General features: G+C 73.0%; 55 protein-coding genes (1 of these 55 running past the window's edge). 26 read left to right on the top strand and 29 right to left on the bottom strand.

Features of this window, described 5'->3' with window-relative positions; translation table 11 throughout:
- Nucleotides 1-49 precede the first annotated feature (49 nt).
- Entirely contained in the window at nucleotides 50-418 is a 369-nt protein-coding gene (locus ACLJPY_RS41220; protein WP_410596402.1) for an STAS domain-containing protein, read from the top strand.
- Nucleotides 419-443: 25 nt separating this feature from the next.
- Here the strand turns inward: ACLJPY_RS41220 and ACLJPY_RS41225 are convergent, their stop codons facing one another.
- Complete coding sequence (locus tag ACLJPY_RS41225; RefSeq protein ID WP_410596403.1) at nucleotides 444-740, bottom strand: hypothetical protein; 297 nt, start codon at nucleotides 738-740, stop codon at nucleotides 444-446.
- A gap of 122 nt (nucleotides 741-862) precedes the next feature.
- Between ACLJPY_RS41225 and ACLJPY_RS41230 the strand changes: the two genes are divergently transcribed.
- Both ACLJPY_RS41230 and ACLJPY_RS41235 read left to right on the top strand, forming a co-directional pair.
- Nucleotides 863-1,777 carry a hypothetical protein gene (locus ACLJPY_RS41230; RefSeq protein WP_410596404.1) on the top strand — a complete coding sequence of 305 codons (915 nt, stop codon included), beginning with the start codon at nucleotides 863-865 and terminating at the stop codon, nucleotides 1,775-1,777.
- Between the two features lie 101 nt (nucleotides 1,778-1,878).
- Entirely contained in the window at nucleotides 1,879-2,304 is a 426-nt protein-coding gene (locus ACLJPY_RS41235) for a L,D-transpeptidase (RefSeq protein WP_410596405.1), read from the top strand.
- On the opposite strand, the gene ACLJPY_RS41240 is transcribed toward ACLJPY_RS41235, so the two are convergent.
- The 3 genes from ACLJPY_RS41240 to ACLJPY_RS41250 all read right to left on the bottom strand — a co-directional run bounded on the left by ACLJPY_RS41240 (nucleotide 2,259) and on the right by ACLJPY_RS41250 (nucleotide 6,153).
- Nucleotides 2,259-2,720, bottom strand: coding sequence for a hypothetical protein (locus ACLJPY_RS41240; protein ID WP_410596406.1), 462 nt, complete (start codon nucleotides 2,718-2,720; stop codon nucleotides 2,259-2,261). The two genes, ACLJPY_RS41235 and ACLJPY_RS41240, sit on opposite strands and share 46 nt — an antisense overlap.
- 141 nt (nucleotides 2,721-2,861) lie before the next feature.
- Nucleotides 2,862-3,302: a hypothetical protein gene (locus ACLJPY_RS41245; RefSeq protein WP_410596407.1), complete on the bottom strand. Its 441-nt coding sequence runs from the start codon at nucleotides 3,300-3,302 to the stop codon at nucleotides 2,862-2,864.
- 79 nt (nucleotides 3,303-3,381) lie between these two features.
- A complete protein-coding gene (locus ACLJPY_RS41250; protein ID WP_410596408.1) occupies nucleotides 3,382-6,153 on the bottom strand; it encodes a tetratricopeptide repeat protein in 2,772 nt (923 codons plus the stop codon).
- 424 nt (nucleotides 6,154-6,577) lie between these two features.
- On the opposite strand from ACLJPY_RS41250, the gene ACLJPY_RS41255 reads away from it, so the two are divergent.
- The gene (locus ACLJPY_RS41255; protein WP_410596409.1) at nucleotides 6,578-6,949 is read left to right on the top strand and encodes a DUF742 domain-containing protein; all 372 of its coding nucleotides are present in this window, start codon (nucleotides 6,578-6,580) and stop codon (nucleotides 6,947-6,949) included.
- An 8-nt stretch (nucleotides 6,950-6,957) separates the two neighbouring features.
- On the opposite strand, the gene ACLJPY_RS41260 is transcribed toward ACLJPY_RS41255, so the two are convergent.
- The 3 genes from ACLJPY_RS41260 to ACLJPY_RS41270 are packed head-to-tail and all read right to left on the bottom strand — an operon-like array spanning nucleotide 6,958 to nucleotide 10,807.
- Nucleotides 6,958-7,527: a DinB family protein gene (locus tag ACLJPY_RS41260; RefSeq protein ID WP_410596410.1), complete on the bottom strand. Its 570-nt coding sequence runs from the start codon at nucleotides 7,525-7,527 to the stop codon at nucleotides 6,958-6,960.
- A gap of 13 nt (nucleotides 7,528-7,540) precedes the next feature.
- On the bottom strand, nucleotides 7,541-9,865 hold the full coding sequence (locus tag ACLJPY_RS41265; protein WP_410596411.1) for a glucodextranase DOMON-like domain-containing protein: 2,325 nt from the start codon (nucleotides 9,863-9,865) through the stop codon (nucleotides 7,541-7,543).
- 27 nt (nucleotides 9,866-9,892) lie between these two features.
- The gene (locus ACLJPY_RS41270) at nucleotides 9,893-10,807 is read right to left on the bottom strand and encodes a hypothetical protein (RefSeq protein ID WP_410596412.1); all 915 of its coding nucleotides are present in this window, start codon (nucleotides 10,805-10,807) and stop codon (nucleotides 9,893-9,895) included.
- Between the two features lie 122 nt (nucleotides 10,808-10,929).
- On the opposite strand from ACLJPY_RS41270, the gene ACLJPY_RS41275 reads away from it, so the two are divergent.
- Nucleotides 10,930-11,340, top strand: a complete 411-nt coding sequence (locus ACLJPY_RS41275; protein WP_410596413.1) for an ATP-binding protein — start codon at nucleotides 10,930-10,932, stop codon at nucleotides 11,338-11,340.
- A 4-nt stretch (nucleotides 11,341-11,344) separates the two neighbouring features.
- Here ACLJPY_RS41275 and ACLJPY_RS41280 read toward each other — a convergent pair whose 3' ends face one another.
- The 6 genes from ACLJPY_RS41280 to ACLJPY_RS41305 form a co-directional block, all read right to left on the bottom strand.
- Complete coding sequence (locus ACLJPY_RS41280) at nucleotides 11,345-12,076, bottom strand: ANTAR domain-containing protein (protein ID WP_410596540.1); 732 nt, start codon at nucleotides 12,074-12,076, stop codon at nucleotides 11,345-11,347.
- Between the two features lie 264 nt (nucleotides 12,077-12,340).
- The gene (locus tag ACLJPY_RS41285; protein ID WP_410596414.1) at nucleotides 12,341-12,643 is read right to left on the bottom strand and encodes an STAS domain-containing protein; all 303 of its coding nucleotides are present in this window, start codon (nucleotides 12,641-12,643) and stop codon (nucleotides 12,341-12,343) included.
- Nucleotides 12,640-16,719, bottom strand: a complete 4,080-nt coding sequence (locus ACLJPY_RS41290) for a SpoIIE family protein phosphatase (protein WP_410596415.1) — start codon at nucleotides 16,717-16,719, stop codon at nucleotides 12,640-12,642. The genes ACLJPY_RS41285 and ACLJPY_RS41290 overlap by 4 nt, the downstream gene beginning before the upstream one ends.
- 84 nt (nucleotides 16,720-16,803) lie before the next feature.
- A complete protein-coding gene (locus tag ACLJPY_RS41295; RefSeq protein WP_410596416.1) occupies nucleotides 16,804-17,220 on the bottom strand; it encodes an ATP-binding protein in 417 nt (138 codons plus the stop codon).
- Entirely contained in the window at nucleotides 17,217-18,806 is a 1,590-nt protein-coding gene (locus tag ACLJPY_RS41300; RefSeq protein WP_410596417.1) for a PP2C family protein-serine/threonine phosphatase, read from the bottom strand. Before ACLJPY_RS41300 ends, ACLJPY_RS41295 begins: the two co-directional genes overlap by 4 nt.
- Entirely contained in the window at nucleotides 18,806-19,186 is a 381-nt protein-coding gene (locus tag ACLJPY_RS41305) for an STAS domain-containing protein (protein WP_410596418.1), read from the bottom strand. Before ACLJPY_RS41305 ends, ACLJPY_RS41300 begins: the two co-directional genes overlap by 1 nt.
- A 167-nt stretch (nucleotides 19,187-19,353) precedes the next feature.
- Here ACLJPY_RS41305 and ACLJPY_RS41310 point away from each other — a divergent pair, with 167 nt between their 5' ends.
- The gene (locus ACLJPY_RS41310) at nucleotides 19,354-19,737 is read left to right on the top strand and encodes an STAS domain-containing protein (RefSeq protein WP_410596419.1); all 384 of its coding nucleotides are present in this window, start codon (nucleotides 19,354-19,356) and stop codon (nucleotides 19,735-19,737) included.
- 19 nt (nucleotides 19,738-19,756) lie between these two features.
- Here the strand turns inward: ACLJPY_RS41310 and ACLJPY_RS41315 are convergent, their stop codons facing one another.
- Complete coding sequence (locus ACLJPY_RS41315; protein WP_410596420.1) at nucleotides 19,757-20,980, bottom strand: PP2C family protein-serine/threonine phosphatase; 1,224 nt, start codon at nucleotides 20,978-20,980, stop codon at nucleotides 19,757-19,759.
- 82 nt (nucleotides 20,981-21,062) lie between these two features.
- On the opposite strand from ACLJPY_RS41315, the gene ACLJPY_RS41320 reads away from it, so the two are divergent.
- The gene (locus ACLJPY_RS41320; protein ID WP_410596421.1) at nucleotides 21,063-21,782 is read left to right on the top strand and encodes a histidine phosphatase family protein; all 720 of its coding nucleotides are present in this window, start codon (nucleotides 21,063-21,065) and stop codon (nucleotides 21,780-21,782) included.
- On the top strand, nucleotides 21,760-22,629 hold the full coding sequence (locus ACLJPY_RS41325) for an NAD(P)H-hydrate dehydratase (RefSeq protein WP_410596422.1): 870 nt from the start codon (nucleotides 21,760-21,762) through the stop codon (nucleotides 22,627-22,629). Before ACLJPY_RS41320 ends, ACLJPY_RS41325 begins: the two co-directional genes overlap by 23 nt.
- A 4-nt stretch (nucleotides 22,630-22,633) precedes the next feature.
- Here the strand turns inward: ACLJPY_RS41325 and ACLJPY_RS41330 are convergent, their stop codons facing one another.
- Genes ACLJPY_RS41330 through ACLJPY_RS41340 form a run of 3 tightly spaced genes read right to left on the bottom strand, consistent with a single transcriptional unit; the run spans nucleotide 22,634 to nucleotide 25,064 of the window.
- Nucleotides 22,634-23,353 carry an SDR family oxidoreductase gene (locus tag ACLJPY_RS41330; protein ID WP_410596423.1) on the bottom strand — a complete coding sequence of 240 codons (720 nt, stop codon included), beginning with the start codon at nucleotides 23,351-23,353 and terminating at the stop codon, nucleotides 22,634-22,636.
- Complete coding sequence (locus ACLJPY_RS41335; RefSeq protein WP_410596424.1) at nucleotides 23,350-24,201, bottom strand: oxidoreductase; 852 nt, start codon at nucleotides 24,199-24,201, stop codon at nucleotides 23,350-23,352. The genes ACLJPY_RS41330 and ACLJPY_RS41335 overlap by 4 nt, the downstream gene beginning before the upstream one ends.
- Before the next feature lie 41 nt (nucleotides 24,202-24,242).
- Nucleotides 24,243-25,064, bottom strand: a complete 822-nt coding sequence (locus tag ACLJPY_RS41340; RefSeq protein WP_410596425.1) for a helix-turn-helix transcriptional regulator — start codon at nucleotides 25,062-25,064, stop codon at nucleotides 24,243-24,245.
- A gap of 252 nt (nucleotides 25,065-25,316) precedes the next feature.
- Between ACLJPY_RS41340 and ACLJPY_RS41345 the strand changes: the two genes are divergently transcribed.
- Nucleotides 25,317-27,626 (top strand): PHB depolymerase family esterase, encoded by a 2,310-nt coding sequence (locus tag ACLJPY_RS41345; protein ID WP_410596426.1) that lies wholly within the window; start codon nucleotides 25,317-25,319, stop codon nucleotides 27,624-27,626.
- Between the two features lie 79 nt (nucleotides 27,627-27,705).
- Nucleotides 27,706-27,918 carry a hypothetical protein gene (locus ACLJPY_RS41350; RefSeq protein ID WP_410596427.1) on the top strand — a complete coding sequence of 71 codons (213 nt, stop codon included), beginning with the start codon at nucleotides 27,706-27,708 and terminating at the stop codon, nucleotides 27,916-27,918.
- Nucleotides 27,919-28,293: 375 nt separating this feature from the next.
- On the opposite strand, the gene ACLJPY_RS41355 is transcribed toward ACLJPY_RS41350, so the two are convergent.
- Nucleotides 28,294-28,809: an ATP-binding protein gene (locus tag ACLJPY_RS41355; protein WP_410596428.1), complete on the bottom strand. Its 516-nt coding sequence runs from the start codon at nucleotides 28,807-28,809 to the stop codon at nucleotides 28,294-28,296.
- Between the two features lie 248 nt (nucleotides 28,810-29,057).
- Here ACLJPY_RS41355 and rho point away from each other — a divergent pair, with 248 nt between their 5' ends.
- Nucleotides 29,058-30,119 carry a transcription termination factor Rho gene (gene rho / locus ACLJPY_RS41360; protein ID WP_410596429.1) on the top strand — a complete coding sequence of 354 codons (1,062 nt, stop codon included), beginning with the start codon at nucleotides 29,058-29,060 and terminating at the stop codon, nucleotides 30,117-30,119.
- Between the two features lie 4 nt (nucleotides 30,120-30,123).
- On the opposite strand, the gene ACLJPY_RS41365 is transcribed toward rho, so the two are convergent.
- On the bottom strand, nucleotides 30,124-30,303 hold the full coding sequence (locus tag ACLJPY_RS41365; RefSeq protein WP_410596430.1) for a hypothetical protein: 180 nt from the start codon (nucleotides 30,301-30,303) through the stop codon (nucleotides 30,124-30,126).
- Between the two features lie 194 nt (nucleotides 30,304-30,497).
- Between ACLJPY_RS41365 and ACLJPY_RS41370 the strand changes: the two genes are divergently transcribed.
- Nucleotides 30,498-31,427 (top strand): PrsW family intramembrane metalloprotease, encoded by a 930-nt coding sequence (locus ACLJPY_RS41370; RefSeq protein WP_410596431.1) that lies wholly within the window; start codon nucleotides 30,498-30,500, stop codon nucleotides 31,425-31,427.
- Nucleotides 31,428-31,430: 3 nt separating this feature from the next.
- Here ACLJPY_RS41370 and ACLJPY_RS41375 read toward each other — a convergent pair whose 3' ends face one another.
- From ACLJPY_RS41375 to ACLJPY_RS41385, 3 genes are all read right to left on the bottom strand, one after another.
- Entirely contained in the window at nucleotides 31,431-31,631 is a 201-nt protein-coding gene (locus ACLJPY_RS41375; RefSeq protein WP_378192076.1) for a DUF3072 domain-containing protein, read from the bottom strand.
- A 66-nt stretch (nucleotides 31,632-31,697) separates the two neighbouring features.
- A complete protein-coding gene (locus ACLJPY_RS41380) occupies nucleotides 31,698-32,120 on the bottom strand; it encodes a hypothetical protein (RefSeq protein ID WP_410596432.1) in 423 nt (140 codons plus the stop codon).
- Nucleotides 32,121-32,183: 63 nt separating this feature from the next.
- Nucleotides 32,184-33,236: an NlpC/P60 family protein gene (locus ACLJPY_RS41385; RefSeq protein WP_410596433.1), complete on the bottom strand. Its 1,053-nt coding sequence runs from the start codon at nucleotides 33,234-33,236 to the stop codon at nucleotides 32,184-32,186.
- Nucleotides 33,237-33,590: 354 nt separating this feature from the next.
- Between ACLJPY_RS41385 and ACLJPY_RS41390 the strand changes: the two genes are divergently transcribed.
- The 5 genes from ACLJPY_RS41390 (at nucleotide 33,591) to ACLJPY_RS41410 (ending at nucleotide 38,608) form a co-directional block, all read left to right on the top strand.
- Nucleotides 33,591-33,794 carry a heavy-metal-associated domain-containing protein gene (locus ACLJPY_RS41390; protein ID WP_410596434.1) on the top strand — a complete coding sequence of 68 codons (204 nt, stop codon included), beginning with the start codon at nucleotides 33,591-33,593 and terminating at the stop codon, nucleotides 33,792-33,794.
- Nucleotides 33,791-34,639: a hypothetical protein gene (locus ACLJPY_RS41395; protein ID WP_410596435.1), complete on the top strand. Its 849-nt coding sequence runs from the start codon at nucleotides 33,791-33,793 to the stop codon at nucleotides 34,637-34,639. Before ACLJPY_RS41390 ends, ACLJPY_RS41395 begins: the two co-directional genes overlap by 4 nt.
- Nucleotides 34,640-34,683: 44 nt before the next feature.
- Nucleotides 34,684-36,798 carry a heavy metal translocating P-type ATPase gene (locus tag ACLJPY_RS41400; RefSeq protein WP_410596541.1) on the top strand — a complete coding sequence of 705 codons (2,115 nt, stop codon included), beginning with the start codon at nucleotides 34,684-34,686 and terminating at the stop codon, nucleotides 36,796-36,798.
- A 77-nt stretch (nucleotides 36,799-36,875) separates the two neighbouring features.
- Entirely contained in the window at nucleotides 36,876-37,706 is an 831-nt protein-coding gene (locus tag ACLJPY_RS41405) for a peptidoglycan-binding domain-containing protein (protein WP_410596436.1), read from the top strand.
- Nucleotides 37,707-37,789: 83 nt separating this feature from the next.
- Nucleotides 37,790-38,608 (top strand): LLM class flavin-dependent oxidoreductase, encoded by an 819-nt coding sequence (locus ACLJPY_RS41410; RefSeq protein ID WP_410596437.1) that lies wholly within the window; start codon nucleotides 37,790-37,792, stop codon nucleotides 38,606-38,608.
- Here ACLJPY_RS41410 and ACLJPY_RS41415 read toward each other — a convergent pair.
- The gene (locus ACLJPY_RS41415) at nucleotides 38,550-39,500 is read right to left on the bottom strand and encodes a threonine/serine dehydratase (RefSeq protein ID WP_410596438.1); all 951 of its coding nucleotides are present in this window, start codon (nucleotides 39,498-39,500) and stop codon (nucleotides 38,550-38,552) included. The two genes, ACLJPY_RS41410 and ACLJPY_RS41415, sit on opposite strands and share 59 nt — an antisense overlap.
- An 85-nt stretch (nucleotides 39,501-39,585) precedes the next feature.
- On the opposite strand from ACLJPY_RS41415, the gene ACLJPY_RS41420 reads away from it, so the two are divergent.
- The gene (locus ACLJPY_RS41420; protein WP_410596439.1) at nucleotides 39,586-40,467 is read left to right on the top strand and encodes a LysR substrate-binding domain-containing protein; all 882 of its coding nucleotides are present in this window, start codon (nucleotides 39,586-39,588) and stop codon (nucleotides 40,465-40,467) included.
- A gap of 525 nt (nucleotides 40,468-40,992) precedes the next feature.
- Here the strand turns inward: ACLJPY_RS41420 and ACLJPY_RS41425 are convergent.
- On the bottom strand, nucleotides 40,993-41,916 hold the full coding sequence (locus tag ACLJPY_RS41425; protein WP_410596440.1) for a LysR family transcriptional regulator: 924 nt from the start codon (nucleotides 41,914-41,916) through the stop codon (nucleotides 40,993-40,995).
- Nucleotides 41,917-41,989: 73 nt separating this feature from the next.
- Between ACLJPY_RS41425 and ACLJPY_RS41430 the strand changes: the two genes are divergently transcribed.
- From ACLJPY_RS41430 to ACLJPY_RS41445, 4 genes are read left to right on the top strand one after another with little or no spacing between them, the layout of a single operon-like run.
- On the top strand, nucleotides 41,990-42,913 hold the full coding sequence (locus ACLJPY_RS41430; protein WP_410596441.1) for a DMT family transporter: 924 nt from the start codon (nucleotides 41,990-41,992) through the stop codon (nucleotides 42,911-42,913).
- A 10-nt stretch (nucleotides 42,914-42,923) separates the two neighbouring features.
- Nucleotides 42,924-43,820 carry an NAD(P)H-binding protein gene (locus ACLJPY_RS41435; protein ID WP_410596442.1) on the top strand — a complete coding sequence of 299 codons (897 nt, stop codon included), beginning with the start codon at nucleotides 42,924-42,926 and terminating at the stop codon, nucleotides 43,818-43,820.
- The gene (locus ACLJPY_RS41440; protein WP_410596443.1) at nucleotides 43,817-44,431 is read left to right on the top strand and encodes a CPBP family intramembrane glutamic endopeptidase; all 615 of its coding nucleotides are present in this window, start codon (nucleotides 43,817-43,819) and stop codon (nucleotides 44,429-44,431) included. The genes ACLJPY_RS41435 and ACLJPY_RS41440 overlap by 4 nt, the downstream gene beginning before the upstream one ends.
- A gap of 4 nt (nucleotides 44,432-44,435) precedes the next feature.
- The gene (locus ACLJPY_RS41445) at nucleotides 44,436-45,014 is read left to right on the top strand and encodes a SecDF P1 head subdomain-containing protein (RefSeq protein ID WP_410596444.1); all 579 of its coding nucleotides are present in this window, start codon (nucleotides 44,436-44,438) and stop codon (nucleotides 45,012-45,014) included.
- 4 nt (nucleotides 45,015-45,018) lie between these two features.
- Here the strand turns inward: ACLJPY_RS41445 and ACLJPY_RS41450 are convergent, their stop codons facing one another.
- Nucleotides 45,019-45,489 carry a MarR family winged helix-turn-helix transcriptional regulator gene (locus ACLJPY_RS41450; protein WP_410596445.1) on the bottom strand — a complete coding sequence of 157 codons (471 nt, stop codon included), beginning with the start codon at nucleotides 45,487-45,489 and terminating at the stop codon, nucleotides 45,019-45,021.
- Nucleotides 45,490-45,571: 82 nt separating this feature from the next.
- On the opposite strand from ACLJPY_RS41450, the gene ACLJPY_RS41455 reads away from it, so the two are divergent.
- The 3 genes from ACLJPY_RS41455 to ACLJPY_RS41465 all read left to right on the top strand — a co-directional run bounded on the left by ACLJPY_RS41455 (nucleotide 45,572) and on the right by ACLJPY_RS41465 (nucleotide 47,522).
- A complete protein-coding gene (locus ACLJPY_RS41455) occupies nucleotides 45,572-46,213 on the top strand; it encodes an FMN-dependent NADH-azoreductase (protein WP_410596446.1) in 642 nt (213 codons plus the stop codon).
- A 107-nt stretch (nucleotides 46,214-46,320) separates the two neighbouring features.
- Nucleotides 46,321-46,827, top strand: coding sequence for an ATP-binding protein (locus tag ACLJPY_RS41460; RefSeq protein WP_410596447.1), 507 nt, complete (start codon nucleotides 46,321-46,323; stop codon nucleotides 46,825-46,827).
- Between the two features lie 65 nt (nucleotides 46,828-46,892).
- A complete protein-coding gene (locus ACLJPY_RS41465; protein ID WP_410596448.1) occupies nucleotides 46,893-47,522 on the top strand; it encodes a response regulator in 630 nt (209 codons plus the stop codon).
- Here ACLJPY_RS41465 and ACLJPY_RS41470 read toward each other — a convergent pair.
- Nucleotides 47,503-50,868 (bottom strand): indolepyruvate ferredoxin oxidoreductase family protein, encoded by a 3,366-nt coding sequence (locus ACLJPY_RS41470; protein ID WP_410596449.1) that lies wholly within the window; start codon nucleotides 50,866-50,868, stop codon nucleotides 47,503-47,505. The genes ACLJPY_RS41465 and ACLJPY_RS41470 overlap by 20 nt on opposite strands.
- Nucleotides 50,869-51,012: 144 nt before the next feature.
- On the opposite strand from ACLJPY_RS41470, the gene ACLJPY_RS41475 reads away from it, so the two are divergent.
- The gene (locus tag ACLJPY_RS41475) at nucleotides 51,013-51,453 is read left to right on the top strand and encodes an Lrp/AsnC family transcriptional regulator (RefSeq protein WP_410596450.1); all 441 of its coding nucleotides are present in this window, start codon (nucleotides 51,013-51,015) and stop codon (nucleotides 51,451-51,453) included.
- 76 nt (nucleotides 51,454-51,529) lie between these two features.
- Here the strand turns inward: ACLJPY_RS41475 and ACLJPY_RS41480 are convergent, their stop codons facing one another.
- From ACLJPY_RS41480 to ACLJPY_RS41490, 3 genes are all read right to left on the bottom strand, one after another.
- Nucleotides 51,530-52,513, bottom strand: a complete 984-nt coding sequence (locus ACLJPY_RS41480; RefSeq protein ID WP_410596451.1) for a hypothetical protein — start codon at nucleotides 52,511-52,513, stop codon at nucleotides 51,530-51,532.
- 78 nt (nucleotides 52,514-52,591) lie between these two features.
- Nucleotides 52,592-54,211, bottom strand: a complete 1,620-nt coding sequence (locus tag ACLJPY_RS41485) for a thiamine pyrophosphate-binding protein (protein ID WP_410596452.1) — start codon at nucleotides 54,209-54,211, stop codon at nucleotides 52,592-52,594.
- On the bottom strand, nucleotides 54,208-54,896 hold the 3' portion of the coding sequence (locus ACLJPY_RS41490) for a cyclase family protein (protein ID WP_410596453.1). 85 nt of this gene lie beyond the right edge of the window; the window shows 689 of its 774 coding nt (coding positions 86-774); the start codon falls outside the window, past its right edge; its stop codon occupies nucleotides 54,208-54,210. The genes ACLJPY_RS41485 and ACLJPY_RS41490 overlap by 4 nt, the downstream gene beginning before the upstream one ends.

The raw sequence follows: 54,896 nt of genomic DNA on the forward strand, positions 1-54,896 counted from the left end.
CGTCCGTGCGACCATGGGCCCGGGACGGGGACGGCTCCCGGGAGGCGCGATGCGCGAAGACGACATCGCCTCGGAACGCTCCGGCGGCGCACTCGTCGTCGAGCTGGGTATCACGACGGCCCCGCGCTGGGCGACGGTCCTCGAGACGGCGTTGGGCGAGCTCCCGTGGCCCCGGCTGCTGGTCGTCGACCTCGGCCGGCTGGACTTCCTGTCGGTCCACGCCGTGCACGCGCTGCTCGACCTGTTCGAGCTGTGCCGGACGGGTGAAGTCGCGGGCTGCCTGATCGTGCCCGCCGGCGGCGACGTCGAGCGAGTGGTCCGGCTCACCGGGCTGGCCGGGCGGGTGCCGGTGTTCCCGCACCGCCTGCTGGCGATCGCCCGGTACCAGCCGGCGGAGATGCGCTGGCTGCCCTGCTGAGCGGCTGGTCAGGCGGGTGCGCGGCTCACTCGCCGCGCAGGGAGCGGCGGATCTCGGCCAGCCTGTCCTTCGCCGCCTGGTCGCGGTCGGCGATCTTCTTGTCGAGGGTCTCGGCCGTGTCGTCGGTGCCGAGGCCGGCGACGTCGACCGACCCCAGTGACGTCGTGTAGCGGTTTTCGATCTTGTCGCGGACGAAGTCGAAGCTGGGCACCCCGCCCTCGCTGTAGTCCGGGTCCGGCAGCGGCGGCGAGGGGACCGCCAAGGCCGCGGTGGGGGTCTCGTCGACGATTTCGCCCTCGACCACGTTCGGGTCTTCGCTCATCTCCCGACCTTAGCGCCGGTGTGGGCAGTCCTGCCGCGGTCAGTGGGTAATTCGGCCGTGGGCCGGTGCGGCGCGGTGGGGAATTCTCGACGCGCACAGCCGGTGTCCGGAGGGAGCAGACCATGAGTGCCGGGGCCTACCGCGCCGAAACGGCGGAGATGGGGGCGGTCGTCAGGGCGGTCGAGGACGTCGGGTCGTCGTTCCTGTCCGCCACCCGCGACCTCGAAGGCCTGGTGCTGGACGCGCTGTCCTTCGCCGGGATCGGCAGCGGGGTCGCCGCCGCGAACACGGCGTTGCACTCGACGCTCGGCAGCGCGCTCCAGAAGCTGCTCGGCCTGCTGACGAACGTGAACCAGAACGTCCAGACGGCGGCGGACGGCTACCGCGCCGCCGACTCCGACGTCGCCCAGGCCTACGGCGGCGGGCCGGGCGGAGGTGGCGCCGCAGCGGCGGCCGCGGTCGCCGCGCCGCCGCAGCTGGACCCGCGCGTCGTCGACTCGATCATGCGGTCCGAAGGCACGACGGGGGAGCAGGGCGGCGTGCCCGAGGCCTACGGCTTCCGGCAGAACATGCACAACGGCTACGACCGGATCATCGCCGCGCGCGAGCAGTACGGGATCGGCAGCGCCGAGGAACGCGCGGTCGTCGCCGACCTGATGACCGCCAACGCCCGCACGGCGGGCGCCCTCAACTTCACCGACCCGGGCACCCAGGCCGCGATCATGTCCGGCGCCCACATGCGCGGCGCCGGCGGCGTCCGCGCGATCCTCAACCACATGGCGGGCGACGACATCGTGCGCAGCTCCCGGACGCTGAGCGACGCGGCGATCCAGCACGCGCAGGGGCTGACGCCGGAGCAGTTCCAGCAGGAGTTCCGCGACGCCCGCGTCGAATACGACCGCCAGGTCTACGGCGGGACGACGACCACGCAGGGCGGCCACACGCAGAACTGGTGGGACCGGTACGGCACCGGCCTGACCCGCCGCTACGACCGCGAGCAGACCGAGTTCCTCGGGCTTTCGCAGCCGCAGAACTGATCTCGGCGGATTTCCGGGTTTTCGCCGATTCGATGATCGCCCGGATGGGCACTCTCTTTGTGTAGCCGAACGACAACGGGAGGCACACGATGTACCGGAGGATGATCGCACTCCTGGGCGGGGTCGCCGCGATGGCGGGGACCGTGGCGTTCGCGGGAACGGCCGAAGCGGCATCGACGCCGTGCAGTGCCGAAGCGAAGGCCTGCGTCCAGCGAAGTTCGAATACCGCGTGGCTGACCGACGGCGCCGGGAACGTGACGTACGGCGGCGTCCCGATCACGGTGGGGCTGCCGAAGTACCCGACCCCGCTGGGGAAGTTCCACGTGCAGTACAAGGACATCGACCACTACAGCAAGCAGTTCAACGGGCCGATGCCGTACTCGGTGTTCTTCACCACCACCGGGGTCGCGTTCCACCAGGGCAGCCTGAAGGCGAAGTCCCATGGCTGCGTGCACCTTTCGCACGCGGACGCGGTGAAGTTCTACAACTCGCTGAACCCGGGTGACCTCGTCGAGGTCGTGCCCTGATCCGTCCGTTGTGGACGGCCGAGCAGCGCACCGGCGACGGCGCCGAACACGAGGTGGTCCAGGATCTGCGGCCCGCGCGGCAACGCCTGCACGGCGGGGTACGCGTGGGCGGCGATCCCGAGGTCGAGCGCCGCGATGATGAGACCGGCGATCGCCCCACCGGTGGCGCCTAGCCGGTGGTGACGGGCGGTCGCGGTGAGCACGGCGGTCCATCCGGTGGAGACGATCACGTGAGCGACCAGCCCGGCGGCGACGCCGGGCTGGTTGTGTCGTCTTGGTAGCAGGGTGCCGGCGGCGCGGGTGGCGGCGAGGATGTCACGGCCGGTGAGCAGGGCGTGGACGGTCGACGGTATACCGCTCACGACGGCGGCGATGGCGCCGGCTCGTGCTGGTCGGCTGGCGAGGATGGTGCGCACGGTCGACGGTATACCGCTGACTGCTGCGAGAGCGCCTGCTTGGCCGGTAAGGATGGTTCGCACAGTCGACGGTATACCGCTGACGGTGGCACGGCGCGGGTTCATGCAGATCTGCAGGGGACGGGGTCGACGGTATACCGTCTACTGCATTCGCTCGCGTCCGGCCAAGTATGCCGCGACCCGGATCCGGAGGCCGCGCACGCAAGGGAGCGCGATCGTGAACGCCAGCGCCGGCCGGTAGCCGGGCCATGGGCCGCCGTGAGTGCAGGGGCCGGCGAAGTACACGAAGCCGTCTTCGTCGTCGAAGCGCCCCGGAGACCACACCGCCGCGTCACCCCTGCGGCCGTCCCGGGCCATCCAGTAGGCCTTGTGCTTCATGACGCGGCGCAGCTGCTCCGCAAACCCCGCCAGCTCGGCTTCCGGCAGCCCCAGACCCCGGCCGCTCCACACGCGCGGGGTGCGTTCGGAGGTGCGGGCGGGGCAGCCGAACGTCACCGCGGCATGCGTGTACTGCCGGGTCCAGCGAGAGTTTTTCGGTGCCTGGGCGGCGAAATCTGGTCCGCCGGTGAGTTCCAGCGTCATGGGGGAACGATAGTCGATCAAGCACGAACGGGTACCGCCGCGCGGGTGTCGATCATTGCTCACAGAGTGTATACAGTATTCAGTAGGCAGCGAGCAGACCGCGTACCACCTCGGCCTCCGGGGCGCGCAACTCCCGATACGCCGCCAGCGCCGCCTCCAGGTTGGACACCGCCTCCGGGTGGTTCCCCGCCGCGAGGTGGGCCACGCCCAACCCGTGTTGGGCCAAAGCCTGCTCTCGGAGATGACCGGACCGGCGGGCCAGCGCCAACGCCTTCTCGTACAACTCGATCGCCTCGGCACCCGTCTTCGTCGCCGCGAAGTCGTTGAGGGCCGTGACTTCCAGGTTCGTGTTCCCGCCTTCGTGTGCGAACTCCAGCGCCCGGCGGAAGTGGTCCTCGGCTTCTTCCAGCCGCCCCAAACCCGCGTACGCGCTACCCAAGGCCGCCAGTACCGGTCCACCCAAGCCCGCTGATCCGAGGTCCTGGGCGATGCGGCCGCTCTGGTGCAGGTACTCGATCGCCTGAGCGTGGTCGCCGCACCAGCGGTGGTGCTCTCCTATGTTGCACAGCGCTATTCCCTCCAGCAGCGCGTGGCCCGTCCGGCGCGCGGCCGCGAGGGCGAGGTCGTACTGCTCGCGGGCCTCCGGGCGGCGGCCGCGGATGTCGTCGATCGTGGCGATGCTGTTGCGCGTCATGCTCTCCAGCAGGTCGCTCCGCTGCCGCAACGCCAGTGACAGCGCCTGCTCGAGGTGCTCGGCAGCCGCGTCGAACCGGCCCAGGAAGATCAACGTCATGCCGACCGCGTGGGTTGCGAATCCCCGCTCGCGGGTGCCCGGGCCGGTCAGTGCCAACGCCGTCGTGTGCAGCGCGAGTGCGTCATTGTGGTGGGCCGCGATGTACAGGTACCGCCAGAGCGTCGCCGACAAGCGGACCACGTGCCCGGCCAACGCTTCCGGGGCGCTGGTGGCCAGCGCCAGCATCGTGGCCCGCTCGGCGTCCAGCCACGTGCGCGCCGCCTCGCCGGACGTGAACGACGGGCGCGGCCCGGGCACCTGCGGCCGCAAGTAGGGCTCGTGCGGTGAGAACAGGTCCATGGCCGCCGACGCCCCGCTCAGGTAGTGGTCGAACAGCCTCGTCGACGCCGCGAGGCGGGTCGCGGCGTCGTCGGACACCGCCACCAGTTCGGCCGCGTACAGCTTGACGAGGTCGTGCATCCGGAAGCGGCCCGGCTGGTGCTCCTCCAGCAGGTGGGCCGCGCACAACTCCCGCACGGGCCGGGCGTCGCCGAGCAGGGCCGTCGCGGCCGCGCGTCCGATGTCCTCCGTCGGTACCAGTCCCAGCAGGCGGAACGCGCGGGCCGCGCCGGTGGAGAGCGAGCGGTAGGACGCGCCGAACACCGCGCGCAGGCTCGCGGTCAGCTCGCCGGTGTCCAGTGCGTCGAGCCGGCTTTCGCGCAGCTCGGCGGCCAGGGTGGACAGCTGCCGTCCCGGCTGAGCCGCGACGCGAGCCGCCACGATCGCCAGCGCCAGCGACAGCCCGCCGCACCGGTCCAGGATTTCCCGGGCCGCCTCGGGCTCTTCGGCCAGCCGGGCCTCACCCAGCTTGTCCTCGAGCAGGTCCCGCGCCTGGCCTTCGTCGAGGGTGCCCAGCGGCAACGCCTCCGCGGCGTGCGTGGTGAGCAGGCCGCCGAGCTCGTGCCGGCTGGTGACGAGCACCGAACAGGACGATCCGCCGGGCAGCAACGGCGTCACGTGCCGGGTGTCCCGCGCGTTGTCCAGCACCACGAGCAGCCGCCGCCGGGCCGTGAGGCTGCGGTAGAGCGCCGCCTGCCCGTCCGGCTCCGGCGGGATCGACGCCGGCGCCACACCGAGCGCGCCGAGGAAACCGCGGACGGCGCGCTCGGGCGGCACCGGTTCGCGGGCCGGGTCGAACCCGCGCAGGTCGACGTACAGCTGGCCGTCGGGGAACCGGTTCGCGTGGTCGGTCGCCCACCGCACGGCCAGCCACGTCTTCCCGAGACCACCCGCGCCGGAGATCACCGCGATCGCGCCGAGGCGGGCCAGCATCCGGTCGAGCTCGGCCAGCTCGGCGGTGCGTCCGGAGAACGAGGACGCCGCGGCAGGCAGCTGCCGCGGTTCCGGCCCGCCGCCGGCGAGGATCCGCTCGTGCAGCCCGCGCAACCGCGGGCCGGGGTCGGCGCCCAGCTCGTCCGCCAGGCGGGCCCGGACCTCTTCGTACGCCCGCAGTGCGTCGGCCGGACGTCCGTCGAGGAACAGCGCCTCGATCCGCTGGGCCGCCGCCCGTTCGCCGTCGGGGACGGGCCGGGCGAGCACTTCGGCGTGGGCGCCGGTGCGGAGCCGGAGGTCGTCGCGGTCCAGTTCGGCCGCTTCGCGCTTGCGCTCGAGCTCACGGCGAACCTCGGCCACCCAAGGAGAATCGAGCTCGCTCAGCGGCGTCCCACGCCAGAGCGCCAGGGCTTCGTCGTACAGCGCGAGAGCAGCCTGGTCCTCCGCCGTCGTCCGCGCCTGCCGGAGGAGGCTTTCGAACCGGTGGACGTCCACCGTCCACGGGTCGGCGGTGAGGACGTAGCCGCCGCGTTCGCGTTCGATGGTCACCCCGTCCAGCGCGCTCAGCAGCGCACGCAACCGCGAAACGTAGGCGTACAGGGAGTTGCGGGGCTGCCGCGGCGGCCGCTCGCCCCACACGCGGTCGATGAGCCGGTCCACGGGAACCGTCCGGCCGACGTCCAGGAGCAGCACCGCGAGCACGTCACGCTGCCGCGCGGGCCCGAGGTCGAGCCGGGTGCCGCCGGCTTCGGCTTCGACGGCACCCAGCACCCGCAGTTCCGCCACGACTGCCCCCTCCCTGACTCAGGCGTAGCGGATCCGCGGCGTCCGGGCAAGGTCTCGCCAAGGTTTTGCCAGTGGCCCCGGCGCACCGTGACGGCACGGACGACGAGGGGAGCCTTCGATGATTTCCGACGCCTACTTGCACGCACGGATAGCCGAGGTGCAGGCGGAGTTCGCCGCCGCCCGGCGGTGGCGGCGAACGATGACGCGCCTGCTGGCCAACGCCCGGAAGGCGCGGAAGCGGACAAGATTGTCAGGAGTCTGAGTAATCCCGCCGGATGACCTTCATCCCTCGGGGTGGTGTCGCCCAACGGCGTGCCCCTGACCAGTAGTTTACCGTCCGTTAGCCTGTTCGGACGATTGCGGTGGAGTCGATCACGGTGTCGAATAATCGCCTACAAGGATTAATCGCCGTGAGGAGCTGGCTGTGCACTGGGGGACCGCGCTCGACGACGGAGGGGCCGCTGGGCTCGTTCGCCCGTACTTCCGCACCCACGGCCGGACGCGTCCGACGCGTGATCTCCCCGTCGAGACGCTCGTCTCGACCACCGCGCGCGGGCGGGCGATGACGCGCGGGAGCACGGCGGAAGAGTCGGAAATCTGCGTGCTGTGCCGCACTTCGCAGTCGGTGGCCGAGGTCGCCGCGCGGCGGCGGCTGCCGCTCGGGGTGGCTCGCGTCCTGCTCTCGGACCTCGCGGACCGCGGGCTCGTCGCCGTGCACACCGCGAAGCGCGGCAACGGCAACCGGCCGAGCATGGATCTGATGAAGCGCATCCTCCACGGCCTCAGCCGGCTCTGACCGCAGGCTTACGAGGGCACTCCGGCCGCGCGGGCCGCGCGCTCGACCTCGGCGCGGCGCGCCGCCCAGAACTGCGCGTCGTGGTGGCTGCCGGTGGCCAGCGAGCCGTCGAGCTGCTCGCGCAGGATGTCGGCGTGGCCGGCGTGACGGTTCGTCTCGGTGAGCACGTGCACCAGGATGTTGAACAACAGCACGTCCGGGCGCGGCCACCACGGCACGTGGCCCGGCGCGTCGACGGCGAGCGCCGCGATCGTCGCGTCGGAGTGGGCCCAGGCCCGGCGGTAGCCATCGACGAGCTCCGCGCGGGTCTCGTTCTCGGTCGCCCACATGTCCGCGCCGCGTGCCGCGCGGTCGTCCCACCGGGGCAGCGGTGCCGGGAACGGACGGCCGAAGACCTCGCCGAAGTACCGTGCCTCGGTCAGGGTCAGGTGCTTGACGAGACCGAGCAGGTTGGTGCCGGTCGCCGTCAGGGGACGGCGGACGTCGTACTCGCTCAGCCCGTCGAGCTTCCCGACCAGCTCTTCGCGCACCTCGCGCAGGTCGCCGTGCAGGTAGTCCTTCGCGAATTCGTCGATCACGCCGGCCAGCCTGTCAGACCACCGGCACCCCGCGCACCGAAACCGGCCCGCGGGTCGGATCCAGCTCGAGTTTCTGGTCCACGCCCGACGGCGTCAGCACGTCGAACGCCTTGGGCGCGGTCGCCGGGTCCGCCGCGCAGATCGGCGCCGTCCCGCCCGGTGCGCACAGGCCGAACGTGTACTGGCCCGCCGTCGGCGTGAACGGCCGCGCCTGGTCCGGCGAGTTGCCGTCCTGGCCGGTCAGCACCACGGCGAACGTCCAGCCCGGCCCCGGCGTCCCGAAGGCCGCCTTCGCCACGCTGACCGTGATGTACCGCGTTGCCTGCGAAGCCTGCACGGACGGCGTCGCCAGGGAAGCGCCCGAAGCGTCGACGAGCGCGGGCTCGGCGAAGCCCTGGACTTCGATGCGCCGGCTCCACGCGTCCTGCGGTGCGATCGTGTACGCCCGGCTCGGGAACGGCGCCGCGGTCGACGTCGCCGCCGCGGCCGGGTCGTGCCCGTAGATGGTCAGCAGCTGGGCGCCCAGCGGCGAGCCGAACGTCGGGGTCAGGTCCCGGACCTGCGCCCGGAACACCAGGGTGGGGCCCGCATCGATGACCTGGAACCGCTGCAGGTCGAACGCGCCGGCGTGGAAGTCGCCCGCCGTCGGGTAGGTGTACGTGCCCGGGCCGTTGTCGTCGCCGTCCGGGTCGGTCGTGTCCAGCAGGACCGTGCCGGTGACGAAGTCCGAGCTGATCGTCTTCTGCGCGTAGCCGGTGCCCGCGCCCGTCGCGGTCGCCGTGACGACGTTCGCGCCCAGCGGCGTCGGAACCGAAGCGCTGAACGTCCCCGCCGCCGAAGCCCGCGTCGACAGCACGGACGTCGTGCCCGCGTCGGTGGCGGAAACGGCGATGTCGACCCGGCTGCCGGCGGGCGCGGTGCCGGTGACCGGCGCGGTCGCGGTGGACACCGACGCGGGCGCGTCCAGGGTCACCGCCAGCGCCGCGGGCGGTGCGTGCGAGACGTACCGCGAGCGGACGTCGGCGGGCTGCTCGGGCAGCCGCCCGTCGGCCAGCGCCCTGGCCAGCCGCACCGACTCCGACTGCGCCCAGCTCAGCGGCGCGACCGAGCCGGCGGGCTGCCCCGGCGTGAAGCCGATCGACGCCGTCCGCGGGTCCGACCCGTACGGCGACGCGGGCAGCGCCGGGTCCTCCCAGACCTGCTCGGGGATCAGGCCGGTGCCGCCCGTCTGCCCCCGCATCGCGCGCAGCAGCGCCGCCGCGCCGGCCCGGTCGCCGGTCTGCACGGCCTGCTCGCCGCGTTCGCCGGCGAGCACCGGCCAGAGGTGCCCGGAGCCGGTGTTCGTCGACGGCCAGGGTGCCCCGGTCGGGCCGCAGTTCGTCGGATCGGGCTCGTAGCAGTCGCCGTACCCGTCTTCGCTGCCCGCCGCCGAAGTGCCGTAGCGGTACCAGCCCGGGCCGGCCGGGGTGTCGCGCTTGATCACGCGGTCCACGACGGCGAGCGACGCGGTGACGTCCGGGTCGTTCGCGGGCAGCACGCCCAGGCGCGTCAGCTCGAGGAACCCGGCGTCGACGACGGCGCGCTGGTCGGCGTCGATCGAGCCGTTGCCCAGGTTGTAGTTCCACTCCGAGTTCGGGTCGCCGTTCTTCGTCAGCCGCAGGAAGTACCGGCCGCCGTACGGCCCGTTCTGCGTGACCGTCCAGCCCTTGGTGCTGCGCTGGAAGTGGTCGGCGGTGGCGCGGTAGACGTTCGCGCGGGCACTGTCGCCGTTGCGGTCGGCGATCACGCCGGCGGCGACGAGCCCGGCGATCTCCGCCGCGATCGTCGAGGGGGAGTAGCCGCCCTGTTCCTCCCACCGCTCCGAGCCGAACGCCGGTCCGTGCGCGACGACGAAGTCCGCGGCCGCGCGGATGTGGCCGGTGTAGAGCGCGTGGTCGCGGTCGAGCCCGGCCTGCAACGCCATCAGGATCGGGTACGCGCTCTCGTCGAGCTGGTCACCGCCGGAGTCGGGCGCCTTCTTGCCGTTGAGCAGCGAGTTGCGCGGGAACCGCCCGTCCGGCTGCTGCTGGCGGGAGAACAGCCACCGCACGCTCGCCCGCGCTGTCTCGCGGTCGCCGGCGGACAGCAGGCCGGAGAAGCTTTCGTAGAGGTCGCGGGCGAAGATCTCGCGGTAGGAGCCGAAGTAGACCGGCTTCCCGCCGGGCGCGTCACCCGCGGACACCGCCTGGCCCCACGGGCTGCCGAGCGAAGCCACGACCGCGCCCGGGAACGTCTTGTCCTCACTGGCCTTCAGCACGTTGACCGACTGGTAGTAGGGGTCAGAGTCCTTGCCTCGCAACGGAATCAGCCCGTTGTCGTAGTCACGTCACTCGCGCGCGTACTGCCGGTAGCTCGCCTCGAACGGCGTGCGCAGGCTCGCCCCGGCCGTGGCGACGGCGGCCCGCGCGTCCGCGCCGAAGCCGAGCGCCAGCACGGACGGCCGGTGCGGCTGCAGGTCCAGCTGCGCGGTCTGGACGACGTTGCCGTTCACCGCCGACGGCGTCGGGTCGGTGAGCCGGTGGTCGCGGTCCAGCTGGGCCAGCCCGTCGCCCGCGGTGCCGGCGAAGCCGCTGCTCGTGGTCAGGAACCGGCGGTCGGCGCGCAGCGCGGCGGCCAGCGGGGTGCCGTAGTCGCGGGCCGGGGCGCTGGACACCGTGGTGGTGTCCGCGCTGACCAGCGCGGACGTCGCCGGGTCCACCGTGGCCGTGTCACCGCCACCGTTGGCCGGGCCGCCCCCGCCGTTGCCGTTGATGCTCGCGTCGAACCGCACGTAGACCTTGAGGTCGCGCCCGGAGTCCCGCAGCGGTTCCAGCCGCGTCCGGATGAGCACGCCGGTCCGGGCGGGGTCGGTCAGGTAGTCGGTGACCAGCCGGTACCGCCCGCTGCGCGGGGTCGACGTCACCTCGCACGCCATCCCGCCCGCGCTCGTGCGGACGGTGTAGGTCATGTCCCGCGCCTGCAGGTCGGTGAAGGTGGCGCCGTCGGTGACGGCGAACTGCAGGGTTTCGACGTTCGTGTTGTCGATCACCGGCGCGTAGACGTCGGACAGCACGCCGCCGGCGACGGTGAACCACGCCTTGCTCGTCGTGTTCCGGGCGGTGCCCAGGCAGTCCTTGCGGGCCAAGCCGAAGTGCGAGACGGCCCCCGGTCCGGGGGCCGGGGCCGCGGTGGCCACCGGGGCGGGCAGGAGGGTGGCGGCGAGCACCGCGCACAGCACCACGGACGACGTCGACCGGATCATCCGCCCATCCGATCACGACCGCCCGGAGCGCACCAGGGCCGAACGGTGCCACCGCGGCTTTACCGGTGGTTGAGAATCCCGACCGGTGGGTAGCAAACCCGATGTCCCCCGAGGAGGTGAACGTGGAAACGCTGGGATCCGACGGATGGCGGTACCGCGGCACGATTTCGCCACGGACGCTGCCGAGCCTGCGCCGGCACCTGGTGTCCTGGTTGCGTCGGCGGGCCGGTGACGAGGTGGGGCGGCAGGCCGACGACGTCGTGCTGGCCTGCTGGGAAGCGATGGCGAACGTGCTGGACCACGCCTACCACGGGCGCCCCGGGCTGATCGACGTCCGCGCCCGGATCGACCAGGAGGTGCTGATCGTCACCGTCGCCGACCAGGGCCGGTGGGCGACGGTGGCCGAGCGCGCGGACGGCGGCCGCGGGCTGCGGCTGATCCAGGCCCTGGTCGACGGGCTCGACGTGCGCTCGACGGACGGGGGCACGATCATCACGCTGACCTGGCCGTTCCCGGCCCGCCGGACGGCCTGAGCGGTCAGCGCGACGGCGTCGAAGACAGGTCGTCGACGAACCGGGTGGCGATGTCCCGGAGCTTCACGTTGGTCCGCTGCGACTCCGTCACCAGCCGCTTCATGGCGTCGTCGGCGCTGATCCGGTGCACGGCCATCAGGATGCCCTTGGCCTGCTCGATCACCGCCCGCGACCGCATCGCCGCCTCGAGGTCGACGGCGCGCTGCCGGGCCTGGCGGTAGCGCCGCGTGGTGCGCAGCCCGAACGAGACGACCGTGGTGTAGAGCTGCAGCAGCCGCGAGTCGGTCTCCGCGAACCCGTGGTCGCCGTAGCCGAAGAGGTTGAGCGCACCGGACAGGCGTTCGTCGACGCGCAGTGGTGCGGCGAGGTAGCTGCCGACCCCGAGTTCCCGGGCACGCCCGGTGAACTCCGGCCACGCCGCCCCGGCGGAGGCGAGCGGTACCCGGACGACTTCGCCGGTCGCCGCCGCCTGCAGGCAGGGACCCGCGCCGGCCGCGTACTGGGCCGCGTCGATCTCGACGGCACGCTCGTCGGTGGTGGCCGCGGTCGTCGCTTCGCCGTCCCGGATCGCGGTGATGCTCGCCATGTCGGCGCCGGGGATGGCGCGGACGGCTTCGGCGCAGACGGCCTCGAGAACCTCGGCTTCGGCGGGTTCGGTTTCCAGAGCGCCCGTGAGGTCCGCCATCGCGGCGGTCAGCTCGTCCAGGTGCTCGGGCCGGATCGGCTCACCGTTCACTGGCGTCATCTCCGTCCCGACGGCTGCGGCTCGTGCCGGACCGCTGCTGCTTCAACGGCAGCAGCAAAACACTACTCGCGTTCGCCGCGTGTTCCGCAACATCGAAACCGCGACACCGGCCGGGAGAAAGCGGTGGCTCCGGCCCGCCGCTCACTGCTGAACGTCGAGGGTTGGGCGCCGGGGCCACCTGGCGACGGACGGCAGCACAACCCACCCGCGGCCGTCGCTGCCGCCCGCTTACCCCGTCGGCCGGAAGTCAACCGTTCAGCGGATCATGACCTTCGCGACCCTGGCGAGCCCGGACACCCGCAGTACCCGGTCGAGCAGCCGCGGTGCGAGCAGCCGCAGGTCGTGCTCGCCCGCCCGGTCGAACAGCACCGCGATGCCGGCGCTGTCGAGGTAGGTGACCCCGGTGAGGTCGACGGTGACGCCGGTCCCCGCCGCCAGCTCGCGGTCCAGCGCCGCGCCGAACTCCGCGGCGTTGCTCATGTCGATCTCGCCGGTGACGGACAGGACGCGGTCGCCGTCGTCCCCCGGGTCACTGACCAGCGTGAGTGCCGTCGTCACGAACCGATCCTCCATTCCAGCGTGACGGTGGTCCCGGCCGGGTCGTGCCGGAAGGCGACCGCGTCGGCCAGCGCGCGCATCATCGGCACGCCGCGCCCGCGCAGCACGTGGTTGTCCGGTGGCGGCTGCCGCCAGCGGCCCCGGTCGGTCACGGTGACCACCAGGTGCGCGCCGGTGAGCCGGGCCGCCAGGTGCGCGGTGGCCCCGGCACCGTCGCCGTAGGCGTGCTCGACGGCGTTGGCGCAGGCTTCACCCGCCGCGACCAGCACGTCCTGCGCCAGGTCCGGTTCGATGGCCGCGTTCGCCAGCCAGGCCCGCAGCCAGTGCCGGGACGAGGCGAGGTGGTCCGGGTCCGCCGCGAACTCGAAGTCCAGCGGGGGGACCGACCGGCGGTAGAGCAGCAGCGCGACGTCGTCCTCGTAGCCGTCGTCCGGGCGGAGCCGGTCCATCAGCGCGGTCGCCACGTCGGCCAGGTCCGCGTCCCGCGTGTCGTGGGCGACCGTGGTGGCCCGGTCCATGCCGTCGTCGAGCGACTCGCGGCGGCGCTCCACCAGCCCGTCGGTGTAGAGCACCAGCAGCGAGCCGATCGGCACGACCGCCTTGGCCTCCGGGCGCGGCGCGACGACGCGGACGGCCAGCGGCACACTGCTGCCCTCCTCCAGCAGCTGCGCCGTGCCGTCGCGGTGCACCAGCGTGGCGGGCAGGTGCCCCGCGCTGCTGTAGGTCAGCGTGCCGGTGGCCGGGTCGAGGACGCCGCAGAAGACGGTGGTGCACAGGGCGCCGGGCAGCCGCCAGGCGAAGCGGTCGAGTGCGGCCAGCGTGTCCCGCGGGCTGCTGGCTTCGAGCAGCAGCGCCCGGCAGGCGCTGCGCAGCTGCCCCATCACCGCGGCCGCGGCGAGGCCCCGGCCCACGCAGTCGCCGACGACGATGCCGATCCGGTCGCCGGCCAGCGGGACGACGTCGTACCAGTCGCCGCCGACCTCCAAGGGCGGGTTCGCCGGCTCGTAGCGCACGGCGAAGCCGTCGGGGAGCTCGGCCGGGCCCAGGATGGAGCGCTGCAGCGCCAGGGCCACCTCCCGCTGCCGGTCGTCGCGGTGGGCGCGGCGCAGGGCGTGCGCGAGCGTCCCGGCGAGCAGGGCCAGCAGCGTGCGGTCTTCGGTGCCGAACGGACGGCCCGGGGCGGGGTCGACCCACAGCGTCAGCCGGCCGCCGGGGTGGTCGACGGTGGTGCCCGCGCCGCTGTCGGCCGGCGTCGCGTGCAACGCCGGGAGCGAGCGGATGTGGTCGAGGGTCGCGCGCAGCGGCTCGGCGAGGCCGGTCCAGTGCCGGTCGGCGGGATCGGTGGAGGCGAGCTCCGGTTCGCCGTCGCGCGGCCAGGTCACCGCGAGCACGCGCTGGGCGTCCCAGAGCTCGCGCAGCAGCTCCAGCGCGGTGCGCAGGACCTCGGGTGCGCCGCTGATCCCGGCGAGGCGCTGGTTCATCGACGCCAGCGCGCTTTCCCGCTGGACGGCGTAGCGCTCGGCCGTGACGTCGCGGATCGTGCCGACGAGCCGGCGGCGGCCTTCGTCGTCCTGCAGCCGGCTGTAGGCGACCTCGACCCAGAGCCGGTGCCCGTCGCGGTGGCGCATCGGCAGCACGAAGCTGCCGCCGGGCCGGTCCCACGCGCCGCCGAACGCCTCGGCGACCTCGCGGTGGGCGGCGGATTCGGCGTCGGCGTCCGGCCACCACGGGAACGCCGGGGCGTAGGGCAGCCCGTCGGCGCCGTAGCCCAGCAGCTCGGTGAACGCCGTGTTGATCTCCACGACGCGGCCGTCGCCGTCGCAGACGAAGAAGCCTTCCTGCAGCGAGTCGATCATCGCCGCCCGCCACCGCGCGTGCTGCGTCCGCAGCCTCGCCAGCTGGACGGTCGTGCGCACCCGCGCGAGCAGCTCCTGCGCCGAGAACGGCTTCACGAGGTAGTCGTCGGCCCCCGCGGCCAACCCGTCGACGGCGGCTTCCTGACCGGCCCGCGCCGAGAGCAGCAGCACCGGCACGGCGGCGGTGCGCGGGTCGCCGCGCAGCTCGGCGAGCAGCCCGAGGCCGTCCAGGCGCGGCATCATGACGTCGCTGATGATCAGCTCGGGTGGCTCGGCGCAGGCGGCGGCGAACGCCTCGACGCCGTCGCGCACCGCGGTCACCGCGTAGTCGTCGCGCAGCAGCCGGACGAGGTAGTCGCGCATGTCGGCGTTGTCGTCGGCGACCAGCAAGCGGGCACCCGCGGCCCCGGCCGGCGCGGGCGAGGCGGGCTGGTCGTCGCCCGGCAGCCAGCGCAGGGCTTCCTGGACGTACGCTTCCGCCGACTCCGCGGCCGGCCCGCCGGTCGTCGGCTCGTCGACGACGTGCTCGGCGGGCAGGTGCCGGGTGCCCAGCGGGACCCGGACCCGGAACGTCGTCCCGGCGCCCGGTGCGCTCTCCACGGTGACCGCGCCGCCGTGCATGCCGACGAGCTCGCGCACCAGTGCCAGGCCGATCCCGCTGCCCTCGTTCGACCGCGCCCGTGCCGTCGGGATCCGGTGGAACCGCTCGAACAGGCGCGGCAGCTCGGCGGCGTCGATCCCGATCCCGGTGTCGGACACGGCGACCACGGCGTGACCGTCGGCCACGGTGCTCGTCACCCGGATCGCGCCCTCGAAGGTGAACTTGACCGCGTTGGACAGCAGGTTGAAGACGACCTTCTCCCACATCCCGCGGTCGACGTGCACCGGCTCGGCCGACGGGCGGCAGTCCACTTCGAACGCCAGGCCGGCCCGCTCGACGGCGGCGCGGAAGACGCTGGCGAGCTCCGCGGTGAAGGTCCCGAGGTCCACCGGTTCGAAGCGCGCCTGCATGCGGCCGGCTTCGATCCGGGAGAAGTCGAGCAGGTTGTTCACCAGCCGGCCCAGCCGCAGCGCGTTGCGCTGGATGACGTCGACCTCTTCCCGCACCCGGTCGCCGGCGCCGTCCAGCGCCTCCCGCAGCTCGGCGGCCGGACCCTGGATCAGGGTCAGCGGGGTCCGGAACTCGTGGCTGATGTTGGCGAAGAACGTCGTCTTCGCCGCGTCGAGCGCGGCGAGCTCCTCGGCGCGCTGCTGCTGGACCTGGTAGGCGATCGCGCCGTTGACCAGCGCCGTCGTCTGCTGGGCGACCAGCCCGAGGAAGGTCCGGTAGGACTCGTCGAGGGCGCGACCGGCGCTGGCGGCCAGCACGATGACGCCGGTCGCGGCGTCCCCGGCGTCACCGGGCAGCGGCAGCACCATCGCCTCGGTCGGCGGGGTGGACCAGCTGCCCGCGGGCAGCTCGCCGGACGCGTCACCCGAAACCGTCCGCGGGACACCGTCGGCGAGCACGTCCTTCAGCGGCCAGTCGGCGTCGTCACCCGCGCCTTCGCCGCCCGGGGTGACGGCCGCGAGCGCGAGGCCGCCGTCGTCGTCCCGGATGTGGATCGCGGCGTACGGGACGTCGGCGCCGGCCCGGCCCAGCACCTCGGCGACCAGCTCACAGGCCTCGCCCACGCTCCGGGCGCGGCCGGCCTGGGCGCTCAGCTCGCGCAGCGTCGCCAGGCGCCGGGCGCCGATCACCCGCTCGGTCGTGTCGGAGACCGCGGTGAACACCGCCCGCACGGTGCCTTCGTCGTCGTGCACCGGGCTGTAGGAGTACGTCCAGTAGGTCTCTTCCCAGTAGCCGTGCCGGTTCATCGGCAGCAGCATGTCCTCCGACCAGGTCGCCTGGCCGGTGGTCATCACGCTTTCCAGCATCGGTCCGATGATGTGCCAGATCTCGGCCCAGACCTCCGAGCCCGGCTTGTCCAGCGCCGGGTGCTTGGTGCCCAGCAGCGGCAGGTAGGCGTCGTTGTAGAGGAACCGCAGCTGCGGCCCCCACCAGACGATCATCGGGAAGCGGGAGGTGAGGCAGATCCGGACCGCCGTCGTCAGGCTCGACGGCCAGTCACCGGGCTCGCCGAGCGGGGACGACGCCCAGTCGAAATCCCGCATCCGGGCGGCCATCCGGCTGGCCCCCGGAAACACGGCCCGGTGGGCGGCCTCTTCCCCGACGCTCATCACACTCCAGGTTCACGCGACCCCGGCCGAGCCTACTCGACCGGCCACCGGCCCGCCGGGTGCCGCTCGGCACACCCCGGACGGTCAGCCGAGCAGCCACGTCATGGTGACCGTGGTGCCGTCGTCGCGGTGCACCTGGGCGCTGTGGTCGGCCAGGGTGTCGATCAGCAGCAGGCCGCGTCCGCGCAGGCCGTTCGAGGCGGCGGGCGGGCGCCAGGCGCCGTAGTCGGTGACCGTCACCGTCAGCCGTCCAGGCAGTGCCTCGGCCCGGACCTCGACCGGGCCGGCCTCCCCGTCCGGGTAGGCGTGCTCGGCCGAGTTGGCCATCGCCTCGTAGCCGGCGAGGACGATGTCCTCCCGCCGTTCGGCGCTCAGGTGGAGGGTGGCCAGCCACCGGGCCAGGGCTTCCCGCAAGGCCGGCAGCCGTTCGGCGATCGCGGCCGTGCGGTGGTGGAACGAGCCCGGGGGAGCGGGCGCGCCCGGCGGAAGGGGGTCCGTCATGGGGTGTCCTCTCCGCGGTGGCGCACGTGGATCACGGCGATGTCGTCGTCGTGCCGTCCGCGCGTCAGTTCGTCGACGAGCTTGTCCCACGCCGTCTCGAGATCGGCCGCGGTCAGCAGGGCGGGGATACCCGCCAGCAGCCATTCGATGCCCAGGGTGAGGTCACGGGTGCGGCTTTCGACCAGCCCGTCGGTGTAGAGCACCAGGTCCGCGCCCACCGGGAAGCCCGCGGTGCGCTGCGGGAACACCGAGCCGACGCCCAGCGGCTGCGCCAGCGCCTCGCCGATCTGCTCGGGCGGCTCACCCGGGCGGACGATGATCGCGGGCAGGTGGCCGGCGTTCGCGTAGGCGAGCGTCCCGTCGGCGGGCCGGTGGACCGCGTAGAAGCAGGTCACGAAGCTCTCGTCGAACAGCCCGGCGGTCAGCTCGGAGACGTTGCGCAGCACCTCCGACGGCGGCAGCTCCAGCCGGGCGTAGCTGCGGATCGCCGTCCGGACCTGGCCCATCACCGTCGCCGCCCGGATGCCGTGGCCGACGACGTCGCCGATGACGAACGCGGTGTCGCCGGACGGCAGCCGGAGCACGTCGAACCAGTCGCCGCCGACCTTGCTGCCGGTGGCGGCGGGCAGGTACCGCGTGAGCACGTCCAGGCCCGGGGTGGGCGGGGCGACCGGCAGCATGCTCCGGGACAGCTCGGTGGCGAGGTTGCGCTCGCGCTCGTAGAGCCGGGCGTTGTCCAGCGCGATGGCGCTGTAGGCGGCGATGCCCTCGGCGAGGTATTCGTGCCGCGCGGTGAACCGGCCGGGCTCCGGGTGGCCGAAGAAGAACCCGCCCAGCACCGCACCGGAGGTCGGGCCGAGCACGGAGACGGCGAGGTAGCTGCACACGGGCAGGTGCCCCTCGGGCATGCCGTGGTGGGGCGCGTTCTTGCCGAACCGCGGGTCCTGCGTGATGTCGGGGCTGCGCACGGTCCCGAGGCCGTCGAACGTCGGCCCGAACACCTCGGTGTTGCGCGGCATCGGGAACCGGGCGAACGCCTCCCGTGGCACGCCCGAGATCGTGTACAGCGTGTACGACTCGCCGAACTCGTCGATCAGGTTGTAGAAGAACGCGCCGAAGGCGGCGCCGGTCGCCTTCGTGGCGGCGTCGGTCGCGTCCTGCACGATCCGGTCGATGTCGAGCTGCGCGGTCAGTTCGCGGCCGGTGGAGTGCAGCGCGTCCAGGACCGCGGCCTCGCCCCGCAGCCGGTGGACGGTGGCCGCCAGGCCGGCGGTGACACCCTCGATGGCGTCGGCGAGGGCCGCGGGGGCCTCGCCGACGTCCCGGGTGCTGTAGACCAGTGCGCCGCGCTCGCCGTCGGCGGCCGCGACGGCGACCGCGCGGGTGATTTCCTCGCCCGGCACCAGGTCCGCGAGCACCCCGCGGTCGGTCACCGCGGCCGCGACGCGGTCGTCGAGCACCGCACGCAGCTCGGCCGGGCCGAGGGCGCGGACCTCGGTGGGCGCCGGAGCGCCGCCGGTGAAGGCCCGGCGCACGGCGTCGAGGACGGTGTCGAACTGCGGGTCGGATCCCGGCGGGGACGTCATCAGGGGACCAACGCGTCGGACAGCGACGGGTAGATGGCGAGTTCGTCGACCAGCCGGGTGAGCTGCAGCGGGCGCAGCGTGATCCGGCCGGTGGCCACCACCCGCAGCGGGGCCGACGCGGCGGGTCCGCGGTGGGCCCGGACGAGCTCGGCCATGCCCGCCGAGGCCAGGAACGTCACATCGGTGAGGTCGATGACGAGCAGCGACGGTTCCAGGCGGGCCGCCCGTTCCGCCAGCCGGCGCAGTTTCGGGGCCAGCGCCAGGTCGAGTGCGCCGTCGACCCGCAGCACCGCCACGCCGTCGCGGGTCTCCAACGCGACCGATCCCGCCGAGCCGGCGGCGTCGTCGAGTGAGTCCCCGGTCACGTCCCGTTCGCCCATGGCGCCCATCCTGCCTGCTCGGGGACCCGGCGTGAAGCCAGGGGGGTGCTGACGCGGCGGCGAGCCGTCCGGGCAGGCATGATTGAGAGCGGTTGAGCAGACAGCCTTCGAGATCACGCACGCCCATCGGTCGTTCGGTGGCGCCTGCTGAAGGCGAGGAGAAACACATGACCGAGCACACCCACTTCGAAAGCTCGGCCACCGCTGTGCCGTTCGGGGAGTTCCGGATCGCCCGGACGGAGCAGGAGGACGCGGTCGTCGTCGAGGTCGCCGGGGACGTGGACACGACCACCGCGCCCGCCCTCGTGCAAGCGGCCGACGAAGCGCTGGCGGAACAGCCGCAGGTGCTGGTCGTCGACCTGACCCGCGTCGAGTTCCTCGCGTCGCCCGGGCTGACCGCGTTGCTGACCATCCACCGCAACGCCGGCACGGCCACCGCGGTCCGGATCGTCGCCTCCGGCCGGGCCACCCTGCGCCCGATCCAGCTGACCGGGCTCGAGGAGAGCCTGTCGCTCTTCCCGACGCGGGAAGCGGCCCTGGCCGGGTCCTGACCGGATCGTCCCGGCCGCGTCACGCACCGGCCGGGACGCCATGGCGCCGGAGGGCCAGCAGGGCGACATCGTCCTGGGCCGGCCGGTTGCCGATCATCGCCGCCATGACCTGCGCGCAGACCCGTTCGGGCTCGCCGGCGTACACGGCGTCCGCCAGTTGCTCCATCCCGACGTCGACCGGCCGGTCGCGCCGCTCCACCAAGCCGTCGGTGTAGAAGACCAGCACGGCCTCCTCGGGCAGCTCGATCACCGTCGTCCGGCGTTCGGGCACGCCGATGGTGAGCCCGATCGGGGGATCCGGCGGCGAGTCGATCAGCTCGCCGGCCTCGCCCGGCCGGGCGAGCACCGGGGGCAGGTGCCCGGCGAGCGACAGCGTCAGCGCCTCGCGGTCCGGGCCGATGATCCCGTAGGCCACCGTGGCCATCGCCCCGTGTTCGAAGTGGTTGGCCTTGCGGTCGAGCTTGGCGAGCACCTCGGCGGGGCTTTCGGAGTCGAGGGCGTAGGCCCGCAGGGCGCTGCGCAGCCGGCCCATGATCACGGCCGCGTCGAGGCCGTGGCCGGAGACGTCCCCCATCACGACGCCGAGCCGGTCACCCGGCAGGGAGAACAGGTCGTACCAGTCGCCGCCGAGCCCGGTCTCCGCGCCGGGCACGTACCGGGCGCCGAAGTCCAGGCCGGACACGGCGGGCAGGCTGCTGGGCAGCAGGCTGCGCTGCAGCGCCATCGTGGCGGTGCGGTTCTCCTCCTGCGCCTCCAGGTGGATGGCCATCGCGAGCCGGTCGGCCACCAGCTGCATGGTGGCCACTTCGGGCTCGCCGAACTGCCGGAGCGCCTCGGAACCGATGTGCAGCACGCCGACGAGCTCGCTCCCGGCCAGCATCGGGACGCCGAGCATGGAGTGCAGACCGCGTTCCCACAGCAGGGAGTTGACGACGGTGGTGTCGTCGACGTGGTCGAGGATGACGGGAGCCCGCTCGAGCGCGACCCGGCCGGCGAACCCGCTGCCCACCGGCACCCGCACGCCCTGGTGGACCTCTTCTTCGATGCCCGCGGCGGCGAAAGCCACCAGCTGGCGGCCGCTGTGCTGGTACCGCAGTACGGTCGCGGTGTCGACCTCCAGCACCTCGCGCAGGCGCCGGAGGGTCTCGGCCAGCATCTCGGCCAGGCCGAGGTGCGCGGCCGGAGCACCGAGGATCGCCTCCAGCTGCTGCAGCCGGTTCTGGGCGTCGAGACTTCGCGACATGGAACGACCCTAGCCGCAACTGGTTTGCAGGCCTAACCATCCCGGGTTTCGACGGCGGGTCCCCCGGGGTATCCAGGCCGGCGTGAACGTCGACTTGGACTGGGTGGGTGTGCTGCGGCACGGCCAGAGCACCGGGAACATGGCCAGGGAAGAGGCGGAGTCGGCCGGCACGGACGTGATCGACATCGCCGAACGCGACGCCGACGTGCCGCTGACGGACCTGGGCCGGGAACAGGCATCGGCGGCGGGGGAGTTCCTGGCGGAGCACCGGCCGGACGTCATCATCACCTCGACCTACCGCCGCGCCTGGGACACCGCGCGGCTGGCCGCGCCCGACGGGGTGCCGATCATCCCGGACGAACGGCTGCGCGACCGCGAACTCGGCGTGCTCGACCTGCTCACTTCGCACGGCGTCCGCGAACGGTGGCCCGACGAGCTGCGGCGCAAGCGGCGGCTGGGCAAGTTCTACTACCGGCCGCCGGGCGGGGAGTCCTGGGCGGACGTCGTGCTGCGCCTGCGGTCGCTGCTGAACGAGCTGAGCGCGGAGCACGCCGGAAAGCGCGTTCTGCTCGCCGCGCACGAGATGACCGTCTTCGCCCTGCGCTACCTCCTCGAAGGCCTGCCCGAGCCCGACCTGCTGCGGGCCGCCGACGCCACCGAGGTCCCGAACGGCTCGGTCACGGCGTGGGAACGCGACTCCGACGGCGGGTTCACGATGGTGCTGGCCCAGGAGGTCGGCCACCTGCACGCCACCGACACCCCGCCGACGGCGGACGACGATGCCGCGCAGCAGCTCACCTGACCCGGCGCCGATCAGCCCGGCCCTGCTGCGGGACTGGCGGATCGGCGCGGACGACCGCGGCACCGTGCTCGTCGTCGGCGGCGCCCGGACCGTGCCGGGAGCACCGGCGCTGTCCGGCACCGCCGCCCTGCGCGCCGGCGCGGGCACGCTGCAGCTGGCGGTCGCTGAACGGCACGCGACGGCGATCGGCGTCTCGGTGCCCGAGTCGTCGGTGTCCGGGCTCCCGGAGACCGGCACCGGGGCGATCGCCGCCGCGGCCGTCGACCGGCTGGCGGACGTGCTGCCCGGTGCCGGCACCGTCGTGGTGGGCCCCGGCTTGACCGGCGTCACGGAGACCGAAGACCTGCTGCGGCGGCTGGTCCCCGCGATCGCCCCGGACGCGCGGGTGGTGCTGGACGCGTTCGCGCTCGGCGCGCTGAGCCGGGACCCGTCGCTCGCCGCACCGCTGGCGGGCCGGCTCGTCCTGACGCCGAACCGGGTCGAAGCCGCCTACCTCGACGGCTGCGAGGAGAAGGACGTCGACGACCTGGAAACGGCGGTGCGGATCGCCGAGCGCTACGGCGGCGTGGTGCTGCTGATGGGTGTCGTCGCTTCGCCGGACGGCGGGGTCTGGCGCGACGGCAGCGGCCACGTGGGCTTGGCGACGTCCGGCAGCGGCGACGTCCTGGCCGGCCTGACGGGCGGTTTCCTCGCCCGCGGCGCGGCCGTGGACCAGGCTGCTTGCTGGGCGACGCACGTCCACGCCGTGGCCGGCCAGCGCCTGATCCCGGACACCGGCAGCACCGGCCTGCTGGCGCGGGAGCTGGTGGCCGAGATCCCGCGGGTCATCGCCGAACTGGAGCGCTGAGCCGTTACCGCTGGGTGGTGGGCCGGACGATGACCTCGTTGACGTCGACGCCCTCCGGCTGCCCGATCGCGTAGGCGACCGCCGCGGCGATGGCGTCCGCCGGGAGGGTCACCGCGCGGTAGCTGCGCATCGCCTCCTGCGCTCCCGGCTCGGTGATGCTGTCGGCCAGCTCGGACTCGGTGACGCCGGGGGAGATCGTCGTCACGCGGATGCCCGGGTCGGCTTCCAGGCGCAGGCCCTCGGTGATCGCCCGGGCCGCGTACTTGGTGCCGCAGTAGACCGCGGCCGTCGGCACCACCTCGTGCGCGCCGGTCGAGGCGATGGTGAGGAAGTGCCCGGCGCCCTGCCTGCGGAAGTGCGGCAGGACGGCCGCGATCCCGTGCAGCAGGCCGCGGACGTTGACGTCGATCATCCGGTCCCACTCTTCGACGTGCAGGGAGTCCAAGCGCGACAACGGCATCACGCCCGCGTTGGCGACGAAGGCGTCGAGCCGCCCGTGCGCCTCGACGGCCGAGTCGGCGAACGCGGCGACGTCCGCGCGGTCGGTGACGTCGAGGCGGTGCACGTCGGCGGTGCCGCCGGCGTCGTGGATCTCCTTCGCCAGTGCGGTCAGCCGGTCTTCGCGCCGGGCGCCGAGCACGACGTGGTGGCCTTCGCGGGCGAGGCGCAACGCGGTGGCGCGGCCGATGCCGCTGCTGGCGCCGGTGATGAGGACGGTCTTCACAGGGTTCCTTCCGGGAAGTCGGCGGCGAGGGTGGTTTCGCGCCAGGTGTCGAAGGTGGCGCGGAGGGTGTCGAGCCGGGCGGTCGCGATGTCGTAGGCGGCCCGCCCGAGCAGCAGCCGCAGCGGCGGTTCGTCGCTGCCGACGGCGGTGAGGATCGCTTCGGCCGCGCGGGCCGGGTCGCCCGGCTGGCGGCCGTAGGTGGCGAGCGTCGCCTCCCGGCGCGCACCCGCGGTTCCGGCGTAGTCGTCGATGTGGACCGCCGGCTGCCGCATCGAGGGCCCGGACCAGTTGGTCCGGAACGCGGCGGGCTCGACGATGGTCACCTTGATGCCCAGCGGCGCCACTTCGGCGGCCAGCGACTCGGAAAGCCCTTCCACGGCGAACTTCGTCGCGTGGTAGTAGCCGGTGGCCCCGAAGGCCGCCAGGCCGCCGAGCGAGGACACCGTGACGATGTGGCCGCTGCGGCGCGCCCGCATGCCGGGCAGGACCGCGCGGGTGACGTCGGCGAGGCCGAACACGTTGGTGTCGAACAGTTTCCGGATTTCTTCGTCCTCGCCTTCCTCGACCGCGGCGAGGTAGCCGTAGCCGGCGTTGCCGACCAGGACGTCGATCCGGCCGAACGCCGCTTCGGCCCGCTCCACGGCGTCGACGACCTGGGCGTGGTCGGTGACGTCGAGCGGCAGGGCCAGCGCACGCTCGCCGTGGGCCTCGGCGAGGTCGGTGATCCGCGCCGGGTCGCGGGCGGTGACCACCGCGCGCATCGACGGGTTCTCGAGCACGGCTTCGGCCAGTGCGCGGCCGAGGCCGGTGGAGCAGCCGGTGATGAACCAGACAGGGTTTTCGGGCACGGCGAACTACTCCGTCCATTGTGGATGGTTTGGGAAATGGTTCAGGACGCGGCGAGACTGCCCAGCAGGGCCAGCGCGGCTTCCGACGGGCTGCCCGGCTCGGCCTGGTACACGACCAGCTGCTGGCCCGGGGCGCTGTTGACGGTCAGCGCCTCGTAGCTCAGCTCCAGCTCGCCGACCAGCCGGTGGCGGAACCGCTTCGTCTCGTGGGTCTTCTGCCGGATGTCGTGGCGCGCCCACAGCCGGCGGAAGTCGGCGCTCTTGACCGACAGCTCGCCGACGGTGTCGATGAGCTGCGGGTCGTCGGGGTCGAGCCCGGCGGCCGCCCGCAGGCCGCCGACCGTGTTCACGGCCACGCGCTCCCAGTCCGGGTAGAACTCGCGGGCGTCCGGGTCGAGGAACACCAGCCGGACCAGGTCACCGCTGTGGGTGTGCCCGGCGAACAGCGCTTCGCCCAGCGCGTTGCGCGCCAGCACGTCGAGGCAGCGGCCCAGTACCACCGCGGGCGTCCCCGGCCAGCTGTCCATCAGGCGCAGCAGGTTCGGGCTGACCCGCTCCGGCCGCCGGGCCCACCGCCGGCGCGCCGGGACCGGCTGGGCGAGCCGGTGGAGGTGGGCGACCGCGTCGTCGTCCAGCGCCAGCCCGCGGGCGAGCGCCTCGACGACCTGCGCCGACGGGTTGCGCTCCCGGCCCTGCTCGAGCCGGACGTAGTAGTCGGTGCTGACGCCGGCCAGCAGCGCGACCTCCTCGCGGCGCAGGCCCGCCACCCGGCGCGACCCGCCCGCGGGCAGGCCCAGTTCCTCCGGGCCCACCTGTTCACGGCGGGCCCGGAGGAACTCCCCGAGCGCGTTGTCCTTGGCCATGATCCGAGGCTAACCCGGATCCGGCGGGTGAGGGTGGCCGTGCCGCACCCACCCTCGGACCAGCCGGGTCGGCTCGCCGTCCTCGGCTGGGGGCGCCCGCCGCAGCGTCGCCGTCGGTCCGCACCTCGCCCGGCGTGCTTCAGCGGTCCGCTCGAAAGTTCCCGAAAGGTTTCGATAATCGTTGACCGGCCCGGGCCGGGAGACGAACGATCGTCGCAGCTGCGCTCCCGTCCCCGGAAAGGATTTCCTCGAGTGCGAAGACTCCTCACCGCCCTTTCCGCTGCCGCACTGGCGATCGCCGCGGCGATCGTGCTGGTCGTGGCGGCGCAGCCGGCGTCCGCGGCCACGTTGACCCGGGTGACCGACTTCGGCAGCAATCCCAGCAACCTCAACATGTACACGTACGTGCCCGACCGCGTCGCCGCCCGGCCGGCGCTGCTGGTGGCGATCCACTACTGCACCGGCTCGGCGTCGGCGGTCTTCAACGGCCCCGCCCGCGACTACGTGACCGCGGCCGACCAGTACGGGTACGTCATCGTGTTCCCGGAGGCCACCCGCAGCGGGCAGTGCTTCGACGTTTCCTCGCCGCAGGCCCTCACCCGCGGCGGCGGCAGCGACCCGGTCGGCATCCTGTCCATGGTCAGCTGGGCCGAGCAGCGCTACAACGTCGACACCTCCCGCGTGTACGTCACCGGGTTCTCCTCCGGCGCGATGATGACGAACCTGCTCGCGGCGGAGTACCCGGACGTGTTCGCCGCCGGCTCGGCGTTCATGGGCGTGCCCGCCGGCTGCTTCGCCACCACCGACGGCTCCAGCTGGAACAACCAGTGCTCGGGCGGCCAGCTCATCAAGACCGCCCAGCAGTGGGGCGACCAGGCGCGCCAGATGAGCGGCGGCCGCAGCGGCCCGTTCCCGCGGATGCAGCTGTGGCACGGCACGGCCGACGACACGCTGCGCTACCCCAACTTCGGGGAGGAGATCAAGCAGTGGACGAACCTGCAGGGCGTCAGCCAGACGCCGTCGTCGAGTGACAGCCCGCAGTCCGGCTGGACCCGCACCCGCTACGGCGGTACCGGCACCCAGCCGCCGGTCGAGGGCATCAGCGTCCAGGGCGCCGGGCACTCGCTGCCGCTGAGCGGGATGGTGCCGTACGCGATCGCGTTCCTCGGCTTGAACAGCAGCTCGACGACCACCACCCCGACGACCACCACCCCGATCACCCCGAGCACGCCGACGACCACCACGTCTTCGCCGCCGCCCGCGGGGACCACGCTGGGCAGCGCGGCGGCCCGCACCGGGCGTTACTTCGGCACGGCGGTCTCGGCGAGCAGGCTGTCGGACAGCGTCTACACCGGCATCCTGAGCCGGGAGTTCTCCATGATCACGCCGGAGAACGAGCTGAAGATGGACGCGACGGAACCCGCGCAGGGCCAGTTTTCCTACGCCAACGCGGACCGGATCGTGAGCCAGGCGGCGAGCCAGGGCGCCCGGATGCGCGGGCACACGCTGGCCTGGTACTCCCAGCAGCCGGGCTGGATGCAGGGCATGGAGGGGTCGGCGCTGCGGCAGGCGATGCTGAACCACGTCACGCAGGTCGCGTCCCACTACCGCGGCAAGATCTACGCGTGGGACGTGGTGAACGAGGCGTTCGCCGACGGTGGATCCGGCGCCCGCCGTGATTCGAACCTGCAGCGCACGGGCGACGACTGGATCGAGGCGGCGTTCCGCGCCGCGCGGGCGGCCGACCCGGACGCGAAGCTGTGTTACAACGACTACAACACCGACGACTGGAACCAGGCGAAGACCCAGGCGGTGTACCGGATGGTGCAGGACTTCAAGTCCCGCGGCGTGCCGATCGACTGCGTCGGCTTCCAGTCCCACTTCAACAGCAACAGCCCGGTGCCGTCGAACTACCGGACGACGTTGCAGAACTTCACGAACCTCGGCGTCGACGTCCAGATCACCGAACTGGACGTCGAAGGCTCGGGGACCGCGCAGGCGGACAACTACCGCACGGTCACGCAGGCGTGCCTCGCGGTCACGCGCTGCACCGGCATGACGGTGTGGGGCATCCGCGACACGGACTCGTGGCGGGCGTCGGCCACGCCGCTGCTGTTCGACGGAAACGGCCAGAAGAAGGCGGCGTACACGGCGGTCCTGGACGCGTTGAACGGCGGCGCGCCCCCGGACACCGGCACGCCGACCACGACCCCGACCACGCCGACGACGACCCCGACCACGCCGACCACGCCGACGACCCCGACCACGCCGACGACCACGTCCCCGGCGCCGGGCGGCTGCACGGGCGCCTACCTCAAGACGGCGGAGTGGAACGTGGGCTTCAACGGCCAGATCACGGTGACGGGCTCGAACAACTGGGTGCTGACGGTGACGTTCCACGCGCCGCAGAAGGTGATCGGCAGCTGGAACTACACGGGAACGTGGGACAGCACGGGCTACGTGCTGACGGCCAGGCCCAACGGCAGCGGCAACGTCATCGGCTTCACGGTCCAGCACGGCGGCAACCTGGCGGACCCGACGGTGACCTGCACGACGGGCTAGTCCACAGTGGCCGTCATCACAGTGCCCGGCCGCTGCGGGCCGCGCGGAAACTGTCGGTGGTGACGGCTAGCCTCAGCACATGAAAACGGACAACGCGACAGTCCCGGCGCACCAGCTCACCAAGGGCCAGTGGTTCTGGCACGAGCCGGCGCCGGGACTGCCCGCGTGGCAGCTGCAGGTGAATTCGGCGGAGCTGGTCGAGGACTCCGTCGAGATCTTCACGACGGATGGGGAGCGGGAGCTGGTTTCGTACCCGAGGAACAGGCTGGTGCGGTTGGCCGACGTGGCTTGAGGGGATGGTGGGGGTGGGGGATTGAGACTTCTGGGGGGCTCGGGTTGAGGTGGGGGCTCCGCGGGTGAGATGCCGCGCGGGTCGGGAGCGGGAGTACCGCGGGCGAGCTGCCGGCTGGTGAGCTTGGGGCGCCGCCGGATCTTCTCACCTTGCGAAGCCGCGTAAGCCGCTCAACGCGAGCCCGCCAGCCCGCGCGAAGGCGAGCCGGCGGGCTTTGGCGGTAGGCGTGGCCGGTCGGTGCGGCAGGGCTGCCGGTTCGCCGCGATCGGCTCGGCTGGGTGCCGGATCGGGCACGTACCCGTCCCAGACCTACTCGGACCGGTGCTGAACCGGTGGGCGAGTACCGGGCGAACCCGACCGGGCGGCCTCGGCTGATCAGGCTGCGTCGCGCAGGACCGCCGGGCGCCACGTCATGTGGATCGTTGTTCCCGCTGCGCCCGTCTCGATCTCGGACTGGTCCGTCACCTGGTCGATCAGCACCAGGCCGCGGCCACCCGAGGTGCGCAGACCCGCCGTTCGCGGGCGGGTCGCCGAGATCCCGCAGCCGGTGTCCGTCACCGTCACCGTGATCGCGTCGCCCTCGCGGTGGGCCTGCAGACGGGCCCAGCCGTGGCCGTCCGGGTACGCGTGGGCGGCCACGTTGGCCAGGGCTTCGTAGGTCGCCAGCGTGATGTCGTGCTTGCTGTCCGCATCGAGCGGGAACCCGCTCAGCCACTGGATCAGCTTGCGGCGCAGGCCGGCCATCTCGTTGGGCAGCGCGGGCGCCAGTTCTTCGAACGTCGAGGCGACCACGGATCCGGCGGCCGAGCGCTCGGAGGCCGTGGTCCCGGCTTGGTCGGCGTCGGTGCTTTCGCCCGTATCGACGCCAGTTCCCGGGGTATGTCGATACACGATCAGCTCCCATCGTTCAGCCGCAGTTCCCCAGTTCCAAATGGGCTTCCCCCGAGGACTACCCACCGCCACGGAGTCTTACCCGTTGTGCTTCGTGAGAGGTGTCGCTACAGTGGAGGTGCTCCTCGCGGATGCTGGCCCCTCGGCCGCCCGGAGGCAGCTCCCCGGATCCAGGCCCATCGGCCTCTTTCCTTCACTTCCGGCCTCGCCGTCCGTGCGCAGGCCCATCCTCACCTCAGGAGACACCCATGTCTTTTCACGGCATCCTCGACCTGTCCGGCAAAACCTCGTTCGTGCGCCCCGGCTACCGGGAGGCGCCCGACGACGTCGCCCTCCCGGTGTCCGTGCTCCGCAAGCACAACCTGCGGTCCGGCGACGAAATCACCGGCACCGCCGAGAAGATCACCAGCGTCAACGGCCACGACCCGGACGAGCCGCGCCCGCGCTTCGCCGACCTCGTCCCGGTGCACCCGGACCGGCGGCTGCTGCTGGAAACCACGCCGACGCGGCTGCTTCCTCGCGTCATCGACCTCGTCACCCCGCTCGGGCGCGGGCAGCGCGCGCTGGTCGTTTCGCCGCCCAAAGCGGGGAAAACCACCGTGCTGCAGGAAATCGGCCACGGGTTGTCGGTCAACCACCCCGACTGCCGGCTGCTGGTGCTGCTCGCCGACGAACGCCCGGAGGAGGTCACCGAGCTGAGCCGGACCGTGCCCGGGGAAGTGATCGCGTCCACTTTCGACCGGCCGCCCGCCGAACACGTGGCGGTGGCGGAACTCGCCGTCGAGCGCGCGAAACGCTTGGTGGAGCACGGCGAAGACGTCGTCCTGCTGCTCGACTCGCTCACCCGGCTCGGCCGCGCGTACAACCTCTCGGCCCGCCCGTCCGGCCGCACGCTCTCCGGCGGCGTCGACGCGGCCGCGTTGCAGCCGATGAAGCGGATCCTCGGCGCCGCACGCAATGTCGAGGGCGGCGGTTCGCTCACGATCATCGCCACGGCACTGGTGGAGACCGGTTCCCTGGCCGACACGGTGTTCTTCGAAGAGCTGAAGAGCACCGGCAACGCCGAACTGAAGCTCGACCGCAAGACGGCCGAGCGCCGCGTCTTCCCGGCGGTCGACGTGGCGGCCTCCGGCACCCGGCGTGAAGAACTGCTGGTGACGCCGGGCGAACTGGCGGCCATGCGCGAAGTCCGGCGGGCGTTGCCGGGGTCGCACGCGATCGAGCAGCTGCTGGAGCAGCTCCGCAAGACCGGTTCCAACGCCGAGTTCCTGTTCCGCGTGACGGGCGCGGCCCTGCCCGCGGCGGCTTGACCGCTCAGGTGTCGTCGCGGCGCGCCCGCAGTTCGCCGATCACCTTCGCCCCAACGCCCTCGGCATCTTCGGGACGGTCGGCCGGTTCGCCCTCGCCGGGCCGGTAGCGCCGGTCTTCGGCGCGGCCCGGGTCCGGAGTCCCGGCCCGCGCGATCTCGGGTTGCTGTTCGTTCGGTTCGGACATCCCCACGGATACCCACTGGGCGGCCGTCCATTCATCGAGGCGGCTGTCAGCGGGCAGGGCCCGCGGTTCACGGCCTCCCACGGCCGCGCGCCGCCAAGACCGCCGAGGGTCGGCCTCCGCTCACCTCGGCCGGGAAACTGCACCTCCACGGCGCCTCGGGTGCGGACCTCCGGAAACGGGAGCACAGTACCCCCATGGCCCTTCCGTCCGCTCGGCCCGCCGGGGCCCGGTCACGCCGGGTCTGGCTGCGCATGTTCTTCACCGGTGCCCTGCTCTGGGTGCTCGCCGTCGTCGTCACCTTCGTCACCGGTAACCCGAACCTCGTGCCCACGGTGGTGCTTCTGGGCAGCTTCCTCGTGCCCGTCACCTTCGTCGCCTGGGCCTTCGGGCGGCGGCGGAGCGGGGAAGTGACCTCCGAACTGCTCTTCGGCACCTTCGTCGCCGGTGGCGTCCTCGGAGTGCTCGCCGCCTCGCTGCTCGAGTCCTACCTGCTGCATCCCTCCGCCTGGCTGTTCGCCGGGGTCGGGCTGATCGAGGAAGCCGTCAAGCTCGCCGTCCTGGCCGTGCTCACGCGGCACCTGCGGGTCAAGTTCGCCACCGACGGCATGGTGCTGGGCGCCGCCGTCGGGTTCGGGTTCGCCGCCTTCGAGTCGGCCGGGTACGCCTTCACCGCGCTGTTCACCGAGCGGGGGCTCTCGCTGATGGACCTCGTCCAGACCGAGCTGCTCCGCGGCGTGCTCGCCCCGGTCGGGCACGGCCTCTGGACCGCGATCCTCGGCGGCGTGCTCTTCTCCGCCAGCGACCACCGCCACTTCGCCCTGACGCTCCGCCTGCTGCTCAGCTACCTCGGTGTCGCCCTGCTCCACGCCCTGTGGGACGCCATGCACGGCATCGCCCTGGTGCTGACGCTGCTGCTCACCGGCACGCCGTGGCAGTACGTCCAGCTCGAACAGGGCTACCAGCCGCAGCCCACCGCGCTGCAGGCCGACGTCTTCACCGCGCTTTCCTGGGGCGGCCTCGCCCTGGTGGCGGTCATCGGCGTCGGCTGGCTGCTCGCCGTCCGGGCGCGGGCCCGGCGCGGTGAGCAGCCGGCCACCGTGCTGTGGCGGATCCCCGCGAGGTGACCCTCAGGCGCCGCGGCCGGTCGACTTCTGCAGGGCGTCGATCCGCTCGGACGCCTCCGCCTTCGTCAGGTTGTCCGGCACCTCCTCGCCGGCTTCCTGCGCCAGCGTCTGCAGGTAGGACTTCTGCGGCCCGGTCATCGGCTCGTCGCCGGTGGTCCAGTCGCTCGGGTCCTTCTCCGGGTTGGGCTCCACCTGGTCAGTCATCACAGCTCCGATCGAACGTGTGTTCGTGCAAATCCGACTCTAGCGCAGGGGTCCGACGACCGCCGCTCACGAGCCCGCCGGCGGCGTGCTCGGGCCGCCCGCCTCGTGGCCCGGCCGCCCGTGCGTCCGGCGGTCGTCCTTCATCTGCTGTTCGTGCAGGTGACGGCGTCCGCCGGTGAGCGAAGTGAGCAGCTCGCGCTCGAAGTCGCGGCACGCCTTGTAGTAGCCGTCGTCGTACTCCTCGACGACCTGGAACGTCCACCGATCGGGTAACACGTTGAGCCCGATGAGCTCTTCGGAGATCCGCCGCGCCCAGTCGCCGTGCCCGGCCTTCTCGAGCTGTTCCACGGCCTCGCCGAGGGCCAGGTCCGCGCTGCCGGTCAGCTGGTGGAACGAGTAGAGGTGCCCGCGGGCCCGCTCGATCGTCTCCAACGCCTCGGTCACCTTGCCGACGGCCTCGACGGTGGCGGCGTCAGGGTTGTTTTCCATGCGCGCAAAGTGCCCCGTTCCGCGATTTCTACACGTCGCGGAACGGGGCACCCGGGCCGGAAATCACGCCGTGGGGCGCGTGGCTCCCGCGTACTGGCTCAGCAGCGGCGAGATCTTGACGACGTCGCCGCTCGTGGGCGCGTGCACCATCTTGCCGTCGCCGATGTACATGCCGATGTGGGACACGGGGGAGTAGTAGGCCACCAGGTCACCCGGCTGCAGCTGGTCGCGCGACACCGGGGTGCCGAAACCGGCCTGCGCCGACGACGTCCGGGGCAGCGAGATGCCCGCCTGCTGGTACGCCCACTGCATCAGCCCGGAGCAGTCGAACGTGCTCGGGCCGGTGGCGCCCCAGACGTAGGGGCTGCCGAGCTTGCTCAGCGCCGCGTTGACCGCGGTCTGCGCGGCGGCCGTGGGCGCCTTGACGTTCGGCGCCGCTCCGCCGGTGTCCCGCTGGGCGGCGCGGTCCGCGCTGCTGAGGTTCCGGCTCTGCGCTTCGATCTGGTCGATCTGCGCCTGCAGGTCCTTCTTCTTGGCCTCGATGTCCGAAGCCAGCTTCGCGGCCGCGTCGCGGGCGTCCTGCGCCCGCTTCGCCGCGTCGGCGGCCGACTTCTCGGCCGCGGTGGCCTTCGCCGCCGCGGTGTTGAAGTTGTCCAAGGCGGCGTTCTTGTCGGTCGCGATGACCTCGAGCGCCGCGGAGCGGTCCAGGAAGTCCTGAGTGGACGTTCCGGCCAGCAGCGCCGACAGCTTGTTCAGCTGGACGCCGCTGGTGAACGACGCGTCGGCGAACTTGTCCACTTCGGACTGGTACTGCCGCTTCGCGTCGATCGCCTGTGCGCCGGCGTTCTTCGCGGCGGTGACGTCGGCGTTGGCCTTGTCGAGCTGACCCTGCTTGGCGGTCAGGTCGTCCTGGGCCCGGAGCAGGTCTTCGTTGAGCTTCTCCGCCTGGGCCGCGAGGTCGCGGTACTTGGCGAGGGCGTCCGACCCGGCGGGCGGCGCCTGGAGGACGGGGACGGGGGCGGCGGTGGCCACCGGCTGGGCCATGGTGACGACGGTGATCACCGAGGCCGCGGCGAGGGCACCTGACACCACGCGCTTGACGGGATGCGAACGCATTCTCGCGCGGGTCTCCTTTGCTGATCGGCCGCCGACGGGTACCGGGACGGCGAGTCGGGGGCCTCGCCCGTGCCCGGGGCGCGCTCGACCGCAACAGGAAGAGCCCGCGGTGGGGTCCGGTACCCGGCAGGGGGTATCGGCGGCGATCTCGCGTCGCCGTCTGGGGACGACCGGGGGCCGCGAGATCTCGAACAGGTTACGAAACGAGTACGTCGCCGTCCAGAGCGGGGTATCAGAAACCCAGCGTGACGCTGGACAACACGGCTGGACCAGTGGCAACGCACCCGAATGTGGCAGGCATTACACACCGTTACTGCTGTTGCTTACCCTACCCCCCTAGGGTATCTATGAGGCATGACGAACTCGACCTACACCGTCACCGGTATGACCTGCGGCCACTGCGCCCGGTCGGTGGAAGAGCAGCTCCGCGGACTCGACGGCGTGACCGGCGTCGCCGTGGACCTCGGCACCGGCGCGGTGACCGTGCACAGCACCGCGACCCTGTCCGCCGACGACGTCCGCGGTGCCGTGGAAGAAGCGGGATACCGGCTGGCATGAACACCGCAGCGAAGCTCTCCGCCTACGGCGCGGCCCTCGCGGTCGTCGCCGTCACCGGCTGGGTGGCCGGCACCGCCGTCGGTCCCCTTCCCGAGGCGGCGGCCCACCAGGACGCCCACCCCGCCACGGAGGCCGCGGACCACCAGCCCGGCGGGCTGGCCTCGTCCGCGGGCGGCTACACCCTCACACCCGCCACCACGACGCTCACGCCCGGCACCACCACGACGTTCGCGTTCAAGATCACCGGTCCGGACGGCGCCGCCGTGACCGCTTACGACGTCGAGCACGAGAAGCGGCTGCACTTCATCGTTGTCCGCCGCGACACGACCGGCTACCGGCACCTGCACCCCGACCTGGCCCCCGACGGCACCTGGACCGTGCCGATCCCGGTCGGCGGAGCGGGCAGCTACCGCGCCTTCGCGGACTTCACGCCGTCCGGCGGGACAGCGCGGACACTCGGCGTCGACCTGATCGCGCCCGGGCTGTTCCAGCCGGTCGAACACCCGGAGTCACGCACCGCCGACGTCGACGGCTACCGCGTCCGGCTCGACGGCGACCTGGTCCCCGGCCGCTCCTCCCGCGTGACGGCGACGGTGACCCGGGACGGCCGCCCGGTCACCGACCTGCAGCCCTACCTGGGTGCGTACGGCCACCTCGTCGCCCTCCGCGGCGGCGACCTCGGGTACCTGCACGTCCACCCCGGCGACGGGAACACCGCGGCCGTGACCTTCTTCGCCGAGGTGCCCTCCGCCGGGACCTACCGCCTGTTCCTGGACTTCCGCCACGGCGGCGTCGTCCGCACCGCCGAGTTCACCGTCACCACCGCGGAAGGGGGCCGGCCGTGACCGTGCACCTGGAGAAAGCCGAGGTCGAGCTGGCCATCACCGGCATGACCTGCGCGTCCTGCGCCATGCGGGTCGAACGCAAGCTCAACAAGCTGGACGGCGTCACCGCGAGCGTCAACTACGCCACGGAGAAGGCGAAGGTCTCCTACGCCGGCGACGTCGCTCCGGAGGACCTCGTGAAGCAGGTCGAAGCGGCGGGTTACGGCGCAGCGCTGCCCGCCGCCGAACCCGAGGCGCCGGCGGCCGACGACCCCACCCGGACGCTGCGGCAGCGCCTGCTCGGCTCGGCGGCGCTGAGCGTCCCGGTCATCGTCCTGGCGATGGTGCCGGCCTGGCAGTTCACCTACTGGCAGTGGATTTCGCTCGCCCTCGCCGCGCCGGTCGTCGCCTGGGGCGCGTGGCCGTTCCACCGCGCCGCGTTCGCCAACCTGCGCCACGGCGCCGCCACCATGGACACGCTCATCTCGATCGGCACGCTCGCCGCGTTCGGCTGGTCGCTCTACGCGCTGCTCTTCGGCAGCGCCGGCCCGCCCGGCCTGACCCACCCGTTCGAACTCACCGTCGAGCGGATGACCGGCGACGGCGCGATCTACCTCGAGGTCGCCGCCGGCGTCACGACGTTCATCCTGGCCGGCCGCTACTTCGAGGCCCGCTCCAAGCACCGCGCCGGTGCCGCCCTGCGGGCGCTGCTGGACCTCGGCGCCAAGGACGTCGCCGTCCTGCGCGACGGCGGGGAACAGCGCGTGCCGATCGGCGACCTCGCCGTCGGCGACCGGTTCGTGGTGCGGCCGGGGGAGAAGGTCGCGACCGACGGCGTCGTCGAAGACGGCGGGGCCGCGATCGACGCGAGCCTGCTGACCGGCGAAAGCGTGCCGGTCGAGGTCGGGCCGGGAGACGCCGTCGCCGGCGCGACGGTGAACGCCGGCGGCCGGCTGGTCGTCCGCGCCACCCGCGTCGGCGCCGACACGCAGCTGGCGCAGACCGCCCGGCTGGTCGAGCAGGCGCAGACCGGCAAGGCGCAGGTGCAGCGGCTCGCCGACCGCGTCTCGGCGGTGTTCGTCCCGATCGTCATCGCGCTCGCCGCGGCGACGCTGGCGTTCTGGCTCGGCGCCGGGGGACCGCCGTCGGCCGCGTTCACCGCCGCGGTCGCCGTGCTGATCATCGCGTGCCCGTGCGCGCTCGGCCTCGCGACGCCGACGGCGCTGCTCGTCGGCACCGGCCGCGGCGCCCAGCTGGGGATCCTCATCAAGGGACCCGAAGTGCTCGAGTCCACCCGCCGCGTCGACACCGTGGTGCTCGACAAGACCGGCACGGTGACCACCGGGAAGATGACGCTGGTGCAGGGCGACGGCGAAGTGCTGCGCCTGGCGGGCGCGGTCGAAGCCGCGTCCGAACACCCGGTGGCGCGGGCGATCGCCGACGCCGCCCGCGACCGCTTCGGGACGCTGCCGTCCGTTGCGGACTTCCACAGCACGCCGGGACTCGGCGTCGAAGGCGTCGTCGAGGGACACCGGGTCGTCGTCGGCCGCGCGGAGTTCGCCGGCGATGACGCGGCGGAGCACCCCGGCACCACGGTCTCCGTGGCCTGGGACGGCGAAGTGCGCGGGCGGCTGGTCGTCGCGGACACCGTGAAGCCGACGTCCGCCGAGGCGGTCCGGCGGCTGCGCGGCCTCGGCCTGACGCCGGTGCTGCTGACCGGCGACAACGAGGTGGTCGCCCGCGCCGTCGCGGCCGAGGTCGGCATCGAGCGCGTCATCGCGGAGGTGCTGCCGAAGGACAAGGCCGACGTCGTGGCGCGGCTGCAGGCGGACGGCAAGGTCGTCGCCATGGCGGGCGACGGCGTCAACGACGCCGCCGCGCTCGCCCGGGCCGACCTGGGCCTGGCCATGGGCACCGGCACCGACGCCGCGATCGAGGCGGCCGACCTGACGCTCGCGCGCGGCGACCTGCTCGCCGCGGCCGACGCGATCCGGCTGTCGCGCCGGACGCTGCGGACGATCAAGGGCAACCTGTTCTGGGCGTTCGCCTACAACGTCGCGGCGCTGCCACTCGCCGCCGCCGGCCTGCTGAACCCGATGCTCGCCGGCGCGGCGATGGCGGTCAGCTCGGTCTTCGTGGTGACGAACAGCCTGCGCCTGCGCGGGTTCCGGGCCGGGTGAATCCGGTTTGTACGTCCCTTGTACCCGATTGCGTGATCCTCCTTCCCGTACCGAATTCCGACCGATGGAGGACCAGGATGTTCACGAAGGCCGCCGTGCTCACGGCGCTCACCGCGGCGACGTTCGCCGTGGCCGCACCGGCCCACGCCGGAACCGCGGTCACGACGGCGCTGCCGACGGCCAACATGGAGGCCGTGCTGAAGGCGGCCCAGATCGACCCGCGCCGCGCCGACGACACCCAGACCCCGGGCGCGCACGACAGCGTCCTGCTCGTCGAGCAGGCGCTGCAGGCGAAGGGGCTGCTTGACGGCCAGTACGTCGACGGGTACTTCGGCACCACCACGATTTCGGCGTACTCGCAGTACCAGAAGTCGCTGGGCTACAGCGGCCTCGACGCCTCCGGCCTGCCCGGCAAGACGTCGCTGGAGAAGCTGGGCGAAGGCCGGTACACGGTCACCAACCCGATCTCCGCCGGCAGCCAGGTCACCTACCACGGCAAGACCCTCAACACCCGCACGAAGGCGATGCTCGTTGCGGCGGAAGGAAAGGCGGGCTTCCAGGTCAGCCTGACGCAGGGTTCGTACAACCCGGGCGGCGTCGACGCCTCGGCCGGGACGCACGACGGCGGCGGCGCGATGGACATCTCGGTGTCCGGGATGTCCGCGACCACCCGGACCACCCTGCTGAAGGCGCTCCGCAACGTCGGTTTCGCGGCCTGGTACCGGACCCCGGCGCAGGGCTTCGAGTACCACATCCACGCGATGGCCGTCTCCGACCCGGACCTGTCCTCGGGTGCGCAGCACCAGACCGGCGACTACTACCTGGGCATGAACGGCCTGGCCGGCCGCGGCGCCGACGACGGCCCGCAGGTCCCGAAGGTCACCTGGGAGGAATACCAGCGCGGCTGACGCCGGTCGTGCGCCCGGCCGTGGTGGCACGGCCGGGCGCTCCGGTGGTTTGATCGAAGGACCAACGACTTGGGGGTGCTTCGATGCCGCAGAAGGCGTTCCGGTTCGGCGTGGTCGCGGGCGCGACCGAGGGCGGGGCGAAGTGGCTCGCCACCGCTCGCCGCGCCGAAGAACTCGGCTATGCGACCCTGCTGTGCCCGGACAACCTGAACATGCCGACGCCGACCGCGGCGCTCGCGGCCGCCGCGGCGGCGACGAGTGAGCTGCGCGTCGGCTCGTTCGTCCTGGCCAGCCCGCTGCGCACCGCTCGCGCGGCGGCCTGGGAGGCGCACAGCCTCACCGTCGTCACCGACGGGCGGTTCGAACTCGGCCTCGGCACCGGACGGCCGGAAATGCGGCAGCAGGCCGGGGAACTCGGGCTGCCCTACGGTTCGGGGCAGGAGCGGCTCGACTCGATTTCCGAGACGGTCGACCACGTCCGACGGCTCGACGGCGACGCGCACACACCGGTGATGATCGCCGCGGGCGGCCCGAAGGCGCGCCGGCTGGCCGGGGCGAAGGCCGACATCGTCACGATGGCCGGCGGTGTGCTGACCACCCGCGACGAGATGACCGGGTACGTCGAAGAAGTCCGGTCGGCGGCCGGCGAGCGCGACCTCGAGCTGGCGATGAACATCTGGGTCGTCGGCGAGCAGGTGCCGCCGTGGATCCGCGGCTTCATCGGGGTCGACGCCGAGACGCTCGTCGAGCACGACTCCCTGGCCATCCTCCGCGGCAGCGTCGACGACATGGTGGCCGAGCTCGAACGCCGCCGCGAAGAGCAGGGCCTGTCCTACATCAGCGTCAACGGCGCGTTCCTGGAGGAGTTCGCGCCGGTGGTGGCGCGGCTGTCGGGGAAGTGAGCGTCGCCGGGTCGGTGTTGGCGCCGCAGAGCAGGACGGCGAGCCGCTCGCCCGGCGCGGGCCGGTAGGCGCCGGAGAGCAGGGCGGCGAACGCGGTCGCCCCGCCGGGTTCGACGGCGAGGCGGTAGCGGTCCCACAGCGCCGCCCTGGCTTCGACGATCGCGGCGTCGTCCACCAGCACCGAGCCGGTGTTCGCGCGGGTGGCGACCGCGAAGGCGATGTCACCGAGGCGGGACGCGCCCAGGGAGTCGGCGGCGACCCCGCCGACGCCGACCGTGACCGGCTCGCCCGCGGCCAGCGCCGAGTGCAGCGTCGGGATCGTGCGTGGTTCGACGCCGACCACGCGCGCCCGGCCTTCGACCGCGGCGGCGACCCCGGCCAGCAACCCGCCGCCGCCGACCGCGACGAGGATCGTGTCCAGGCCGCCGGTCTGCTCCAGCAGCTCGAGGCCGAGGGTGCCCTGCCCGGCGCAGATGTCGGGGTGGTCGTAGGCGTGGCAGAAAAGCGCGCCGGAGTCCGCGGCGTCCTTCACGGCGGCGTCGTAGGCGTCGGCGTACTTCTCGCCGACCAGCTCCACCGCCGCGCCGAGCTGCCGCAGTTTCGCGACCTTGACCGCGGGCGCGGTCGCCGGGACGTAGACCCTTGCGGTGAGGCCGAATTCGCGGGCGGCGTAGGCGACGGCGAGGCCGGCGTTGCCACCCGAGGCGGTCACGACCGCGATCTGCTCGCCGGCGGCGAGGATCCGGTTGAACGCGCCGCGGGCCTTGAACGACCCGGTGTGCTGCAGCTGCTCCAGCTTGAACCACACGCCGTCGTCGGCCAACACCGGTGTCCGGCGGACCCGGCCCTCGATGCGCGCGGCCGCCCGTGCCACATCCGCAGTGCTGATCATGGGCTCCAGCATGCGCGCGGACCGCCGTAAGCACCAGCTGCGTCTCCTATGCTGGCGTTAGCAGACCTTACGGCTGGAGGCCTCCGTGCTCGACGCCCACCGCCTCGCCCTGCTGGCCGAGGTCGCGCACGCCGGCTCGATCGCCGCGGCCGCGCAGCGGCTTTCCTTCACGCCGTCCGCGGTCTCGCAGCAGCTGGCCAAGCTGGAGCGCGACGTCGGCGCCCGCGTGCTGCACCGCCACGCCCGAGGCGTCACCCTCACACCGGTCGGGGAGGCGCTGCTGACCCACGCCGAGGCGATCGCCGGCGAGCTGCGCACCGCCGAGCGGACGGCCCGCGCCCTGCGCGACGAGGAGCTGACCGTCGGCACGTTCGCGAGCGCGGGCATGACTCTGGTGCCCGCCGCGCTCGCCGGGTTCCGCCGCGACCACCCCGGGGTGGCCCTGCGGCTGCTGGACCTCGAGCCGCCCGACGGGTACGGGCTGGTCCGCTCGCGCGAGCTGGACCTGCTCATCACCCACCGCTATCCCGGCGCGCCGCTGCCGGACCCGCGTGGCCTGACCCGGACGCTCCTGCGTTCCGAGCGGTTCCGGCTGATCCTGCCCCCGGGACACCCGAAGGCCCGCGCCCGCCGGCTCACCCTGCCGGACCTGGCCGCCGAGGACTGGATTTCCGGCAGTCCGGGCGTGCCCAATCGCGCCTGCCTCGAGCAGCTCGCCGACGCCGCCGGCGCCGCGCTGCGGGTGGCGTACGAGACGCGGGACTACCAGGTGATCCTCGCCCTGGTGGAGGCCGGGCTGGGCATCGCGTTCGTGCCGGAGAGCGTGCTCGAACGGGCCGGCCCGTCGCGCGTCGAGGTGCGCGACGCCGCGGACGCGAAGCCCGCGCGGGAGATCTTCCTGGTGCACCACCGCCGGCCGGGGGAGCTGGTGACCGAGATGGTGGCGCGGCTCAGCCGTCCCCGGTAGCCCGCTCGGCGGCCGGAAACCGGAGGGGGCTCGGCAAGTGGCGGACGCGGCCGGGGGCTGGTCGGCTTGGACCACCTCACCATCCACACCGCAGCCGTGGGCTTCACGACGAGCGTGCTGTACGACCGCGCCGGCACGGGCTGGAGCGGCCCGGCCGGGCCGCCGCGCACGGCGGCCGAGGTGGCGACGGAGCTGCGTGCCCTCCTGCGCGCCGCCGGCGTCACCGGGCCCTGCGTGCTCGCCGCCCACTCCCTCGACGCGGCGTACGCCCGGCGGTTCGCCCACCTGCCCGCGGAGGCGGCCGGTCTGAACGAAGAGATGAAGCGGGCGGCCGCGGAGCTGCCCGACCTGACCGAAGACCAGGTCCGCGCCGCGCGGGCGCAGTGCCCGGAGCTGCTTGCGGAATGGCCGCCCGAGGTGCGCCGCGGGGTGCGCACCGCGTGCTCGACGACGCGGCGCACCAGTTCCGGCACATCCAGCGCGAGGATGCCGTGGTGCAGGCCGTCCGCGACCTCTGCCGAAGGCTCAGCCCGCCGGCCGTCCGACGCTTTCGAACCGCGCCGACGCCGCCCGCAACGCATCCAGGCAGGCCCGCACCGCGCCGTGGTCCTCCTCGCCCGCCCGGCAGACCGCGTAGATCGTGCGGCTCAGGGCCGGGCGGGTGGTCAGGATCCGCACCCCGTCCGGCAGCCGGTCGCGGGCCAGCCGGGGGACCAGCGCCGCGCCCACACCGCCCGCCACCAGGGCCAGCTGGGTCGGGTAGCCGCCGACCGTGCAGCTGATCCGCGGCTCCAGCCCCTGCTTGCGCAGCACCTGCACCAGCCACTCGTGGCAGCCGGACCCGGCGGTCCAGCCGATCCACGGCAGATCGTCCACTTCGGACAGGTCGACCGCCTTGCGGTGGGCCAGCCGGTGCCCGGCGGGCAGGGCGAGGTCGGCGACGTCGGAGAACAGCGCGACGCGGGTCGTCGACGACGGGAGCACGGCCGGGCGGTCGGTCCAGCTCTCCAGCACCGCCACGTCGAGGTCGCCGGCCAGCACGCGCGGCACCGTCTGCTCGGCCTCGCCCTCGTGCAGCGTCACGGCCAGCCGCGGGTGCTGGGCGGCGAGCGTGGCCAGCGCGGGCGGCAGCAGGGCGTGCACCGTCGTCGGGATCGCGCCGATCCGCAGCGGCCCGATGACGTCTTCGCGCAGCAGTTCCAGGTCCGCCTTCGCCTTGGCGACCTGCGCGAGGATCCGCTCGGCGTGCCCGGCCAGCACCTGGCCCGCCTTCGTCAGCCGGACCCCGCGGCCGCGGGGCTCCAGCAGCGCTTGGCCCGCCTCCCGCTCCAGCTTCGCCAGCTGCTGCGACACCCCCGACGGCGTCACGTGGAGGGACTCGGCCGCCGCGGCAACCGAGCCGTGGGTCGCGACCGCGCGCAGCGCCCGCATCCGCTCGAGTCCGAACACGGTAGGGATGCTACCGAATTCCGCGCAGAAACATTCGCTTGTCGTTGACAGTCGCCGCCCGCAGGCTGGAGGCGTGACCACGACCGCGTCCCGGCCCGTGCCGGCGTTCACCCACCGCTTCGACCCGCGGCTGCTGGCCGCGCTCGGCAGCTTCTGCATCTCGCTGTCGTCGGTCTTCATCAAGGTTTCGCACGTCAGCGGCAGCACGAGCGCGTTCTGGCGCTGCCTGCTCGCGTGTCCGGTGCTGCTCCTGCTGGCCGGGCGCGAACGGCGGAAGGCCGGCCCGGCGCCGCGCCGCCGCGTGCTCTTCCCCCTGCTCGCCGGAACCGGGCTCGGCCTCGACTTCGTGCTGTGGGGCGAGGCGATCCCGCGGGTGGGGGCCGGCATCGCGACCGTCCTCCTCGCCGTGCAGGTGGTGATCGTGCCGCTGCTGGCGTTCGCCTTCCTGGCCGAGCGGCCGTCGAAGCGGTTCCTCCTCGCGGTGCCGGTGCTGCTGGGCGGGATCGTGCTGGCCGGCGGGTTCGCCGGCACCGGTTCGTTCGGCCCGGACCCGGTGACCGGCGCGGTCGCGGCCCTGCTCGCCGGCGCCGGGTACGCCGGTTACCTCTTCCTGATCCGGCTCAGCGGCGGCACGGGGACGCAGGCGCACTCGCTGGTGCTGGCCACGGTGTCCGCCGGCGTGGTCGCCGTCGTGCTCGGCGTCCCGACCGGCACGCTCGACCTGACGCCCGGCTGGTCCGCGTTCGGCTGGCTGGTCGCGCTCGCCGGCGTCGGCCAGCTGGCGGGCTGGCTGCTGATCTCCGCGGCGCTGCCCCGGATGTCCGCCACCACGGGGGCGACGCTGATGCTGCTGCAACCGGTCGGTGCGGTGCTGCTCGGCATCGGCCTGCTCGGCGAGGCGCCCGGGTGGGCGCAGCTGGCCGGGTGCGCGGGTGTCGTGGCCGCGGTCTGCTTCGCCGGCGGCGGACGATCTGCGCGCGAAGACCGTCCCGGCTAACGTCGCAGGCATGCGAGTGCTGGTGGCCGGGGCGTCGGGGTTCGTCGGCAGCCGGTTGTGCCCGGCGCTCGAGGCGGCCGGGCACGAGGTCCTCGCGATGACCCGCCACCCCGCGAAGTACCGCGGCGCCGGGAAGGCCGTCCGCGGCGACGTCGCCGACGTGGGTTCCCTGCGGGACGCGCTCAAGGGCGTCGAAGCCGCGTACTACCTCGTGCATTCACTCGACAGTGTGGACTTCAAGCGCCGCGACGCCGACGCCGCGCGCGCGTTCGCCCGGGCCGCCGAGGGCGCGGGCCTGCGCCGGATCGTCTACCTCGGCGGCCTCGGGGACGACGAAGATGCGCTGTCGGAACACCTGGCCAGCCGCCGCGAGGTCGAGCGGCTGCTGGGCGAGACCGGCGTGCCGGTGACGGTGCTGCGCGCCGGGATCGTGATCGGCCACGGCGGGACGTCGTGGGAGCTGACGCGGCAGCTGGTCGAGCACCTGCCGGCGATGATCACCCCGCGCTGGGTCAAGACCCGCACCCAGCCGATCGCGGTCGCCGACGTCGTCCGCTACCTGGTCGGCGTCCTCGACCACCCGGAGGCCGCCGGGCGGACGTTCGACATCGGCGGCCCGGAAGTGCTGGCCTACCGCGACATGCTGCTGCGCGTGGCGGCGATCGAGGGCAGGCCGCTGGTGATCCTGCCGGTGCCGCTGCTGTCCCCGCGCCTGTCGTCGTACTGGCTTTCGCTCGTCACGGACATCGACCTCACGACCGGGCGGGCGCTGATCGACTCGATGACCAACGAGGTCGTCGTCCGCGACGACGCCATCCGCCGGATCGTCGAGTTCGAGCCGCTGGGGTACGACGAAGCCGTGCTGCAGGCCTTGGGCGAACGGGCGAAGAGCAGGCGTCCCGCGTGAAGCCGTTCCTCGCGGCGGTGACCGCCGCCGGATCCGGCCTGCTCGGCGCGTCACTGGCGAGCCGCCCCGGTTCCCGCCGGTTCCACGTGCTCACGGCGTCGGTCGCGGCGACGTGGCTCGCCGGCGCCCAGGCGGCCGGCCCGGTGCCCCGTGGCCGCCGGGACGTCGTTCAGCCGGCGGTGGCGGGCGCGGGCGCGTTCGGCGTGTTCTACGGCTGCGCGCTGGTGGCCCGCCGCATCCCGCCGCTGCGCCGGGCGATCGCCGGAGTGCTGACCCACGCCCACCGCGGTTCGACGGTCTCGGTGGCGGCGACGGCGTTGCTCACGGGCGCGGCGGAGGAAGTGTTCTTCCGCGGCGCGCTCTACGACGCGACCGGACCGAGGACGTCGACGGCGGTGTACGTGCTGTCCACGACGGCGACCCGGAACCCGGCGCTGGTGCTGGCGTCGGCGGTGATGGGGACGGTGTTCGCGTGGCAGCGCGGCCGATCCGGCGGAGTCCAGGCGCCGGTGCTGACGCACGTGGTGTGGTCGGCGCTGATGCTGGCGTTCATGCCGCGCCTGTTCCCGCCCGAAACGCTCGACCCGCCCGGGGCGCGCACGCCAGGATGACCGCGTGCGGACCTTTTTCGCGGCCAGCGCCGTTCTCGTCGCCGTTGCCGGGTGCCAGGCCGGTGTGCCGGTGAAGGACGGGACGCACCTGCGGTTCCGGCCGGTCCTGAGCGAGCTGCCCGCCGGGCCCGCGGCCGGGCCGCCGGGACAGCGGCAGGGCACGGACCCCGCCACCCAGGACGCCGCCGCGCGAGCGCTGCCGTGCGTGCCGGAGCAGCCGGACGAGCTCGACGGCCGCGACGACCCGGCGCTGCCGCTGGTCGGCTGCGACCGCACGCGAGGTATCCGGTACGTGCTCGGCCCCGGTTTCCTCAGCGGTGCGGAAGTGGACTCGGTGGAGGCGGGCGTCGATCCGCTGACGGGTGGTTCCGTCATCACCTTCAGCTTCACCGAAGCCGGGACGGCGACCTGGGCGGAGTGGACCGGTCACCACATCGGCAAGCGGCTCGCGGTGGTCTTGAAGAGCCGGGTGCTCGGCACGGCGGCGATCTACTCGACCATCGCCGACGGGATGCTGCGGATCAAGGTGACGTCCCCCGGCCCGGGCGCGCAGCAGCTCGTACAGGAGATCACCGGCGCCTGACGCTTCAGCAGGGCCCGACTTCCCGGCAGGCCTCCCCGGCCGTCTTTCTCGTGGCCTGCTGCAACAGCGTGTAGAGCGTCTCGCGCTGCTCGTCGCTCAGCCCGCTGAACACCTCGTCCTCGACCGCGGTCAGGGCGAACTCCGCGCGGGCCAGCAGCTTCGCGCCCACGTCGGTCAGCTCGACCAGGTGACGGCGGCGGTCCTCGGGGGACCGGCGCCGCTCGATCAGGTTCTCCGTCTCCAGCTCGTTGAGCAGGGTGACCACGTTCGTACTGTCCATCTCCAGGATCTTCGCCAGCTCCTGCTGCGAGCTGCCGCCGCGGTCGCGCAGCACCGTGAGGGGGATCAGGTGGCGCGGCCGCAGGCCGAGCGGGGCCAGCACCGACTCGCTGCGCAACCGCAGGCGGCGCGCGAGGTGGTCGACCAGCGCGCCGCAGCGGTGCGGTGGCTGGTTGACCACCGGGAGCGAGCTCATGCGCCCAGTATATGGGCACCTGGACGGTCCATGTGATATCAATAGTTCGTCCTACACCAACGATCTATGGACGGCTAACGACATGGCTCATCTCCTGCACATCGACTCGAGCATCCAGGGCGACGCCTCGGTGAGCCGGCGGCTCAGCGCGCGAGCCGCGGCGGCGTGGCGGTCCGCGCACCCGGACGGCACGATCACCTACCGCGACCTCGGTGCGCACCCGATCCCGCACGCCGACGCGGCCGGCGGGCTGGCCGCCCAGGTGCCGCCCGGACAGCACACGCCCGAGCAGGCGGCGGCCTGGGCGCGGATCGTCCAGCTCGTCGAGGAGGTCAAGGCGGCCGACACCGTGCTGCTCGGCCTGCCGCTGTACAACTTCGGGCCGCCGAGCAGCGTCAAGGCCTGGGTCGACCACCTCATCGCGCCGGGGCTGTCGATCGACCCCGAGACCAACACCGGCCTGCTGGGCGGCCGCGAGTTCGTCGTGCTGGCCAGCCGGGGCGGCGGGTACGGCGCAGGCACGCCCCGCGAGGGCTGGGACCACGCCGAGCAGTGGCTGCCCCACGGCGTCTCGCTCACCGGGCTCGAGCCGCGCTTCATCACCGCGGAACTGACGCTGGCGCCGGTGCGCCCGGCGCTGGCGGAGCTCATCCCGCTCGCCGAGGAGAGCCTCGCCTCGGCGGAACGCGCGATCGACGAGCTCTGGGCCCCGGCCCGGGTCTGACCGGCTCGCCCCCACCCGACGGCGGTACCGCCCGGCCCGGGCGGTACCGTGCCGCGCGGGCGGACTGACGTGCGGCACCTGCCGCACCCGGGCGAGGAAGGTCGGGTTTGAGCGCGCACACCTCCCAGATGGACGACATCCGGCTCGTCGCGCAGCCCAGCGCGCTGCCGGTCACCGAGCTGTTCGTCCGCCTGATCCTCACCGACTGGTCCCTGATGCCGATGCTGGAGCAGGTGACCGCCACCGCGAAACGCCTGGTCGGAGCGGTGGTCGACGCCAGCGACCCGAAGGCGCCCGCCTTCGTCACGCTGCGGCTGCGGCTGCGCGCCGAGGTGCTCTCGATCGAGGTCGACGACGACGTGCCCGGCCGGCCGGACACCCCGGCGCGACCCGGCGAGCGGCTGGGCGTCTCGCCCGCCGACGGCGGCGGCCGCACCACCTGGTGCGAACTGCCGCTGCCGGGCGGGATGACCGCGCGGCAGGTGCGCCTGCCGCGGCGCCAGGAGCGCCGGACGCTCGTCGACGAGCCCGTCTCGGGCGACCCGGTGGCCGCGGACCCGCAGGTCCTGGAGCGCCTGCTGACCCGGTTGAGCGGCTGGTCCGGCCAGAGCTGAACGCTTCCGCCCGCGCGTCCGTGCCTCCAGGCAGGGGGTGACGTGGACGCGAGGAGGCAGCCGCCGTGCGGATCGTGATCGCGGAGGACGACGCTCTGCTGCGCGAAGGGCTGGTGCTGCTCCTGCGCAGCGAGGGGTTCGAGGTCGTCGCCGCCGTCGACCGTCCCGACGACCTGGTGACGTCGGTCGAGGCCGCGGAGCCGGACCTGGCCGTTGTCGACGTCCGGATGCCACCGACGTTCACCGACGAAGGGCTCCAGGCCGCCCTCGAAGCCCGGCGCCGCGTCCCCGGCCTGGCGATCCTCGCGCTGTCGGCGTTCGTCGAAGACGGCTACGCCGGCGACCTCCTGGCCGTGGGCGGCGGCGGAGGAGCCGGGTACCTGCTCAAGGAGCGCGTCGGCAAGCCCGGCGAGTTCCTCGACACCCTCCGGCGCGTCGCCGCCGGCGGCACGGTCCTGGACCGGGACGTCGTGGCGGTCCAGCTCGCCCGGCCCCGGCCCGACGACCCGGTGGCGACGCTGACCCCCCGCGAGCGCGAAGTCGTGGCGTTGCTGGCCGAAGGCCATTCGGTGCCCGCGATCGGGCGGCTGCTCGGCATCGGCACCGCCGCGGCGCGGCAGCACGCCGGGGACGTCAGCACGAAGCTGCGCGTCCCCGACGGCGGCCGGGCGATGCTCAGCTACCTGCGGGCGTGAGGACCTCGGCCTGCCGCTCGCGGTAGCGGGCCACGTTGGCCAGCTTGACGTCTTCGTAGCCGCGGACGAGGTCGGGCAGCTCGGCCAGGGCCAGCACCCGCGCCCGGTCGTGGGTTTCGAACGCCCGCAGGACGACGTCGCGGTAGTCCTCGATCAGCCGGCGCTCGACCTTGCGCACCTCCGCGCGGCCGAACGGGTCCCAGCGGGTGCCGCGCAGCCGCCGCAGCGCGTGCAAGAGCCGGAACACCGGGCGGAACCACGGCCCGAGACTGATCTTGCGCCGCAGGCCGAGCGCCCGCAGCACCGGCGGGTGCAGCCGGTAGGCGTACTTCGTGCCCACGCCGAACTGCGCTGCCAGGCCGTCGGTGAACGCCGGGTCCAGCGACAGCCGGGCGACCTCGTACTCGTCCTTGTACGCCATCAGCTTGTACAGGTGCTTCGCGACGGCTTCGGTGATCTCCGTCGGCCCGTCCTCCAGCACCCGCACCCGCTCGACGAACTCCGCGTACGCACGCGCGTAAGCCTTGTCCTGGTAGGCGATCAGCTCCGGGATCCGGATGTCGAGCAGCCGCGCCAGTTCGGAGCCGGGTTCGGCGTGCACCAGCTTTCGCGCCGCTGTCGGCTTCGCGGCCTGCACTGGCCGCGGCGCTTCCGCCGGAGGCTCGGCCACGAGCAGGCGGCCGCGGCGGAACGCCTGCAGGTTCGCCGCGACCTGCGTGCCGTTCAGCTCGATGGCGCGCTCGATCACCGACGCGGGCAGCGGGATCGCGCCGGTCTGGTAGGCCGTGCCGAGCTGCAGGACGTTGGCGTACTGGTCGTCGTCGAAGAACTCCTCGGCCAGGCCGCGCGCGTCCAGCGAAACCGTGCGCGCCGCCGCGGCTTCCAGCGGAGCCAGGACGCTGGCGGGGTCCGGGAAGGACACCGTCGTGTCGACGACCATCCGGCCGGTCGGCACCTCGGTCGTCGAGACGACGGCGACGGTGCGGGCCGGGTCGGCGACGCCGAGGTTCGCCGCGTCCGCCCCGACCAGCGCGTCGCAGGCCAGGTAGAGGTCGCACTCGCCGGCGGCGAGCTTCGGGGCCTGTTCGACCGGTTCCGCCGTCACCTTGAGGTCGGAGACGACCGCGCCGCCCTTCTGCGCGAGCCCGGTCTGGTCGAGCGTGCGGACGTGCCGGCCGTCGAGGACCGCGGCGGTGGCGAGGATCTGCGTCACGGTGACGACGCCGGTGCCGCCGATCCCGGTGATCCGCACGGTGAAGTCCGTCGCGGCGAAGTCCGGCGCCGGCACCGCGTCGGCGGCCAGTTCGGCGGCCGTCCGGCGGTTCTTCCGGCCGGTCGGCACGACGGTGACGAACGACGGGCAGTCGCCGGCCAGGCAGGAGTAGTCGACGTTGCACGAAGACTGGTGGATCGCGGTCTTGCGGCCGAACTCCGTGTCCACCGGCTGCACCGACAGGCAGTTGGACTTGGTGCCGCAGTCGCCGCAGCCTTCGCAGACGCGCTCGTTGATCACCACGCGCGTGGCGGGCGCGGTCTGCTTGCCGCGACGGCGTTTCCGGCGCTTCTCGGCGGCGCACTCCTGCTCGTGGATCAGCACGGTGACGCCCTTGACCGCGGCCAGTTCCTCCTGCGTGCGCAGGAGTTCGGTGCGGTCGCGGACCTCGACACCCGCGGGCGGCTTCCGGTGCTTCCGGGGCGCGTCACTGGTGATGACGACCCGTTTCGCGCCCTCCAGGAGCAGCAGCTGGGCGATCTTTTCGACGGGCAGGCCGCCGACGGCGTCCTGGCCACCGGTCATCGCCACCGCGGAGTTGTAGAGCAGCTTGTAGGTGATGTTGACCCCGGCGGCGACCGCCGCGCGCACGGCGAGGCTGCCGGAGTGGGTGAAGGTGCCGTCGCCGATGTTCTGGACGAAGTGCTCAGCGTCGACGAACGGCGCCATGCCGATCCACTGCGTGCCTTCGCCGCCCATCTGCGTCAGGCCGAGGACGGTGCCGACCTGGTCGGGCTCCATGAACAGGGCCATGGTGTGGCAGCCGATGCCGGCGCCGACCAGCGTGCCTTCCGCGACCTTCGTCGAGGAGTTGTGCGGGCAGCCGGAGCAGAAGTACGGCGTCCGCGCGAGCAGCGGGACGGCGATGCGCTCGCGACGGCGCCGTCCCCGGTAGGCGTCGACCGAGGGGATGCCCGGCGGCAGGATTCCGGCGAGCCCGGCGGCGATGCCGTCCGGGTCCAGTTCGCCGAGTTCGGTGAACAGCGTCCGGCCGTGGTGGTCCTTCTTGCCGATGATCCGCGGTGCGCCGGGAACGCCGTAGAGGAGCTCCTTGAGCGCGGTTTCGATGAACGCCCGCTTCTCCTCGACGACGACGATCTCGTCGAGGCCGTCGGCGAACTCGCGGCCGATCGTGGGCTCGACGGGGTGGATGGCGCCGAGCTTGAGGATGCGGATGCCGTGGTCTTCCTCGTCGAGGCCCAGGGTGCGCAGGGCCTGCTGGAGGTCCAAAAAGGACTTCCCGGCGGAGACGATGCCGATCCGGTCGGCCGGGCCGCGCCGGGTGATCCGGTTGACGTCGCTCGCGCGCAGGTAGTCGAGGACGAGCGGCAGCCGGACGGTGAAGAGGCTGCGCTCCAGCTCGGCCAGGCCGGCCCCGAGCAGGCGGGACGTCGGCGTGTGGCGGTACCCGCCCGGGACCTCGGGTGCACTCCACTGTGGACTGACCGTGGCGGTGCCGGACGCGTCGGCGACGTTGGCGACGATCTTCAGCGACGTCCACAGCCCGCTGGCCCGCGACAGTTCGACGGCGTGCATGCCGAGGCCGAGGACGTCCTGGGCGTCGGCGGGGAAGAGGACGGGGATGGCCAGGTCGGCGAGGGCGAGTTCGGACGCGCAGGGGACGGTGGAGGACTTCGCGTTGGGGTCGTCGCCGACGAGCGCGACGGCGCCGCCGCGCGGGTCGGTACCGGCCAGGTTCGCGTGCCGGATGGCATCGGTGGCGCGGTCGAGGCCGGGCGCCTTGCCGTACCAGAAGCCGGTGACCCCCCGGCGTCCACCGGCGCCGGCGACGAGCTGGCTGCCCATGACCGACGTCGCGGCGAGCTCTTCGTTCAGCCCGGGCCGGTGGACGACGTCGTGCTTCTCGAGCAGGGCCGAGCGGCGCCCGAGTTCGAGGTCGTACCCGGCCAGCGGCGAGCCCTCGTAGCCGGAGACGAACACGGCGGGATCGCCACCGCGCGCCCGGTCGTGGCGGACGCGGTCGAACAGCAGCCGGACCAGGGCCTGCACCCCGGTCAGGTGCACGGTCCCCGCCTCCCCCAGGTAGCGGTCTTCCAGCGTGAACGTCTCCACGGTCGGGCTCCTCTCTGTGTTTGGGGCACGATGCGACGTGGACCACAGTGACGCAACAGGCGGGTGTGTTTCGAGGGGCTGAACGCAAACTTCGGTAGGTTCTGATGTCTCTGGGCGCCGATTTTTGCGTGTAGGCTCCGCCGCATGCCCGAAGAGCTGCTGGACGCCACGGACCACGAGATCCTCGGCCTGCTGCGCGAAGACGCCCGCCGCACGCTGTCCGACATAGCGTCCCGCGTCACGCTCTCCACGGCGGCGGTCAAGCGCCGCATCGACCGGCTGCGGGAGAGCGGGGTGATCACCGGCTTCACGATCCAGGTCGACCACGCGAAGCTGGGCTGGGGGATCGAGGCGTTCACCGAGCTGAGGTTCGTCGGCAACGCGAAGGTCGACGAGATCCTCCGGACGACCACCCGGATGCCGGAGGCCCAGGCGGTGTTCACGATCGCGGGCGACCCGGACGCGCTGGTGTGGCTGCGGGTGAGGGACATGGCCCACCTGCAGAAGACGATCGACGAGATCCGCCGCCACCACCAGGTGACGGGGACGAAGACGTTGATCGCGTTGGAATCCTGGTCGCGTTAGCCGTGGAGGTCGTGACGCCGGCGCAGCGTCCGCCCGGTGAGCGTCGAACCCGGAGCTCACCGGGCAGCCGCACAACCTAGCCGCGCAGCAGGACTCCCGAAGCGCGCTCCCGGGCGAAGAACGTCTCCGGCCACTCGATCGAATCCGGTGGCGCATCGATCGCCGCCGCCCGGCGGCGGAGTTCGGCTAGATACCCGTCATCCAACACCGCTCGAGCCGACAACGGCTCTCGCAGCAACAAATCCGCCGGGCCCTCGTACAGGTACGCGTCCACCCCGGGATACCCGCGCGTTCCCGGCGGGTAGTCGCGGTTCACCGGGAAATACGTCGTCTCCAACGCTCCCAGCCAGGAACCCCGCAGCGGCACCAAAGCCGGCCACACACCCAACTGCCGCTCCAACCCGGCGTTGTCCACAGTGAACCCCCGGTGGTCCGCGATCACATACGCCGCCCCGGGGTACGAACGCTCCAGTTGCGCCACTGCGCCGCTACCGCCGTCGTGGGTCAGATGGCCCAGACCGAACAGCAGCAACGCCTTGCGGTTCCGCTGCAGCACCTGCGTCTTCACCACCGAGACGATCGACGCGTCGCGGTCCAGGAACGGCTCCAGGTCCGCCGGTGCGTGGACCCGGCTCCAGTCCACCGGGGGATCCGTGGCCAGCACCCGGATCTTGCGCGCGGCCGGCAGTGTCGTGTTCACCTGACGGACCAACGCGAACAACTGCTCGTAGAACGTCGAGAACCCGCAGCTCGGCTGGGTCGTGTCGCGCCACACGCGGCTGATGTCGGGGACCGCCGCCCCGGTGGTGTACGCGTCCAGCAGTGGCTGGAGGCGGGCGTTGCCGCACTCCACCGCTATGTCGTTCACCCGGGCCGGGAACCTCGGGTCGCGGATCAAGTCGAACACGAACGTTCCCACGTCCGGGCTGGACTTCGCCACTATCGCGTGGCTGTCGAACGCCGCCAGCAGCGCGGCCGCCGGGTCGGGACGCTGCTGGGCCGCGTCCGCCGGTGACACCAGCAGCGTCGCGGCCGCCAATACGGCCAGGAAGAGTCGCACAGAAGCTCCTCGGATAGTTTACACACTGTACTACGACAGTAAGACAACTGACCCGGGAGCTTGTCAAGGAACCGAAGATCAGTGGCGGAACGCCTCCGCCAGCCACCACGAGCCGCCGTCGTCGGCGATCTTGGCGTCGATCACCAGTGGTGCCGAACGCGGGCCCGTGAGCCAGTCCTGCACCGCCGGGAGGTCCGAAGGCGATCGCACCGTGACGCCCGTGCAGCCGAAGCCGCGGGCGATGGCCGCCAAGTCGGAATCCGGGAAGCGGACCGTCGTCATGTCCGCGTCGCCGAAGTGGTGGACCTCCGCGCCATACGCCGCGTCGTTGTAGACGATCACCACCAGTGGCAGGCCCAGGCGGACCGCTGTGTCCAGTTCGGACAGTGCCATGTGGAACCCGCCGTCGCCCGTGCCCAGCACCGGCAGGCGGTCCGGGCGGGCCAGGGCCGCTCCGATCGCCGTAGCGAGACCCAGGCCGATGCTCTGGAACGCCTGCGTGAAGCAGAACCCCTGCTCGTCCGGCACCGACAGGTACGCGCTCGGGTAGCCCATGAAGTTGCCCGAATCGATCGAGACGATCCGCTCGGCCGGCAGCAGCCCGTCCAGCAGCCTGCTCAGCGTGCGCGGGTCGATCCGGCCCTCGCCGGAGAGGTCCTCGTGCTCGACGTCGGTCCAGTTGCCCGCGGCGATCCGGGCCGCCACCTCGTCCGTTCGGTAGCCCCCGTGCTCCCCGACCGAAGCGAGGACGTCGGTGGCGGTGCACCCGACGTCGCCGACCACGCCGAGGTCGATCGGGCGGTGCGCGCCCAGTGCCGCCTGCTCGACGTCGACCTGGACCAGCTTCGCGTGCGGGCTGAGGAGCTTGCCGTGGCGGGTCGTCCACGTGTTCAGCGCGCAGCCCCAGCCCACGACCAGGTCGGCGCCCACGATCAGCTCGGCCGCCACGGGGGACGCGAAGCCGCCCGAGATGCCCAGCGCGAACGGGTCGTCGTGGAACAGGCCGTGCGCGACCGCGGACGTCGCCAGCAGGGCGCCGCACCGCGCGGCCAGCTGCCGCAACGGTTCGCGGCTCGAGCGGGCGCCGCGGCCGGCGATGAACACCGGCCGCTCGGCGGCCGCCAGCAGGCCGGCCAGCGCCGCCACCGAAGCGGCGTCCGGACGCACCGGTGCCGGCCCCGGGACGTCCGGCAGGGGTACCTCCGGCGGGGCCGGCTGGGCCTGGACGTCGAGCGGCAGGTTGAGCACCACCGTGCGGCGTTGCTGACGGGCCGTCCGGAACGCGCGCACGGTGTCGGCCACCGCGGTCGCGGCCGAATGCACGCGCTCGGGCACCGCGCCGACCGCCGCGGCCAGGCCGTCCTGGTCGATGCGGAAGTTCGACAGCACCGACGCTCCTGCGGAGTCCGCGGTCAGCACCAGCAGCGGCGTCCGGCTCTTCGCCGCCTCGGTGATCCCGGTGACGGCGTTGGTCAGGCCGCAGCCCTGGTGCAGCGACAGCACCGGCACTTGCCCGCTCATCCGGGCGTACGCGTCGGCCATGCTCGCCGCGCCGCCCTCGTGGCGGGCCGCGACGAACCGGGTGCCGCCCGCGCGCAGCGCGTTGGTCACCTCGAAGTTGCCGCTGCCCACCACGCCGAACGCCGTGCCGACACCGAGGCCGGCCAGCGTCCGGCCGACCAGCTCGGCGACGTTCACCGCTCCACCAGGGCCAGCACGCGGGCCGGGCTGCCCGAACCGCCGACGATCGGCAGCGGCGAGACCAGCAGCAGCACGCCGGTCGGCGGCAGCGACGCGAGGTTCTGCAGCTGCGTCAGGCCGTGCTTCCCGGCGCCCAGCAACAGCTCGTGGCAGGGGAACATCGGCTCGAGACCGGGCGCCTGCCCGGCGTCGGTGCCGACCGTTTCGACGCCGAGCCCGGTGATCGGTGTCTCCTCGGCGAGCCACCGCGCGCAGTCGGGGGAGACGCCGGGGGTGTGCGAGCCCGTTTCGTCGGCGTTGAGGAAGGCCGCCTGGTCGGCGCTGCGGGCGTCCCAGCCCGTGCGGTAGAGCAGCCAGCCGCCGTCGGGCAGCGGGCCGTGCTCGGCCGTCCAGGCGCGGACGTCGGCAACCGAAAGCAGGAAGTCCGGGTTCCCGGCCGCCCGCGCGGAGAAGTCGAGCACGACCGCGGGCGCCACCAGCGTCTTCAGCGGCACCCGCGAGACGTCGTGACCGTCCTTCCCGGACACCCAGTGCACCGGGACGTCGAGGTGGGTGCCGGTGTGCTCGCCGGTGTGGACGTCGTTCCAGTACCACCGCGGGCCGCGCTCGTCGTAGCGGCTGATCTCCTCCAGCCGGAAGGGGATCGTGTTGGCGAAGGGTTCCGGCAGCTGCAGGATCGGCG

This window comes from Amycolatopsis sp. lyj-23 (genome assembly GCF_046549135.1).
GTDB lineage: Bacteria > Actinomycetota > Actinomycetes > Mycobacteriales > Pseudonocardiaceae > Amycolatopsis.

Coding starts and splice junctions, on each gene's coding strand:
- ACLJPY_RS41220 (WP_410596402.1), top strand. CDS start 50: ATGCGCGAAGACGACATCGCCTCGGAACGCTCCGGCGGCGCACTCGTC.
- ACLJPY_RS41225 (WP_410596403.1), bottom strand. CDS start 740: ATGAGCGAAGACCCGAACGTGGTCGAGGGCGAAATCGTCGACGAGACC.
- ACLJPY_RS41230 (WP_410596404.1), top strand. CDS start 863: ATGAGTGCCGGGGCCTACCGCGCCGAAACGGCGGAGATGGGGGCGGTC.
- ACLJPY_RS41235 (WP_410596405.1), top strand. CDS start 1,879: ATGATCGCACTCCTGGGCGGGGTCGCCGCGATGGCGGGGACCGTGGCG.
- ACLJPY_RS41245 (WP_410596407.1), bottom strand. CDS start 3,302: ATGACGCTGGAACTCACCGGCGGACCAGATTTCGCCGCCCAGGCACCG.
- ACLJPY_RS41270 (WP_410596412.1), bottom strand. CDS start 10,807: ATGATCCGGTCGACGTCGTCCGTGGTGCTGTGCGCGGTGCTCGCCGCC.
- ACLJPY_RS41290 (WP_410596415.1), bottom strand. CDS start 16,719: ATGAGCGTCGGGGAAGAGGCCGCCCACCGGGCCGTGTTTCCGGGGGCC.
- ACLJPY_RS41295 (WP_410596416.1), bottom strand. CDS start 17,220: ATGACGGACCCCCTTCCGCCGGGCGCGCCCGCTCCCCCGGGCTCGTTC.
- ACLJPY_RS41300 (WP_410596417.1), bottom strand. CDS start 18,806: ATGACGTCCCCGCCGGGATCCGACCCGCAGTTCGACACCGTCCTCGAC.
- ACLJPY_RS41305 (WP_410596418.1), bottom strand. CDS start 19,186: ATGGGCGAACGGGACGTGACCGGGGACTCACTCGACGACGCCGCCGGC.
- ACLJPY_RS41310 (WP_410596419.1), top strand. CDS start 19,354: ATGACCGAGCACACCCACTTCGAAAGCTCGGCCACCGCTGTGCCGTTC.
- ACLJPY_RS41315 (WP_410596420.1), bottom strand. CDS start 20,980: ATGTCGCGAAGTCTCGACGCCCAGAACCGGCTGCAGCAGCTGGAGGCG.
- ACLJPY_RS41325 (WP_410596422.1), top strand. CDS start 21,760: ATGCCGCGCAGCAGCTCACCTGACCCGGCGCCGATCAGCCCGGCCCTG.
- ACLJPY_RS41340 (WP_410596425.1), bottom strand. CDS start 25,064: ATGGCCAAGGACAACGCGCTCGGGGAGTTCCTCCGGGCCCGCCGTGAA.
- ACLJPY_RS41350 (WP_410596427.1), top strand. CDS start 27,706: ATGAAAACGGACAACGCGACAGTCCCGGCGCACCAGCTCACCAAGGGC.
- rho (WP_410596429.1), top strand. CDS start 29,058: ATGTCTTTTCACGGCATCCTCGACCTGTCCGGCAAAACCTCGTTCGTG.
- ACLJPY_RS41365 (WP_410596430.1), bottom strand. CDS start 30,303: ATGTCCGAACCGAACGAACAGCAACCCGAGATCGCGCGGGCCGGGACT.
- ACLJPY_RS41370 (WP_410596431.1), top strand. CDS start 30,498: ATGGCCCTTCCGTCCGCTCGGCCCGCCGGGGCCCGGTCACGCCGGGTC.
- ACLJPY_RS41375 (WP_378192076.1), bottom strand. CDS start 31,631: ATGACTGACCAGGTGGAGCCCAACCCGGAGAAGGACCCGAGCGACTGG.
- ACLJPY_RS41380 (WP_410596432.1), bottom strand. CDS start 32,120: ATGGAAAACAACCCTGACGCCGCCACCGTCGAGGCCGTCGGCAAGGTG.
- ACLJPY_RS41385 (WP_410596433.1), bottom strand. CDS start 33,236: ATGCGTTCGCATCCCGTCAAGCGCGTGGTGTCAGGTGCCCTCGCCGCG.
- ACLJPY_RS41390 (WP_410596434.1), top strand. CDS start 33,591: ATGACGAACTCGACCTACACCGTCACCGGTATGACCTGCGGCCACTGC.
- ACLJPY_RS41395 (WP_410596435.1), top strand. CDS start 33,791: ATGAACACCGCAGCGAAGCTCTCCGCCTACGGCGCGGCCCTCGCGGTC.
- ACLJPY_RS41400 (WP_410596541.1), top strand. CDS start 34,684: ATGACCTGCGCGTCCTGCGCCATGCGGGTCGAACGCAAGCTCAACAAG.
- ACLJPY_RS41405 (WP_410596436.1), top strand. CDS start 36,876: ATGTTCACGAAGGCCGCCGTGCTCACGGCGCTCACCGCGGCGACGTTC.
- ACLJPY_RS41410 (WP_410596437.1), top strand. CDS start 37,790: ATGCCGCAGAAGGCGTTCCGGTTCGGCGTGGTCGCGGGCGCGACCGAG.
- ACLJPY_RS41415 (WP_410596438.1), bottom strand. CDS start 39,500: ATGATCAGCACTGCGGATGTGGCACGGGCGGCCGCGCGCATCGAGGGC.
- ACLJPY_RS41435 (WP_410596442.1), top strand. CDS start 42,924: ATGCGAGTGCTGGTGGCCGGGGCGTCGGGGTTCGTCGGCAGCCGGTTG.
- ACLJPY_RS41450 (WP_410596445.1), bottom strand. CDS start 45,489: ATGAGCTCGCTCCCGGTGGTCAACCAGCCACCGCACCGCTGCGGCGCG.
- ACLJPY_RS41455 (WP_410596446.1), top strand. CDS start 45,572: ATGGCTCATCTCCTGCACATCGACTCGAGCATCCAGGGCGACGCCTCG.
- ACLJPY_RS41475 (WP_410596450.1), top strand. CDS start 51,013: ATGCCCGAAGAGCTGCTGGACGCCACGGACCACGAGATCCTCGGCCTG.